Raw genomic sequence first — 56617 nt, 5'->3', positions numbered from 1 at the left:
GCACCCGGCCCGCTTCCCGGACGGCCGGCCCTCGGTGCAGGAACTCCCGCCCCGGCTGCCCACCTTCACCGGCCGGATGCGGCTGCTGGAGGCCGTCCGCGACGGCTTCACCGCCGGCGCCGACGCCGCGCCCGTCCAGGTGCTCTACGGCATCGGCGGCGTCGGCAAGTCGCAGGCCGCGATCGAGTACGCGCACCGCTTCGCGGCCGGCTACGACGTGCTCTGGTGGGTCCCGGCCCAGCAGCCCGCGGTGATCCCGCAGAAGCTCGCCGAACTCGCCCCCGGCCTCGGCCTGGAGACCGACGGCGACGTCACCCGGACGGCGCGCGCCGTTCTCGACGCGCTCGCCAGCGGCCGGCCGTACCACCGCTGGCTGCTGCTCTTCGACAACGCCGAGGACCCGGAGCTGCTGGACCCCTGGCTGCCCGCCGCCGCGCCCGGCGGCCACGTCCTGGTCACCTCGCGCGACCGGCGCTGGGCCCGCCGCCCGGGCCGCACCGAGGTCGAGGTGTTCGACCGGGCGGAGAGCGTCGAACTCGTCCGGCACTTCAACACTGGGGTCGAGCGGGCGGACGCGGAGCGGATCGCCGAACTGCTCGGCGACCTCCCGCTCGCCGTCGGCCAGGCCGCCGCGTGGCTCCAGGAGACGCCGATGCCGGCGGCCACGTACGCGGACCTGCTGGACGAGACGCTCACCGACATCCTCGACCGCTCGGTGCGGGGGGGCAGCGGCAGGGGTGGCGAGGGCGACATCATCGGCCAGGGCGCGGCCGGCGAGGGGCTCAACGACACGGCCACCGCGGCCACCTGGCGGATCGCCGGCTCCGACCTGCGCCGGCTCAACGCCCCCGCCGCCCGACTGCTGGAGGTCTGCGGCTTCCTGGGGCCGGACGCCATCCCGATCGCGCTGCTGTACAGCCCGCCGGTGATCGAGGCGATCGGGCTCGCCCCGGACGCCTCCGACCACCGGCTGGCGGTCGGCGAGATCCTGCGGACCGTCAACCAGTTCAACCTGGCCCGCTACGACCACGCGGCCGGGACGCTGGTGGTGCACCGGATCGTCCAGGCCCTGCTGCGCGAGCAGGTCGGCGAGGCCGACCGCGCGCGGGTCCGCGCTGCGGCCCACCGCGCCTTCGCACTCGCCGACCCGGGCGACCCGGACGCCCCGCACAACTGGCCCCGGTACGCCGAACTGCTGCCGCACCTGTGGCCGTCCGGGGCTGCCGACTCCGACGACCCGGCCGTGCGGCGGTGGATCGTCAACTCGGTCCGCTACCTCTGGCGGCGCAGCCTGCACGACGCCGGCCGCGAACTGGCCGAACGGGTCCTCGCCCGGTGGCGCGAGGCCGGACCCCGCAGCATCGAGGCCGATGTCGAGGTCCAGCTGCTGCGCGTCCAGCTCGGCAACATCCAGCGCTCCCAGGGGCTGGTCCGCGAGGCGTACGAGACCGACCGCGACGCCTTCGAACGGCTGACGGCGCTGGTGGGCCGGCAGCACCGCGACACCTTCCCGGCGGCCACCGGCCTGGGCGGCGACCTCCGGCACCTCGGCCGCTACCAGGAGGCCCAGGAACTGGACGAGGAGACCCTGGCCGCCGCGCGCCGGGTGCTCGGAGCGAACCACCCGCGCACCCTGATGGTCGAGAACAACCTGGTCGTCTCCATCATGCTGGCGGGCGACCTCAGCGGGGCGCTGGCCATCCACGAGGCGCTCTACCACCGGAAGCTGGAGGTGTTCGGCAAGCGCAGTCCGTTCACCATCCTGGGGGGCCTCCTCCAGGGACACCTGCTGCGCGAGGTGGGGCGGCCGGCCGAGGCGCTGACACAGTTGGAGAAGACCGTCCGCCGGAGCCGGGACGTGCTCGGCGAGGACCACGACGACACCCTGCGGGCTCGGCGGTACCGCAGCGCCACCCTGCGCCGGCTGGGCCGGCTCCCGGAGGCGCTGGTCGAGGCCGAGGACGTCCACCGGCGGCTGGAGGGGCGCTACGGGCCGGACCATCCCGGCGCCGCCGGGGTCGCCGGGACGCTCGCGGCGGTGCTCGGGGCACTCGGGGACGGCGAACAGGCCGTCGTGTTCGCCGACGAGTCGTACCGGTACCACCGCGACCACCTCGGTGACGGCCACCCCATGGAGCGACTGGCGGCGGGCAACCTCGCGGTGGCGCTGCGCCGGGCCGGCCGGAGCGAGGAGGCCCGGTCGCTCGCCGGCGGGGTGCTGGACGACCTGCTGAGAGTGCTCGGCGACCGGCACCCCTGGGTCGCGGTCTCCCGGCTCAACCGCGCGAACGACATGGCCCGCGCGGGTGCGTACGCGGAAGCGGCGAGCCTCTCCGCGGCGGCCGCGCGGCTGCTGGCCGAGCGGCTGGGCCCGGACCATCCGGACACCCTGGCGGCCTCGGCGAACCTCGCCCTGGCGCTCGCCGCCGCCGGCGACCCCGAGGAGGCGGCGGAACTGGGCGCGCGGACCCTGGCCCGGGCCCGCGCGGTGCCGCACCTGGGCGAAGGGCACCCGCTCACCGAGTCGATCCGGGTGCGGGAGTGGCTGGACACGTCGATCGAGCTTCCGCCGGCCTGACGGCGGGCGGGCCACTGGTGAAAGGGAGTTGACGATGGACGCGACCGTGGAGCCGCACGTGGTGACCGAGCGGACCGACGGCCGCGTCCCCGCGCAGCGCCCCGGCCTCGCCGAACTGGCGGGGCTGGACGCGGGTGAGCTGGCAAGCCGCCTTGAACTGGCCCTGTCGGGCCTCGGAGCCCGCCCGGTCTCACCGTTCGACTCTGCGATCTGATAATCAGGATTATTCGGCGCTACCCGTTGGAAACGTGCCGTCATGACGTTTCCTCCGCCGCCGATCACGCAGTTCGTGCTGAAGGTCCACAGTCGGTGCGACCTTGCCTGCGACCACTGCTACGTGTACGAGCACGCCGACACCGGCTGGCGGTCCAGACCGCGGGCCGTCGGGGACGCCGTGCTGGCGCGGGTGGCGGAGCGGATCGGGGAGCACGCGGCCGTGCACGGGCTGACCGGCGTCCGGGTCGTCCTGCACGGGGGTGAACCGCTGCTGGCCGGGCCGGAGGTGTTCCGGCGGGCGGTGGAGCGGTTGCGGGCGGCGCTGCCCGAGGTGTGCGAGCTCGACCTGCGGGTGCACACCAACGGGGTGCGGCTGAGCGCGGCGTACTGCGAGCTGTTCGACGAGCTGGGCATCCGGGTCGGCGTCTCGCTGGACGGCGACCGGGCCGCCAACGACCGGCACCGCCGCTTCGCGAACGGGCGGTCCAGCCATCCGCAGGTGCTGCGGGCGGTCGGGCTGCTGCGCGAACCGCGGTTCCGGCACCTGTACGCGGGGCTGCTCTGCACCGTCGACGTGGCGAACGACCCGGTGGCCGTGTACCGGGCGCTCGCCGAACTGGAGCCCCCGGCCGTCGACTTCCTGCTCCCGCACGCCACCTGGGAGCAGCCGCCGGAACGCCCTCCCGGTGCGGGCCCGACGCCGTACGCCGACTGGCTGCTGACCGTCCACGCGCACTGGGAGGCGGACGGGCGCCCGTTCGCCGTCCGCACCTTCGACTCGGTGCACCGGACGTTGTCCGGGCTGCCCGGTCTGAGCGAGGCGCTGGGGCTGGAGCCGGTCGACCTGGTGGTGCTGGAGACGGACGGCACGTACGAGCAGGCCGACAGCCTGAAGACCGCGTACGACGGCGCGCCCGCCACCGGGATGGACGTCTTCCGGCACAGCCTCGACGAGGTCGCGCGGCACCCCGGGATGGCCGCCCGGCAGTCGGGCCTGGAGGGGTTGAGTGCCGCCTGCCGGGCCTGCCCGGTGGTGCGGTCGTGCGGGGGCGGGCTGTACGCGCACCGGTATCGGGACGGCTCCTTCGACCACCCCTCGGTGTACTGCGCCGACCTGCGGGCGCTGATCGACGGCCTGGCCGCGCGGGCCGGCTCCGTCCGGCGGCCCGTCGCGCCGCCGGTCGATCTCGTCGGGCCCGAGCTCACGGACGGGCAACTGGACGAACTGGCCGTGGGGTTGGGCGGCCGGGAGACCGTCCGCGCGCTGGCCCGATCGCAACTGGCGCTCACCCGGACGATGCTGGCCGCCGTCCACGGTTCCTCGGGGGTGGCGCGTTCGGCGGCCTGGGACCTGCTGGCCGAGCTGGACGAGGCCGAACCGGCCGCCGTGGACGCGGTGTTCGCGCACCCGTACGTCCGCGCCTGGGCCGCGCGGCGGTTGGGCGGCGACCCGGGCGCCGGCCTCGGCACGCTGGCCGAACTGGCCGCCGCCGCGGCGGTCCGCGCGGGGCGGGGGGACAGCGTGGTGGTGCCGGTCCGGGAGGGCGTGCTGCACCTGCCGACACTGGGACGGCTGGTGCTCGGCGGGGGAGCGCGGGAGGCGCGGATCACCGGCGGACGGACGGGCTGGACGGCGCGCACCGACGACGATGCGGTCGCCGGTTCGAGTGACCCGTGCTGGCAGCCGCTCCGTCGGACGGTGAGGGGGATCGCGCTGGAGGACGTCGACCCGCAACGGGCGGCCCACCGCTGGCCGGTCGCCGACCGTCTGACCGACGCCGAGTACGCCGGCTGGGCGCGCGATCTGGGAGAGGCCGCCGACCTGCTCGACCGCGATCTGCCCGAGTACGCGCCCGGCCTGTGGGCCGGCCTGACCACCGTCACCCCGCTACGCCCGACCCCGGACGGCCACGACGTCAGCTCGGCGGCCCGCCAGGCCTTCGGCGCCGTCGGCATCGCCCGACCGCGCACGTCTTCGACCCTGGCGCTGCTGCTGGTCCACGAGTTCCAGCACGTGAAGCTGGGCGCGGTACTGGACAGGGAGGAGCTGTACGACCGGAGCGACACCCGGCTGTTCGAAGCCTTCGGGCTGTCCCCGCGCCCGATCGGCTCCCTCTTCCAGGCCGTCTACGCCCACCTGGCGGTGACGGCATTCTGGGGCACCCGCCCCACCGAAGGCACAGAAGGAGAAGCAGCCCGCGCGCGCTTCGCCCACTGGCGCAGGCTGACGGACGAGGCCGTCGATCTGCTGGCAGGCAGCGGAGCACTGACCCCCCTGGGAAAGCGCTTCGCCGATGGTGCAAGGGAGTCCGTCGACCCCTGGCTGCGGGCCACTGTGTTCCCCGGCAGGGGGGTCTGAGGTCAGCCTCCGAGCGGTACCGGGCCCCCAGGCTGTCCAGCCGTACCGCGTGACCGCCGACGGGGTGCCGCCGGTGTCAGAGCCAGCCCTGTTGGGCGGCCTTGAGGCCGGCCTCGAAGCGGCTGGTGGCGTTGAGGCGTTCCATGATGGCGGTCATGTGGCGGCTGACGGTGCGGGTGGAGAGGCCGAGGCGCTGTCCGGCGGCGGCGTCGGTGAGTCCGGTGCCGAGCAGGCGCAGGAGTTCGCGTTCGGTGGGGGTGAGGCCGGTGGAGGGGTCGTTGGGGCTCCGGCTGCCGAGGGGGACGGCGGTGGCCCAGGCGTGCTCGAAGAGGCTGGTGAGCGCGTCGACGATGCCGGGCTGGGTGACGTGGAGCGCGCCCTGGCGGGTGTCGGCGGGGTCGATGGGGACGAGCGCCTGGGTGCGGTCGACGATGACCAGGCGCTGGGGGAGGGTCGGCGCGGTGCGCACCTCGCTGCCCAGGCTGACGAGCCAGTGGGCGTACGCGGTGGTGTGCGGGTCGTTGCGGGTGGCGTCCTGGTAGAGGGACTTGATGCGCACACCGCGGGCGATCGCGTCCGCGTTGGCCCGGAGGCCGGCGGCGACGTCCTCGGGGCGCTGCTGCGGGCCGGGGTGGACGCCGAGGACCTCGGTGCCGGCCTGCGCGCCCATGAGGTCGAGGCGGGCCTGGATGGCGTCCATGCCCATGAGGCGTTCGCCCTGGCCGGCCCGGGTCTCGGCGTGTTCGGCGACCATGCGGGTGACGGCCGCGCGGGCGGTGGCGAGCCGGGCCTGCCGGGCGGCGAGGTCGGCCTCCTGGCGGGCGAGGGCGTTGGTCAGACCGATGTCGGGGCTGACGGCGCGCAGTTGCCCGGGGTGTTCGGCGCTGGCGCGGACGAGCATGAGGTGGCCGAGTTCGTCCAGGCATGCGTGGACTTGGGTGACCGTCAGGCCGCACTGGGCGGCGAGGTCGGCGACGTCGTGGTCGGGACGGTCGAGCATCGCCCGGTAGACGGTGGTGGTCTCGGTGGTCAGTCCCAGTGTCTCAAGCATGGCGAAGGCCCCCCTGCCTCGGACCGGCGCATCGGTTCGGCGCCGGGCAGTCGAGATCCTGACACTTCCCGGATCTCCCATCAAGCTTCTCCGTGGCGGCTTCGCCCCAGGTCAGGGCATATGGGGGGAAACTTCGGCCCCGTCGGCCGGCCCGAAGGGCGGGGGACGCGGCGGGATCGGGAGTGATCTGATCCGTGCATGACACTATGGCGTGATCGCGCCTGGCGAGTCCACGCCGCCGGGAAGCCCTTCCGCCACCCCTGTCGCTGCGGCCAAGCTGGTGACCGCCGCCAGGGAGCACCGCCCGAACGGCACACCGGGCGAGGCGTCAACCGCGGGACGCCGACCGGAAGCCACCGCCGGACCGTTCACCGAACAGGAGCAACCACCATGATCCGCACCCGTCTCGTCCAGGCCGCCGCGGTCGCCGTCCTCACCCTGGCCGCCACCGCCGGTGCCGCCGCCGGCGCCGCGAGTGCCGCGACCGTCACCACCTCGACCACCGCCGCGACCACCGCCGCGACCGCCGCCGCCACCGGCACCGCCGGCACCGGCGCACCGGTCACGCAGTCCAACCTCACCTGGGGCTGAGCTCCGGTGGACATCATCTACGCCAGCCTCCACCGCCGGCAGCAGGCGGCGCCCGAACCGGCCGCCGAAGTGGCGGAGGTCCTGGGCGCCCTGTGGGCCCACGCGACGCCGGGTGACGGCCTCGAACACGTCACCGGCCGTCCCGAAGCGGACCGGATCGACCTCCTGATGTACCTCGCCACCGCCACCGCCACCAGGCCCGTCGCCGACGCACCCTGCCGGGCCGAAGCGCTGCTCACCCGCTGCCACGACGCCTCGCCCCTGTTGCGCCGCCGCTACCTGCCCCCGCGGACCGCCACCGCCTGACCTGCACGGCTTCGCCTGCACGGTCTCACCTGCGCGGCAACACCTGCACCGCCACACCTGCACCGGCCGACGCGCGCCGACCCGGCCACGCGCCTTCCTCGCCGCAGTGCCAGGACGACCGGTCGCCCCATGAACTTCCGCCGCCCACGCGGCACCTGTCACCACTTCACCGGGGTGCGCCCCACCGCCCACCCCCCATCTCTCCCGGAGCCCATCATGCGTACGAACACCACCGCCACCGCCACCCCCGCGCGCTTCGTCGCCGCCTCGCTGCTCACCGTCGGCGCCCTCGGTGCCTTCACCGCCCCTGCCAACGCCGCCACCCTCGGCGAGCAGATCGCCGCCACCGCCCTCGGCGAGCTCGGCAACGGCGCCTGCGCCCACGGAGGTTACGACGGCGGCCCGGGCCAGACCAGCAGCTGCAGCGGAGGCGAGCGAACCCACGCCTGGTGCGCCGACTTCGCCGGCTGGGTGTGGGCGCAGAACGGCGTGACCGGACTCGGGACGCTGGACGACCTGGCGGCCAGCTTCTACGAGTACGGCCTCAAGTACGGCACCCGGTCCTCGACCCCGCACGTCGGTGACGCCGTCGTCTACAACTACGGCGGCACCACCACTGACGACCACGTGGCCCTCGTCACGGCGATCTCCGGCAACACCGTCACCATCACCGGCGGCAACCAGGGGAGTTACCCGGGGCACGTCACCTCGCGCAGCACCACCAACTGGAGCGTCGGCTCGGCCCCCTTCGGCAAGACCATCAGCGGCTACATCTCCCCGGTCACCGGCACCGGCGTCGGCACGCCCACCCCGCCCGCCACGCCCACCGCCTCCCCGGTCGTCCACCTCTACGCGCTCGGCTCGGACAAGCGGATCTACGGCGACAACGGCGACTACTCCAAGAACACGTGGAGCGGCTTCAACCAGGTCTCCAACACCCAGGGCTTCCGGCAGCCGACCGCCATCACCGTCGGCGACTCCGTCCACCTCTTCGCCCTCGGCACCGACGACCGCGTCTACGAGAACGTCGGCACCTACTCCACCAACACCTGGAGCGGCTTCAAGCTGGTCGACGACACCCAGGGCTTCACCCAGATCGCGGTCACCGCGACCGGCAACACGGTGCGCCTGTACGCACTCGGCTCGGACAAGCGTGTCTACAGCAACGACGGCGACTACGCGGGCGGCGACTGGAGCGGCTTCAAGATGGTCGACAACACCCCTGGCTTCAAGGAGATCGCGGTCACCGCGACCGGCAGCACGGTGCGCCTGTACGCGATCGGCTCGGACGACCGTGTGTACGGCAACAACGGCAACTACTCCACGGGCGGCTGGAGCGGCTTCAACCAGGTCACCAACACCCAGGGCTTCGAGCAGCTGACCGCCGTCGCAACCGGCAACACCGTCCACCTGTACGCGATCGGCACCGACAAGCGCGTGTACGGCAACAACGGCAACTACTCCACGGGTGGCTGGAGCGGCTTCAACCAGGTCGCCGACGCCCAGGGCTTCAAGCGCCTCGCCGCCTCCCCGGAGAACAACACCGTCCACCTGTACGCGATCGGCTCGGACGACCGTGTGTACGGCAACAACGGCAACTACTCCACGGGTGGTTGGAGCGGCTTCAACCAGGTCTCCAACACCCAGGGCTTCAGCGAGATCACCGCGGCCTCGGGCTCCTGACCCCTTCCCGCCCGTGGCGCCGACCCCCGGGTCCGCGTCACGGGCCACCCCTCGGGCCCCGAAGGCCGCCACCTCCTCGGTGGCGGCCTTCCGCCGTTCGCCGAAGGGTTCCTCGGCAGGGGTCTGAGGTCAGGCTCGGAGCGGTACCGGGGTCCCCGGGGAATCGAGCCACACGGTGTGGCCTTCGGGCCCAACCGTGAGGCCGAACCGGTCGAAGCCCGGGCGGCCGTGCTCGTCCCACCAGCGCCACGCGGCTTCGACCTCGTCCCAGAGGGCCCTCGGGCCGGACTGGTGGACCTCGTACTCCGTGCGGCCTCGCACGTAGTCGACGGACGCCCAGGACTCGGTGTCCCGGCTGTAGAGCCAGAGCGTGTACGCGCCGTCCTCGTAGCGTTCCGCCCGCCAGAACGCGCCGGGTACGGCGGCGCCGATGACGAACTGTTCGAGCCACCCGCCGGTGTCGGGCGGGGCCAGGGCGCTGGTGCTGCGCACTCCGTCGGCCGGCCAGTCCTTCCCGCGCAGGTAGTCCTCGAAGGGCGGCCGGTCCGTGCGCTGTTGGCGCAGCCGCATGAACGCCGAGCTCCGGGTGAACCTGCCGCTCGCGCTCGTCCCGTCCTCGTTCACGGTCAGCCGGACGATCTGCTCGCCGCCGTACTCGGTGCCGAAGGGGGCGAGGATGGTCCCGCCGGGCGCCGTCTGCGTGAGCCAGGCGGGAGGGATCTCCAGCAGGGAGCAGGTGGCGATGATCCGGTTGAACGGGGCGCCCTGCGGCCAGCCCTGCCGTCCGTCGCCCTCGACGACGGTCGGCGCGAGTCCGGCTCGGTCAAGGTTCTCCCGGGCGCCGCGGGCGACGTCCGGGTCGTACTCGACGCTCACCACGTTGAGGTCGCCCAGGCGGTGGGCCAGCAGGCCCGCGTTCCAGCCCGTGCCGGCTCCGACCTCCAGCACCTTGTCACCTGGGCGGACGTCCAAGTCCTGGAGCATCGAGAAGACCATGGTCGGCATGGAGTTGGACGAACTCGGGGTCGTCCCGAGCCCGTCTCCTTGGTGGTCGCCGTCGTCCCACTGCGTGGTCAACGGGATGTCCGAGTAGACCGCCCTGCGCCACGCCTCGGGGTCCTGCGACCGGTAGACGACGGGGTTCTGCCGGGTGCCGTCCGCGATGCCCGGCCAGATGCGATCCGGAACGAACAGCTCGCGGGGTACCGCGTTGAAGGAGGGGAGCCAGTCCGAGGAGAGCGCGCCGCCGGCCACCAGCGCGGAGGCGAGCCCCTGGGGGCCCGCCTCCTCGTGCGTCTCGCCACTCACTTGCCGCCGCCGCCCGCCGGAGCCGAGCCGTCCGAGGTGTTGCCACCCTCGTCGGACCCGCCACCGCCGTGCCCGGCACCCTTGTTGCTGTCGTCCTGCTGCCCGCCGCCCTTGCCGTCGCCGGACCCGCCGCTGCGCTTACCCATGGATTCCTCTCTCTGTACGGTCGTGAGGTGGGATTTCGCCGGAGCGGAAGCACGTTCCTCTCCGTAACCGCACGAGAAGGTTCCCGTGATCGGTGGTCCGGCAACAGGGATGAAACGTCCTAGTTTTGAGCATTAGTCAGATACGCCGAGGGCTCGCGCCAGCCGCCGTAGGCCGGGTGGGCGGGACGGACCGGCCCAGAGGTCGGCGACGATGGAGACGGCCAGCGTGTGATGCCGTATCCACCCCGGAGCGACGCGTTGAAGTCTCTCCAGAGTGGCGACAGCCGATGACGCGTCCCCGATGTCGGTGTGGGCACGGGCGACGTCGAGAAGGAGCCACGTACGCCACGACGGAGGGGTGTCCGCGCTCAGCCTCATGCCCCGGGCCAGGGCCAGTGCCTCTTCCGGCCGAGCGTGTTGCACGGCCAGGCGGACGCGCTCGATCCGCACCGATGAACGGCTGAAGACGCTCACCATGCGGCCGTCCGCGGGGGCGGGGAGGCGGGCGAGTTCGGCCGTGGCTCGCTCGGCGGTGAGCATCATGTCGGAGGCCCCTTCGTAGTCTCCGTTCCGAGCCGTGCTCGTGGCAGCTGACATGAGGAGGCCACCCCAGACGCGAAGCCCCTCCGCGCTGGTGGTGTGGTCCCGCTCGACGCCGTCGGCGGCATGAACGGCCAACGTCTGGGCGTCCGCCAGGCGGTTCTGCCGTTGGTACGCCCATGCGACGGAGTTGCAGATCATCGCCGTCAGCAGCGGGTCCTCGGAGGCGTCCGCCGCCGCTATCGCCCGTTCCAGGCTGGACAGCCCGAGGTCGGTCTTCCCGAGTCGAATGGCGAGGTGACCGCCGAGTTGCAGCGCCTTCCCCAGCGCGTGTTGCCCCGCCAGTCGATCCTGCCCCCTGCCCACGGCGGCGGCGAGGCGGGCGTCGTCAAGGATCTCCGGAAGCACGCGCATCAGCTGTCCGAAGTCGGCCTGGTGGTAGAGCGTCCACGCGTCGGCGATCTCGGACCTCAGCATCCGCAGCGAGAGTTCGTCCGCCGGGTCCGGGGCAGGCGGTGGGGCGAAGAGCGGCGGCATGATCGCCCGGCGGACAGCCACCAGTTCCGGTGGATCGGCGTCGCCGGTCGAGGGGACGGCGGGCGGGTCGCCGAGCAAGGCCGTCAGTTCGACGTCCAGGCCCCTGGCGAGTGCGTGCAGAGTCGGCAGCCGGGCCGACCGCTTACGCCGTTGCTCCAGTTTCCGCACCACATCGACGGAAACGCCGGCCTTCTGGGCCAGACCCTCCTGCGTGAGACCGGCGATCCTCCGGAGCTTGGCCAGCCGGTCTCCGAGCTGCTCGTTGGGCATGCGTCGACACTACGCCGTGAGTGCAGGCAGGCGAGGAACTGCCTTGTGGAGAAGGAGACGTGCGGTCCGCAGTGGTCCTGGCCACCAGCACGCAGGGCAGGGGAAACGCGTTCCGGGTTGCTCCCGCGCTGGCGCGGGAGCAACCCTGGGTGGCAACGCTCAGTGGGTGAGGTGGTCGAAGTCGCCGGACTTGGCGCGTTGGAGCCAGGCGGTGAGCTTGGCCTTGGTGGTGGTGATGACGGCGGGGGCATCGGACTCGCGAACGCCCGAAGTGGTGCTCCTACAGAGGATGTGCAGCGCCGGATGAGAACGGTGAGGTCATACCGTCATCACACAGACGAAGCCGAGGTCGGTCAGTCCCTCGGCCTGGCACAGGCGGTCGGATGCGCCGCCGGCGGTGGTCTGCAGTAGTTGGTAGTCCGCGCCGTTGGTGCTGCCCCAGTGCATGGCGGCGCGCCACAGCAGGCGGCCGAGGCCGAGCCCTCGATACTCGGGCAAAACGCCGAAGTACTGAGGCAGGAGTCGGGCCCTGCCGATCGGATCGGGCATGGTCTCCATCGGGCCGATGGCGCCGACAACACGGTTGTCGCGGACGGTGGTCAGGACGGGGCCGACGCTGTCGATGCGGGAGTGGAGGAAGGCGAAGCCTTCGTCGGCCAGCTTGTCGGCGAAGGCACCGAAGGTGGCGCGCACGGGTTCGGGAAGGGCGTCCAGGTGCTCGATCCCTTCGACGGCCGGGGCCGGGCCGTCGAAGGTGCGGAGCTGGATGCGGGTGGAGGCGGCCACGGGGTCGGGGTCGGCCTCGAACCAGACCACGCGGGCCGTGGTGGCGCGGTGGGCGGTGGCAAGCCCGGCGGCCGTCTCCAGGGCCTCGGGTCGGTGCTCGGGGGTGCCGTAGAGGTGGACCCGCAGGCCGCCCCGGCCCGTGAGAGTGGGGATCAGGGTGCGAACCCGATCCTGGTGCACGTCGTCGACCAGGAGGTGTTCGTCCTTCCGCTCGGACCAGCGGCGGTCCTTGTCGTGGGGCAGGAACTCGCCGCTCCCGGCGACCGAGACGATGGCATCGAGCAGCCCGGCGCTGATGGCGTCGGGGTGCAGGGGGCCGAGCGTCGGCAGGTACGGCACGGACATCACGGGGTGCAGCAGGCCCCAGGACAGCTCCATGCCCGCACCCTACTCGCCCGGCCGACAGGGCTCAGGCCCCGACGCGAAGAGCGCCGCGTGCCTGGCAGGGGCGAGCCCTGGTTGATGCGTTGGCGGTGTTGGACTGAAGGTCAGCGGCTGATCTCGCTGGGGAGACGAGCGGTTCAGGGCTGCTCCCGCGCCAGCGCGGGAGCAGCCCTGGGGAGCAACGCTCAGTTGGTGAGGTGGTCGAATTCGCCGGCCTTGGTGCGTTGGAGCCAGGCGGTGAGTTTGGCCTTGGTGGTGGTGATGATGGCGGCGGGGTCGTCGGATTCGCGGATGTGGACGAGTTCGCCGTTGGATGCGATCTCGACGCAGTCGGTGTTCTCCCCGCTGAAGGTCGATTTCTGCCAGTTGAGTTGTTGGGACATGGCACGCCTCCTTAAGCCGACCTTCTTGTAGGTGTGACGGGTTGCTCCCGCGCGCCGCGGGAGCAACCCGAGGTGGTGCTCAGCCGGTGAGGTGGTCGAATTCGCCAGCCTTGGCACCTTGGAGCCAGGCAGCGAGCTTGGCCTTGGTGGTGGTGATGGCTATGGCGGGATCATCGGACTCGCGGATGTGGATGAGGCTGCCGTCAGCCGCGATCTCGACGCAGTCGGCGGCGTCTCCGCTGTAGCTCGACTTCTGCCAGTTGAGCTTCTCCATGGCTACCTCCCCAGGAGTCTGTATCGGACGTGCTGGATCATGCCCCACGAGTCGCGAAAGGCGGGAGACGGCCCAGGCGCAGCGGCGTCCAGTGGCGGGAGCGCCATGCCCTTGAGCCGGTCGAACTTCCTTCGGAACGTGGCCACACCCTCAGGATCGCCCAGAAATGTCGGGCCGTGGGGGTTCTCCAGGAGAACGGTGTCCAACCGAGAATGCGGCCCGTGCATCAGGACGAATGCTGTGTCGGTCGATGCGTAGACAGTGCAGTCGAACGGGAGAATCTGGATCGTCACGTGGGGGAGGAGTGCCATCTCGATCAGATGGCTCAGCTGTCCACGCATGACGGCCGGACCGCCGTACATCATGTGCAGGGCTGCTTCATGGATCACGGCGTGGAAGGGCGGTGCGTTCTCCGCTGTGATCAACTGCTGGCGTCGGCGCCTGAACTCCGCCTTCTTCTCGGCATATTCGAGGATCACCTCGCTGTACGCCTTGGTCTGCAGCAGGCCAGGGATCAGATGGGTCTGGTAACTCCCGATCGAGGCCGAGGAAGCCTCGAACTCGGCCAGATCGAGAGCTTCCGACACCACATGGGCTCGATACTCGCTCCACCATCCCTTGCCGTTGCTCCGGCACATGGCGACGAGTCCGGCCCGGTACTCGGCGTCGTTGACGGCGCACGTGTCGAGCCAGAGGGTGAGCCGCTCAAGGTTGAGGCCGAGCCTGCCTGCCTCGGTGTGGCTGACGGCGGGGCCCTTCATGCCGAGCACATCACCGATCTCGGCGGCGGACAGGCCAGCGGTGTTGCGGAGACGTCTCAGCTCATCGCCAAATCGGCGCTGCCGTTCGCTGATGTCGGTCCTGAACCCCACGTACGTGCCTTTCTGCGCGGACGAGTGACCTCGAACCCGAAGCCTACGGAAAGTGTAGGCATGCCCACAGAGTGTGTTGCACAGTTGAGGGACTTGCGCCTACAGTTGTTTCGACCACTCGCCGGACGGTTTGTCAGTAATGCTCATATTTACGGCAGTTGGTACCGAGCTGCCTGGGCACCGAAGAGCACTCGCATGCGGCGCCTCCAGTCCCGCTACGGGCTTGTTCACGGCGACAGACCCCGAGGTGTGCCCCTACCTACACCGCAGGGAGATTCCCCGTGTGTAACCCCAACCTCAACTCCCCCTCCCTCACCTTCGCCCGGCAGTCGTTGCGCGAGGCCATGGCGCGCGCCGGGTGGGATGCCGAGCGGATCCTCGACGCCGAGCTCGCGCTCGCCGAGCTGATCGTCAATGCCTGGCGGCATGGCCGTACCCCGCCCCCGTCGTCCTGGTAGCCATCCTCGGCCGGACGCTCCGCGTCTCGGTCGGCGACGAGAGTCACGCCCTCCCCGAGCAGCGCCGATCCACCCCACTCGGCGAACTCGCCGAGTGCGGGCGGGGGCTTCAGCTCGTCGAGGGGCTCACCCATCGCTGGGGTGCGGAGCCCCAGAAGAGAGGCAAGCTCGTCTGGTTCGAGCTGGACTCGGCCGCGTGACCGTCGTCGCGGCTCTCCTTGTCCTCGCCTCGGCGCTGGTCGGGGCGGTAAGCGAGGTGCTGACGCGATCACTCCGGGACCGCGTCGACCGGGCGGGCGGCACGGTCGACCCCTAGGTGCCATCTATGGCACCCGAGCACCCAAGCCCTCGCCCCGGTCGGGGCGAGGGCCCACCGCGTAGACTCCGGGCCTGTGAACGAGCAGCCTCCGGTCCTGGTCACCCGTCGTCTCGCGCCCGGTGTTGTCGAGCGGCTCTCCGCGCAGCTCCCGGCCACCTTGCACGACTCCGAACTGCCGATGAGCCGCCGCGAGTTGCTCACCGCCGTGCGCGGCCGTCGAGCCCTGATCACCACCCTGGACGAGCGGGTGGACGCCGAACTCCTCGATGCGGCCGGTCCCGGCCTCGAAATCGTCGCCAACCACGCCGTCGGCTACCACAACGTCGACGTGGCGGCCTGCGCCGAGCGCGGCATCGCCGTCACCAACACCCCCGGTGTGCTGACCGCCGCCACCGCCGACATGGCGTGGGCGCTGCTGCTCGCCGCCACCCGCCGGCTCGGCGAGGGCGAGCGCCTCATCCGTTCCGGTGAGCCGTGGGCCTGGGCGCCGACCTTCATGCTCGGCCTGGAGCTGAGCGGCACCCAGTTGGGCGTGCTCGGCATGGGCCGGATCGGGCAGGCGGTGGCCCGCCGGGCCAAGGGCTTCGACATGCCCGTCCGCTACCACAACCGCAACCCGCTGCCGCCCGAGCAGGCCGAGGGCGCCGAGTGGCTGCCGCTGGAGCAGCTGCTCTCCACCTCCACCGTCCTGGTGGTCACCTGCCCGCTCAGCGAGGCGACCCGGCACCTGTTGGACGCCCGCCGGCTGGCGCTCCTGCCGCCCGGTGCGGTGGTGGTCGCGATGACCGCCGGGATCGTCGACGAGGAGGCGCTCGCCGCCGCCCTGGAGTCGGGTGCGCTGTTCGCCGCCGCCGTGGACAACTTCGAGCGCGAGCCGGCCGTCCCGGCCGCGCTGCTCGCCCAGGACCGTGCCGTGCTCGCCCCGCATCTGGGCAGCGCCACCGTCCGGACCCGTCAGGCGATGGGCAACCTCGCCGTCGACAACGTCCTCGCCGTCCTCGCCGGGAAGGACCCGGTCACCCCGGTCGGCCGCTGAGCCGCACCGCCGATCCGACGCGCGGGCTCATAAGGCGGCCCGCCTCATGAGTCCGCGCGTCGGGTGATCAGCGCCTCCAGGCCGTCCAGGATGCGCTCGATCCCGAACGCCAGGGCCTGGTCCCGCCCTTCGGCCGACGCGGTCATCGCGGTCAGGGTGGCCGGGTAGTCGTCGCCGTGCTCCCGCAGTACGTCGGCGAGGGCCGCGACGAGCCGGGTCTCGACCTCCGCCCCGCTCGCCCGCGCCTGCTGGGCGATGCCGCGGACGTGGCTGCTCAGCAGGACGACGGCGTCGAGCCGCTCGCCGCCGGTGAGGCCCTTGCCGTCCAGCACCGCGAGGGCCCGTTCCACCCAGGAGAGCTCCCCCGGGCCCATCAGGCGCGCGCCGACGGTCGCCTCCAGGAGCCAGGGGTGCCGTTCGAAGGCCAGGTACAGGGCCGCGGACCAGTCGGTCAGGTCCGCGCGCCAGTCGTCGCCCGCCAGCGCCGGCGGCGCGGCGACCGCGCGATCCGTCATCAGGCCGATCAGCTCCGCCTTGCCCGGCACGTACCGGTAGAGCGACATCTTCGTCTTGCCGAGCAACTCCGCGACACGCTGCATCGACAGGGCGGCCAGGCCCTCCGCGTCCGCGACCTCGATGCCGGCCCGGGCGATGCCGTCCAGGCTCAGCGCGGGTTTGGGGCCCCGCCTGGGCTGGGCGTGCGGGCCCCAGAGCAGCCGTGCCAGTTCGTCCGCCATCGCTTCTCCCGCCCGCCCTCAGGCTTGCCACATCCAAAAACTGCGTCTACCGTACACAACAACAAATAGCGTCCGACGGACACAGTTTTGGGCGAAGGGTGGAGCACGATGGGCACGAAGGTCCTGATCTCCGGAGCGGGCATCGCCGGACCGGCGCTGGCGCTCTGGCTCGGCCGGTACGGCTTCGAGGTGACGGTGGCCGAGGCGGCGCCGCAGCTGCGCGGCGGCGGCCAGGCCGTCGACTTCCGCGGCGCCACCCACCTGACCGTGCTGGAACGCATGGGCGTGCTCGACGACCTCCGCCGGATCCGCACCGGCGGCAGCCCCATGCGCTTCGTCGACGAGAGCGGGCGGACCAGGCTGCACCTGCCCGCCGAGTTCGCCGGCGGCGACGTCGAGGTCCTGCGCGGCGACCTCGTCCGCGTCCTGTACGAACACAGCCGCCCGTTCACCGACTACCGCTTCGGCGAGTCCGTCACCGCGCTCCGCCAGGACGCCGACGGTGTCCACGTCCGCTTCCGCGGCGGCGAGGCCCGCACCTTCGACCTCGTCGTCGGGGCCGACGGGCTGCACTCCAACGTCCGCCGCCTCGCCCACGGACCGGAGGAGCGGTACGTCACCCACCTCGGCCACTACGCCGCCGGGTGGTCGCTGCCCAACTACCTCGGCATCGGCCCGGGCGAGGGGTCCGTCGGCCTCAACGTGCCCGGGCGGTTCGCCTCCGTCGGCACCAGCCACCGGGACCCGGAGACGGCCGGGGCCTTCTTCGTCTTCGCCTCGCCCGCGCTGACGTACGACCGCCACGACCAGGAGCGGCAGAAGGCGATCATCGCCGGGGCCTTCGCCGGGACGGGCTGGGAGGTGCCGCGGCTGCTGGCCTCCCTGGCCGAGGCCGAGGACCTGTACTTCGACTCCATCAGCCGGGCCGACGTCCCGAACTGGTCCACCGGACGCGTCGCCCTCGTCGGCGACGCCGCCTGCGGGGCCACCATCGGCGGGATGGGCACCGGCACCGCGATCGTCGCCGCGTACGTCCTCGCCGGTGAACTGGCCGCGGCCGCCGGGGAGCACACCGCCGGGGACCACACCGCCGCCTTCGCCCGCTACGAGGGCCTGCTGCGCGGGTACGCCCGGGGCTGCCAGAAGGGCGGCGACCGCGCGGGCAGGTTCCTGGCGCCCGGGGCCGTCGGGCTGCGGCTGCGCGACTGGTCGCTGAACCGCCCCCGCATCCTCGACTGGATGAGCGAGGAGGGCCGGAAGGCGACCCACCTCGACCTGCCCGACTACCGCCGGTTCGAGACGGCGTCGGGAGCGCGTCGGGACGGCGTCGGGACCCCGCTCAGTACTCCCGGTCGGCCGCGCCGTTGACCTCGCGGCGGGCCTGCCAGGTGGTGTGCTCGCGGGAGACGGCGTCCTCGGCGTCCCGGGAGAAGCGGGCCCAGAGCTCCTCGGCGTCCGGCGAGCCGACGTCGAGGCTCGCCAACTGGGCGCGGATCAGCGCCAGTTCGTCGGCGGCCAGGCCGTACGCGGCGGCCAGCGGCCGGTACTGGCGCAGCTGGGCCCAGGCGGTGACGGAGGCGGCCACGGCGGAGACGGCGCCGAGGGCGTCGAAGGAGAAGAGCCCGAGCGCCCGCAGCACCGCGAGCACCAGGCCGAGCAGCGGCAGCACCACGCCCGCGACCCCGGTCCAGAAGCCGGCCCGGGCGCAATAGCGGGACTTGGACCGGTACCAGTCCTGCTGCACCTGGATGCGTTCGCGCAGGTAGACGTCCCGGCGGACGGCCAGCGGCTGCTCGCGCAGGGCGCGCATCGCCGCGGTGACCTGGCTCTCGGCGGGCCGGCCGGCCAGGCCGGGGCCGATCGCGCGGCTGCCGCGGAAGGCGTGCAGCACCCGGCCGAGCTGGAGGCCGTAGAGGCCCTCGGCGTCCGGCAGCGGGCGGGGCGGCGGCTGGACGGCGTCGGCCCGGACGGCGAACTTCCAGGCGAGGGTCTTCACCGACTCGGCGGCGGCCCGGCCCTCGTACCAGAGGCCCTGCGGGTTCTGCCGGCTGATCACCGCGGAGAGGCCGATCGCGCCGAGGTAGGCGACGGCGGCCAGCCAGGCCCACGGCCGGCCGTCGGCGGAGCCGGCCGTGGCGGCGGCGACCAGCAGCAGCAGTTCGGCGGCGGAGAGCCGGACGGCCCTGTGCTGCCCCTGCTGGGAGGCCGAGTCGGCCGCCCAGAACAGCTCCGGCAGCAGCTCGCGCTCCCGCACCACCCGGTCCGCCCCACCCGTGCCCGACGCCATCCCCGTCCCCCCGCTCGCAGCTCCACCGCCCCGGCGGTTCTGCCCCGGCGGACGGGCCGGTACGCCTCGGGCGGCGGCCCGACGGGCACGGACGTCCACGTTCCCGGACCGGGTGGCGTACTCCTCCCGGTACCGACGGCTGCCCGTCCGGTCCGGACCAGCACATCGGTGCGGGTCAGAGGAACGGTCCGGACGGGCGCCGATCAGAAGGTGCAGCCGATCAGAAGGTGTAGAAGACCCGGTCCGCGTTGTCGGCCATCTGCTTGGCGTTCCACTCGGTGCCCCCGGGCACGTTGCCCGAGCGGAAGAGCGGCGGGGCGGCGCCCTCGCCGGCGAGCGCCGCGGCGGCCAGCCGGTCCACCGCGGAGGCGACCACGGCCTGCATCAGGGCGCTGGTGACGATGGTGGAGACCGGGCCGAAGGTGGTCTCGGCGCCGGGGTGGGTCAGCTCGCCGTCGCCGACCGCGATCTTGTTGTCCAGGACGACGTCGCAGTGGTCCTTGAGGTAGGTGCCGCTGGGGTGCGCCGAGGGGACCTCGCCGGGGTAGGCGAGCGAGGTCAGCCCGATCACCTTCAGCCCGCGCCCGCGGGCGTGCTGGGCCAGCTCGACGGGCATCATCTGGCGGCCGGAGAGCGAGATCAGGAACAGCACGTCCCCGCTGGTGGCGGGGGTGAGGTCCAGGGTGGTGGTGGCCAGTCCGGAGACCCGCTCCAGGGCGCTCGCCAGCGGCGCCGGCCGCACCGTGACCCCGGACATCCCGGGGACCTCCAGCAGGTTGATCGGGACCAGCCCGCCGGCCCGGTAGACCACGTCCTGGGCCGCCAGCGAGGAGTGGCCGGCGCCGAAGGTGAAGATTCTGCGCCCTTCGGCGATCGCGTCGGCCAGCAGGTCGGCGGCCGCCTCGATGTTCTCCGCCTCCTCGGTCCGGACCCGCTGGAGGTGGGCGATCGCGGCATCGAAATACCGGCCGACCAGCTCGCTCATCTGCTGCCTTCGCTCTCTGCCGGTGCGCGCTCCGGCCGGGTGGGGGCGGCCGTGACGGACCGGACCGCGGGTGGAGAAAGCTACGGCCAGCACCGTGCTGCTTGGCCGGTGCCGCTGTCAACAGGGACGAAAACCCACCCGCCGGGCCCTCGGGCGGGCCCGGTTGTCGGTGCGGTAGGTCAGAATTGGCGGTGAGGACACCGAGGAACGGAGCCAGCGGCGATGTCTGGGCTGATCGACACCACTGAGATGTACCTTCGCACCATCCTGGAGCTGGAGGAGGAGGGCATCACCCCGATGCGCGCCCGGATCGCCGAGCGCCTGGAGCAGAGCGGTCCCACGGTCAGCCAGACGGTCGGCCGGATGGAGCGCGACGGGCTGCTCCGGGTCGCGGGCGACCGCCACCTGGAGCTGACCGAGGAGGGGCGCCGGCTCGCGGTGCGGGTGATGCGCAAGCACCGCATCGCCGAGTGCCTGCTGGTCGACGTGATCGGCCTGGAGTGGGAGCAGGTGCACGAGGAGGCCTGCCGCTGGGAGCACGTGATGAGCGAGACGGTCGAGCGCAAGGTGCTCGCCATGCTCGGCCACCCGACCCAGTCCCCGTACGGCAACCCGATCCCGGGCCTGGACGAGCTGGGCGACGCCCGGGCCGAGGGCGAGGGCTTCGACGCCGGGCTCGTCCCGCTGGACACCGTGCGGCCGGGCGACGAGGGCGCCGACGTGGTGGTCCGCCGGATCGGTGAGCCGATCCAGACCGACGGCGACCTGATGCGCACGCTGCGCCGGGCCGGGGTCCGGCCGGGCTCCACGGTGCGGGTGAACGTCGGGGTCGTCGGGGTCCTGGTGGGCACCGGCGAGAACACGGCCGAGCTGGGCAAGGAGATCGCCGCGCACGTCTTCGTCGCGCAGGCCTGAGACACGGCTCGCGCCGCGCGCGCGAGAACGGCCGGAAGGGCCCGGTGCTCCCCGTGCACCGGGCCCTTCCGGCCTCCCCGTTCCCTCCCGTTCCGCGCCACCGGCCACCCCGAACCCGGCCGGTACCGCGACCCCGCCCATCCCTCCCGTCCCCTCCGGTTCCCCTCCGTCCCTCCCGCGTCCGCCTCGCCCGGCTTCCCCGTCCGAGCGCCCCTTCCGGCGACCCCCTCACATGGGGATTTCTGCCACTCGGCCGATCATGGCAATCCTTGAGCGTCGTCACTCGTACGAGGGGCTTTCGCCGTTGACCAGCGGGTACACCGAACCCTTATCCGCACATGCGTATGACGGGCCCGGCCTCCGGTGGGAGACAAGGCCCGTCACTCGCGCGCGGGGTCTCGCGCGGCGCACACCCCTCACCCGATCGGCGCAGGGCGGCAGTCCTCGGCAGGCTCGGCCGTTCGGCGGCGGGGGGTGCGGTCAGCGCAGCGCCGCGTGCTGGGTCTGCTGCGCCGAGGCCGACGGCGCCTCGCGTCCGCAGGCGTAGGCCAGCGGGTTGATCAGCTCGGCGGCGTCCGGCAGCCAGCGGTTGAGCGCGGAGGGTGAGCGGGCCCACTGGGCGAAGCCGGTCGGGCCGACCCGGGACGGCGGGGCCACCGTCCAGTCGCCCTCGCCCCGGGCCACCAGGTCCAGCCGGCCGGGCGGCCAGCCCAGCTTGCGGAGCATCTCCGGGAGCTTGGTCGCCACCCCGGGCAGCACCAGGAAGTGCAGCCGCCGCCCGGACCGGCCCTGCGCGGTCGGGACCACCGCCACCGGTCCGAGTTGCAGACCCATCCGCTCCATCCGGGCCAGCGCCAGGCAGCCGGCCACCTCCGGAACGTCCAGGACGTCGAAGGACCGGCCGGTCGGCAGCAGGATCGACGCCTCCGGGCGCTCCGTCCACCAGCGCCGCACCGCGCCCGGGCCGGCGCTCGCCTTGCGCGCCCAGTCCGAGTCGATCGGGTGGGCACCGGGCAGCGCGCAGCGCGGCTCGCCGCAGGAGCAGCGGGCGGGGCCGTCGCCGTCGATCAGCCAGGCGCCCGGGGCGACCTCCCAGTGACGGGTCTCGGCGTAGCTGACGGCTTCGATGAGCAGCGGGGGCAGTCCGGTGTCGGAGCCCTGGTCGGGGGAGTCGGGGATGTCTTCCACGGGCTGCTCAACTACCGTGCGTGAGGCGGGTTACGGTCGGCTGCGGGCCGGTCCGCCACGCGGTGCCAATTCACCCGTACCGGTGAGGCGGACCGTGCTTGAGCGCGCCGGGGGGAGGCGGGGTGGGCGCAGTGGGGGCGCACGGGAGCATTCTGCCGGGCGCGTGGGGGGTGGGGATCGTCACCGTGGGTATCCCGCTGGCGTTGCTGATCGCTAACCTGGTGTCAGTTTCCTTGAACGGTCGGACAGTCGGCAACTCGGCAACAGAGATCAGCAGAAAGCGTCGCCCGCCGGCCGCGTCCGGAGGGTGTGGGGAGGCGAAGCCCAATGGCCGCGAGACCACTTGTCGCACGACAGCCCAACGAGCGCCTGCAGCAGCTGATCCAGGAGGCCAGCTGCTCGAACGCCGGACTGGCACGCAGGGTCAACCTCTGCGGTGCCGAGCACGGTCTGGATCTGCGGTACGACAAGACCTCCGTCGCGCGCTGGCTCCGCGGCCAGCAACCGCGCGGACAGGCCCCGGCGGTGATCGCCGAGGCGCTCGGCCGCAAGCTGGGGCGCAGTGTGTCGGTCGAGGAGATCGGCATGGCGGACGGCAAGAACCTCAGCTCCGGCATCGGGCTGCAGTTCGCGCCGACGCTGGGCGCCGCGTTGGAACAGGTCTGTGAACTGTGGCGCAGTGACGTCGGCCGGCGGGACTTCCTGACCGGGGCGACGGTGGCGGCCTCCGCGCTGGTCGAGCCCAGCCGGGACTGGCTGATCACCCCGCCGGATCCGGTGGTGGCCCGGACCGGCGGCACCCGGGTCGGCCCGACCGACGTCGCGGCGGTGAAGGCGACCACCGCGATGCTGGTCGACCTGGACCACCGGTTCGGCAGCGGGCACGTCCGCCCGGTGGTGGTGCACTACCTCAACAGCGTGGTCTCCGGTCTGCTCGGCGGCTCCTACCGCGAGGAGACCGGGCGGCAGCTCTTCGCCGCCGTCGCGCGGCTGACCGAGCTGGCGGGCTACATGGCGGTGGACACCGGCCAGCCCGGCCTCGCCCAGCGGTACTACATCCAGGCGCTGCGCCTCGCCCAGGCCGCCGACGACCGCGGCTACGGCGGGTACGTGCTGGCGGCCTCGATGAGCCACCTGGCGGCGACCCTGGGCAACCCGCGGGAGATCGCCCAGCTCGCCCGGGCCGCCCAGGAGGGCGCCCGGACGGTGGCCACCCCCACCGCGATGGCGATGTTCTACGCGGCGGAGGCGCGCGGTCACGCGCTGCTCGGCGACGCCAGGGCCTGCGAGGCGGTGGCCGCCAGGGCGCTGGAGATGATGGAGAAGCGCCGCCCGGAGGACGATCCGGACTGGATCGTCCACTTCGACGACGCCTACCTCGCCGACGAGCTGGCCCACTGCCACCGGGACCTCGAACAGGCCGGCCCGGCCGAGCACTACGCCCGCCGGGCGCTCGACCTGCACCCGCCGACCCGGGTGCGGCGCCGCGCGGTGGACCTCGTCCTGCTGGCGACCGCGCAGCTCCAGCAGCGGGACGTCGAGCGGGCCTGCGAGACGGGGGCCCAGGCGGTCCGGCTGCTGAGTGGCCTGCGCTCCAACCGGGGCGTGGAGTACCTGGACGAGTTCCGCCGCCGGCTGGAGCCGTACCGGGAGCAGCGGGTGGTCCGCGAGTTCCAGGCCAGGGCGGAGGCGGAGGCCGCCTGACCGGGGGCCCGGCGGGGAGCGTGCGGGGACGGTGAGGGATGGACCGCCCACGTGGTCGGCCGGTTCGGTGAACCGGTAGCGTGGGCGCGACGTCCAAGGAACTGTGATGCTCCCAAGAACCGACGAGATGTGGTCCGCCGTCAGCGCGCGGTCGTGCACAGGTGAGGAATCGCGTTGAGCCAGCGCCGCTCGTACCCCAACTCCGGTGACTTCAACCTGGACGACCTGTTCCGCCCGGAGCCCGGTCAGCCACAGGGCCAGCAGCCGGCGCCGCAGCAGGGCCAGCAGCCGGTCCAGCAGCCGGTCCAGCAGCCGGGGGCGCACCCCGGCCAGCCGCAGGGGCAGCCGTACGGCGGGCAGCAGGCCGCGCCCTACCCGGGCGGGCCGGCCGGCCCGCACCCGGGGCAGGCGCCCGGGCAGCAGGCCGGGCAGCCGTCCGGGCACCCGGACTACCTCGGTGACAGCGCGCTGCCGACCCAGGCCATCCCGGCCCAGCCGGGCGGCGCAGCGTCGGCGTGGGGCGGCGCGCCGCAGCCCGGGCACCCGGCCGACCCGGCCCAGGCGACCCAGTACCTGCCGCCGTACCCGGGCGCGGACCCGCAGGCCGCGGGCGGCTGGCAGCCCGCGCAGCAGGGCTACGGCGACCGGCCCGCACCGGGCTTCCAGGGCTACCCGCCGGCCGGCGGGGACCACCCGGGCGAGGTCCAGACCTGGCGGGACGGCGGCCGGGGCGGCCGGGGCTCCGACAACAAGCTGATCATCGGTGGCGTGGTGGCGGGCTGCGTGGCGGCGGCCGTGCTGGTCGCGGTGGTGGTGAACGGCGGCGACGAGAAGTCCGGCGCGGAGAAGAAGGCCGCCCCCGCGGTCACCGGCAGCGGTACGACCGCCGCCACCGCCCAGGGCGCCGCCCCGACCACCGCCACCGTCAACCCGGAGGTCAAGGCGCAGGCCCAGGCGCTCTCCGACCTGCTCGGCACCGCCAACGACAGCCGGCAGGCGGTGATCGGCGCGGTCGCCTCGGTCCAGAAGTGCGAGAAGCTGCCCGAGTCGCAGCAGGCGCTGACCGCCGCGGCGGGCCAGCGGCGGGACCTGCAGAGCAAGCTGTCCGGGCTGAAGACGGACAAGCTGCCCGGCGGTCCGCAGCTGGTCGAGCAGCTGAACGCGGCGTGGGCGGCCTCGGCGACCGCGGACGACGAGTACGCGGCCTGGGCCGGGGACGCGCAGGGCGGCTGCGACCCGAAGAAGAACGACAACCAGCACTACAAGAACGCGGTCGCGGCGAGCGGCACCGCCACCACGGCCAAGAAGCAGGCGGCCGGGCTCTGGAACACCGTCGCCGGCCAGACCGCCCTGCCCACCCGCACCGACGGCGACCTCTGAGCCTCCGGGCGTTCCCCTGAACGACGAAGGGCCCGGCCGCTGTGCGGTCGGGCCCTCGCGGTACACCTCCGGCGGACGCGGCGGCTCAGGCCGGCGGCTTGCCCCCGGTGAGCACCCAGCGCACGTCGACGAAGCCGGGCCGCTGCAGCGTGAGCTGCCCGGCCTTGACCACCTGGAAGGTGACCCAGGTGTTCACCAGCCGCGGCGACTCGGTGCTCGGCAGCATGTTGGTGGTGGCCCAGTTCAACGGCGGGGTGAGCCCCACGTCGATCTGCTCCCCACCGTCCAGCAGGGTGGTCACGGTCTTGCTGGTGACCGCCCGCCCGGCGGCGGTCAGCCGCTCGGAGATCTGCCGGAACACCTCGTAGGCGACCCAGGTGGTCTGCACCCCGGGGTCGGCGGCGTCGATGGGCCGGCCCGTGCTGTCGGCGCGGATCACGGCCCGCAGCGAGTCCCAGATCCTGGCGGACTCCGGCGGGTACCAGCCGGTCACGAAGGCGCCGGCGAGCGGGCCGCTGTCGCCGCCGGTGGAGTCGACCACCGACTGCTGCACGCTGCCGATCACCGAGGCGATCCGGGTATTTTTCGCACCGGTCCGGCGGAAGGCGTCGAGCAGGTTGCCGGTCGGCTCGGCGCCCAGCGCGCTGGTGACGCAGTTGCCCGCCTGGTCGGCGCCGATCGCCTTGCGGACCACCGGGCTGTAGTCGCTGGACTTCTCCGGCGCCTTGACGTCCAGCAGCTTGATCCCGGCCGGCTTGAGCGCGTTGCCCAGGTAGCCGAGCAGGTTGTCGCCGGCCGGGGTGTCCGGGCGGATCACCGAGACGGCCTTGCAGCCGGCCTCCACCAGCTGACGGCCGCTGCCGCCGATCAGGGCGGGCATGCCGCCGCCCACCGGGTAGGACAGCGGGCTGCTGAACTCCGGCTGGGACAGACCGTAGCCGCCGATCAGCGGGATGCCGGCGCGCTCCAGGGCGGGCATGAAGTCGTCGCCGTACTGGCTGTAGGAGCCGAGCACCGCGACCGCCTTGGCGTCCACCGCCTGCTGCGCGCAGGCCCTGGCACCGTCGGAGGTGTTGTGCTCGTTGCAGGTGATCACCCGCAGCGGGCGGCCGTTGAGGCCGCCCTTGGCGTTGATGTCCCGGCCGATGGCCTCGGCCAGGGCCGTCATGCCGGGGCGGTCGGTCGAGCCGGTGCCGGACGGTGCCCAGGTCATGACGGTGAGCTCGCCGCTGCCGGTGGCGGCACCGGCCGGTCCGCCGCACGCGGAGGCCGAGAAGAGGGTGGGGAGCAGGGCCGCCGCGGTCGCGGCGGCGGCGATCGGGCGCCGGCGGCGCCGTCCCGCGATCGGGTGCACGGCCTGGGACGAGCCTCTTCGGCTGGTCATGGATCCTTCCCTCCCTGGGCGCTCGGCTGCGCCACCGGATCCAGCCAATCCCCGGCGCCGCAAGCCGAGAGGGCCGTAAAACCAACAACCGACAAACGGGTGCGGAACTCCAGGGGGGAACGCGTGTAGATCCGGAGTGGAGCACGAACGGTGGGGGAACGTACGATCCATCTCCATGTCCGCGAGCACAGAATCTTCGTATCGGTCTGCCCGAAACCCTTCTCGTCCGGGGCACCGCTCCAGCACGATGGGCGGCATGCCGCTCAACGACCTGCCCTGGTGGCGCTGGCGGGCCCGCCTCCGCTCGGCGCTGCACATGCTCTCCGACCCCGGATTCCAGCGGGAGGCCTGGCTGGCCGGCCGCGCCGGGTACGGCGACGTGACCGACGCCGTCTACCGCCTGGTCGAGGACACCTGGCTGGACCGCTGGTCCGCCGAGAAGTACGTCGGCACGATCTTCCGGGACTCCGCCGAGGCCACGCTGGTGGACGTCGCGGTGCTGCGGGTCGTGCAGATCCTGCACGAGGTCGGTGCGGACGCTCCGGCCGCCGTCTACCTGGAGCACCCCGGCTGGCCGGAGGCGGTCCGGGCGGCCCGCGAGGCGCACGTCCTGCTCGCGGCCAACGACGGCGATGACCCGGACGCCCCGCCGCGCTCGCTGGACATCCTGCGGATCCTGACCCAGGTCTGACCGGCCCGGTGACCGGGTGTCCGGACGTCCGGCGCCCGGTGCGGACCGGCCCGTCCCGCACTTCGGGCAGCCCGGCGGGGGGCGTCCCGGAGTGTGACACGCTGGAGCATTCACACCAGCACGAGCTCAGGACGGGATACCCCCACCGTGGAACAGCAGCCGGCCAGCGCCCAGTACGTCCTCACGCTGTCCTGCCCCGACAAGCAGGGCATCGTCCACGCGGTCTCCAGCTACCTCTTCATGACCGGGTGCAACATCATCGACAGCCAGCAGTTCGGTGACGGGGACAGCGGGCTGTTCTTCATGCGGGTGCACTTCTCCGCGGTCGAGCCGGTGACCGTCGACAAGCTGCGGGCCAGCTTCGCCGCGATCGGGGCCTCGTTCGGGATGGACTGGCAGATCCACCCGAGCGAGGAGAAGCTGCGGATCGTCCTCATGGTCAGCAAGTTCGGCCACTGCCTGAACGACCTGCTGTTCCGCACCCGGATCGGCGCGCTGCCGGTGGAGATCGCCGCGGTGGTCTCCAACCACACCGACTTCCGCGACCTCACCGAGGGCTACGGCATCCCGTTCCACCACATCCCGGTCACCCGGGAGACCAAGGCCGAGGCCGAGCAGCAGCTGCTGGACCTGGTCGCCAAGGAGAACGTCGAGCTGGTCGTGCTGGCCCGCTACATGCAGGTGCTGTCGGACCACCTCTGCACGGCGCTCTCCGGCAAGGTGATCAACATCCACCACTCCTTCCTGCCGAGCTTCAAGGGCGCCAAGCCGTACCACCAGGCGCACGTCCGGGGCGTGAAACTGATCGGCGCCACCGCGCACTACGTCACCGCCGACCTCGACGAGGGCCCGATCATCGAGCAGGAGGTGGCCCGGGTGACCCACGACACCACCCCGGACCAGCTGGTCGCGCTCGGCCGGGACGTCGAGTGCCAGGCGCTGGCCCGCGCGGTGAAGTGGCACAGCGAGCACCGGGTGCTGCTGAACGGCACCCGGACCGTGGTCTTCGCCTGAGCGGCTGAGGTCGGGGCGCCCTAAGGGCGGGACAGCAGCGGCGTCGCGCGCAGCACCTCGCGGATCGCGGCCCGGTCGCCGTGCTCGCCGACCGGCAGCCGGTCCGGGTCGCGGTGCGCGGCGGCCAGCTGGCAGAACTCCAGCCCGTCCAGCACCATCGTGGCCACCGGCTCGCCGCCGGGCGGACCGGCGTCCGGGCCGTCCAGCGGTATCAGCCACTCGCCGGCCGCCGGACCGTCGATCACCAGCCGGATCCGCCGGCCGCTCCGCCGCCCGTCGCCCGGCCCGGAGCGGTCCGCCCGCCCGTCGGCGGGGCCGAACGCCGCGCCGGCCGGCGCGGGGTGCTCGGCGAGCAGCCGGGCCAGGGCGAGCGGCAGCATCCGCACCGCCAGGTCGATCATCTGCCGCAGGTGCTGAGGGGTCGGCGGGTCGTACGGGTAGGCGACCGCGCGGGCGACGTCCTCGCCGTGCACGTAGCACTCGAAGGCCCGGTCGACGAAGGCGTCCCGGAGCGGGACGGTCGCGAAGCCGAAGTCCACCGGGGTGTTGCCCTGCGGGACGAGCGCGGCCGAGCGGACCAGTTCGTGGCAGTGCCGGCGCCACCGGGCGCGGACCCGCTGCGGCGGCTGGCCGGCCTGCTCGGCGGTGAGCCGGGCGGTGCGTTCGGCGATCCGGGCCCAGCGCGGGCCGGTCCCGGGCGGGCCGGTCTGCGGCGGCACCCGGGGAACCTTCGGGCCGAGGGCCTCCTGCGGCGGGACCCGGCGCGCGGCCCGCGGTCCGCCGTCGGGGACCGGGCCGCCCGGGACCGGGTCGGGCAGACCGAGGGCGACGGCCAGGTAGCCGTCCACGGCGGCGAGGTGGCAGAGCACCTCGGCCGGGCGGAGGTACTCGGTGCCGCCGTGCCAGGGGAGTTCGGCCACCTCCTGCCACTCCTCGGGGCCGAGGTCGCGCAGCAGGGCGTCGAGTTTGGCGGTCTCGGCGGTGTACGGCATGCCCCAGGCGGGCACCGGCAGGTCCGCCGGGCGGCGGGTCAGGCACCAGTCGAGCACCTGTTGGCGCAGTGCGCCGGGCTGGTCCAGCGGTTCCTCGACGGAGAGCCAGCCGGCCGCCTCGCGGAGTCGGCCGGCCTCCTCGGCGCACTGCGGGCAGCCGGCCAGGTGGAGTTCGAGGTCGGCGGCCTCGGTGGACGGGACGGCGCCGAGGGCCCAGGCGCCGAGCAGCGAGCGCAGCGCCTCGTGCCGCTCGTCGGTGATCGTCACGTCCCTCCGCCCTCCGTCCGTTGCCCGTCCTCCTCCACCCGCGGCCCGTCCGTGCTCCCGGCGCCAGCCGTACGATGCCAGCCCCACGGCTCGTCGGCCGTCGGGACGGGGCCTCGCTGCCGCTCGCGTTCCTGCTCCAACTCGGTGGACAGCAGGGCCAGGCCCAGCCGCATCCGCTGTTTGGCGGCCTGCTCGCTGATCCCGAGCCGACGGGCCGTCTCCCGGTAGGTGCGGCCGTCGTAGTAGGACTCCGCGATGGTCTCACGGAGGGGTTGCGGCAGCGCGGCGACCACGTACTGGACCCGGGCGGCGGTGGCCACCGTGCGGATCTCGTCCTCCTCGTCGGGGCCGGCGAAGCCCGTCTCCTCGGCCCGGCGGGCCCGCAGGCGGTCCACCGCGTGGCGGTGGGTCAGCGCGCCGAGCCAGGAGCGGAGCGAGCCGCAGGACGGGTCGAAGGATTCGGGGTGCTCCCAGACGTGGGCGAAGATCTCCCGGGTCAGCTGCGTCGCGGCGGTCTGGTCGGCCAGTATTCGGCCCGCCAACCCGTGCACCATCGGGGCGAGTTGGTCGTACAGCTCGCCGAGGGCGGTCTCCTCGCCGCGGGCCAGGCGCCGTTGCAGCTGCTCGTCCCGGCGCGGGGCGCCGTCGGTGCTGGCCACCGGTCACCACCCCTTCTGCCGGACCGACCGCTGACGCGTCCCACGCTATCCCGGGCGTTCGGGCGGCGGAGCGATTCGCGGAAGAACGGAGGCCGGTGCTTCGGATCGTCCGATCGTGGGATCTGCCGCCGATCCCGCGGTTGCGCTGTTCGAAGGTGGTTGGACATATGTCGCACGGGTGGTTCGCGAGTGGCGGGCGCGGCGCGAGGGGCGGACGGCGGTAGGTTCGCCTCGGCGTCCGGGGCCGGTCGGGCCGGGCCGGACGATCGCCGGTCCGAGGCTCGCCAGAGTGAGCGGGACAGTATGCCCTGCCCCGTCCCCCGATCGCTGGAATATGCCCGAAGCGCTTGCTGCGGTCGGCCCGCCGACCCATCCTGAGGCGTATTCGTGTCGCGGCCGGTGCGCGACGGACGAGGTGGCACGGGCGCGCCGTACCTGGCGTGACGTGCGGAGATCCGGCGAACGACGGCCCGGCGGACGGCGGCCCGGTGGGTGCCGGGGCCGACCGGGCGACCAGGGCGCGGTCGAGACGGTGCCGAACTGCGAGTGCGGGTGGTGGAGCGGTGCAGGTTCTTCAGGTGCAGCTGGCGGTGCAGGCGGACCCCGCCGAGGTCGGCCGGGCCCGCCGGTGGGTCCGCTCCCGGCTGCTCAACCACGGGGTGGACCCGGACGCGCCGATCGCCGAGACGGTGGTGCTGGTGGTCTCCGAACTGGTCACCAACGCCGTGGTGCACACCGGGTGTCCGGCCGTGCTGCGGCTCTGCTTCCCGCTCGGCGACTTCCCGGGCGCGGCTCAGGGCGGTTCACCAACCGGGTCCGGGTCCTCGGCCGGTGCCGCGTCCGGGTCCTCGGACGGTTCCGGCGGGGTGTGCGCGGCGGTGACGGCCGGTCCGCTGCGGGTCGAGGTCGCCGACGCCAGCCGGATCGCCCCCGCCCCCCGGCGCGCGGGCGCGGACGTCGACGCCACCAACGGACGCGGACTGGAGCTGGTCGAGCTGCTCTGCGACCGCTGGGGCTGGTACCCGGACGGCTCGGGCAAGCGGGTCTGGTGCGAGATCAGCCCGGACGCCCGGCCGGTGGACCCGCTGGCCGCCGTCGACTGGGCGGCCCTCGCGCAGTAGGCGTCCAGTGGTGACCCGTTGGCCGCCGTCGTGGGGCGCTGTCATGGGGCGTTGTCAGGCCCGGTGATCACCGGGCCGAAAGTTGACGCAACCATTCCGAATTTCTGACAACCCATTGACGTGACGTATCCGACTGATCACGCTTGGGTCCAGCTCTCCGTCGCGAGGGGACGCCGAGGGACACCCGAACGCCGCCGCGGTGCTGCTGTCCAGGGGGATCACGCCAGCAGGGGGGCCGCAGGCTGGGCCGGTCGAGCACCGGTTCCTCGGCGAGTGCGGAGGGCTTCGCACGGGTTCAGGGCCCGTGCGCCGAGGTTGGATGGCGGCCGGCCGTGACGTGCTCGGGGCGCACGTGGCCCGCCGCCATCCGATCCGCCCGACGCGGGCGATCCTTTCCGGCCACCCGGCCTGTTCGCCGAACCGCGGCTTCCGGTCGGCCGGTTCCCGCCCCTCGTTGGCCCGATTCCGACGAAAGCTGGCAGCCCCGCCCCTCGTCGCGTTCCGGCCCCTTCGGGAGACTCGGCCGCGTGAACGAACCGAACGACCCCACCGGACCGGCGCGTCCTGCCGGATCCGCGAGCCCCACCGGAGCCTCGGCCGCCACCGGAACCGCCGACGCGCTCCCCGCGCCCGCCCGCGCGCCCCGGGTGCACTACGCCTGGGTGGTGGCCGGCGTCTCCCTGCTGGTGCTGCTCGGCTCAGCCGGATTCCGCTCCGCGCCCAGCCTGATGATGGACGCGCTGCACACCGAGTTCGGCTGGTCGATGGGCACGATATCCAGCGCCACCTCGGTCAACCTCACCCTCTACGGCCTCACCGCGCCGTTCGCCGCGGCGCTGATGGACCGGTTCGGCGTCCGCCTGGTGGTGGTCTGCGCGCTGCTGACCATCTCGGTCGGCGCCGGCCTCACCATGCTGATGCGTCAGCCCTGGCAACTGGTGCTGTGCTGGGGCGTGTTGGTGGGCCTCGGCAGCGGCTCGATGGCCGGGGCGTTCGCCACCACGATCACCGGACGCTGGTTCCGGGCCCGGCAGGGCCTGGTCACCGGCGTGCTGACGGCCGCCGGGGCGGCGGGCAACCTGGTCTTCCTGCCGCTCGGCGCCTGGCTGGTCGAGCAGCACGGCTGGCGCTCCGCGGTCGTGGTGGTCTCGCTGGCGGCCAGCGCGGTGGCCGTCCCGGTGCTGCTGCTGATGCGCGAACGGCCCGCCGACCTCGGCCTGTTCCCCTACGGCGCGACCGAGGCCCCGCCCGCCCCGGCGGCCGACGGGCGGGCGCTGGCCCGTTCGCTGCGGGTGCTCCGGGACGCCTCCCGCAGCCGGGCGTTCTGGCTGCTGGCCGGGTCCTTCGCGATCTGCGGGGCGACCACCGCCGGGCTGGTCGGCACCCACTTCATCCCGGCCGCCCACGACCACGGCCTGCCGGTCACCACGGCGGCGAGCCTGCTCGCGCTGATCGGCGTGTTCGACGTGATCGGCACCGTCGCGAGCGGCTGGTTCACCGACCGCTTCGACGCCGGGCGGCTGCTGGTCGTCTACTACGGGTTGCGCGGGATCTCGCTGCTGGTGCTGCCGGAACTGTTCGCGGGCTCGCTGGAGCCGCCGATCCTGGCGTTCGTGATCTTCTACGGGCTCGACTGGGTGGCCACCGTGCCGCCGACCGTCGCGCTCTGCCGCCGGCACTTCGGGGAGGACGCGCCGATCGTCTTCGGCTGGGTGCTGGCCTGCCACCAGATCGGGGCCGCCGCGGTGGCCGGTCTGGCCGGCTTCGCCCGGGACGCGCTCGGCGACTACGACCTCGCCTGGTACGTGGCGGGCGCGCTCTGCGCCGTCGCGGTGCTGCTCTGCCTCGCGCTGCGGGCGACGGTGCGGCCGGAGCGCGCGGTTCCGGCGGTGGCGTGAGGCGGTCCACGCCCTGTGGTGAGGGGAAAAGGGCGAGGGGAGAAGGGGGCGGAGGATTGTCGTAAGGGGTGACTAGGCTCCGGGCCCATGGCACTGATCTTCACCCTCGACCCCGCACTCGACCCCGGCCTGCGCGCCGAGATCACCAGCCTGTGGACGGCCGCCAGCAACGCCGGCGGCGCCATCGGCTTCGTCCGGCAGGTGACCGAGGAGGAGGTCCGGGCGGCCGGGGAGAAGCAGCTCGCCGGACTCGCCCCGGCCGGACCGGACCGGCTGCTGATCGCCCGGGAGGCCGGGACCGGCCGACTGGCCGCGCTGCTGCTCTTCGAATCGATGCGGTTCGGGCCGATGGACCACTGGCGGCTGCTCTCCAAGGTCATGGTCCACCCCGACCTCCAGGGGCGCGGCCACGGCGCGGCGCTGCTGGCCGAGGCCGAGCGGATCGCCCGGGAGTGGGGCCTGGACGGGCTGAAGCTCCAGGTGCGGGGCGGGCTCGGCCTGGAGTCCTTCTATCTCCGCAGCGGCTACGTCGAGGTCGGCCGGGTGCCCGGCACCATCCGGGTCACGCCGGGCGACGACCGCGACGACGTGATCATGTGGCGCGACCTGCGCTGATCACGCCGGTGCGGGGGCGGTACCCGGCGGGACCCGTTCCCCGCCGGGGCCGTCAGGCATGCTTCACTGGAGGCCCGGCCCGGTCCCAGCGCAGTGAAGGATGTGTCCCCCCGGTGAGCAGCAAGGTGAGCAAGAAGTCGCACGCCACACTCCGCTACACCTCGATGCGGGTCTCCGTGTTCCTCGGCTGCCTGCTGGTCGCGCTGATCCTCGGACACTTCCAGGTGATTCCGGTCTCCGGGGAGGCCGGGGTGATCTTCCTCTTCCTGCTGGCCGCCGTCGCCTCGGCGCCGCTCAGCTATGTGCTGCTCAGCCGGCAGCGTGACGAGATGTCGGCCGAGATCTCCGGCCGGGTGGACGGCATCCGGACCCGGACGGCCTCCCGCTTCGCCGAGCAGGCCGCCGAGGAGGACGCCGTGGACGACGCCGTCCGAGCCGCGGCCGCCAAGCCCGCCGCCGGCCCCACCGCCGCGGCCCCGCAGAACTGACCCGCGCCACCGTGCCGGAGGACGCCGCCGTGCCGGAGGATGCCGCGTCGGAGCGTGCTGTGCCGCAGGGCCGCCGTGAGCCGGTCGCCGGGACCTGGCCGGCCCCGGTCCGCCGCCCCACCGGCCGGGACGTCGCCCGTCTCGCCGGGGTCTCCCAGGCCACCGTCTCGCTGGTGTTCTCCGGCTCCGAGGCCGGCCGCCGGGTCTCCGACGCCACCCGCGAACGGGTCCGCGAGGCCGCCCGGAGCCTCGGCTACCGGCCGCAGGCCGCCGGCCGTCAACTGCGGCTGGGCCGCAGCGGGATGATCCTGCTCGCGGTGCCGAACATCCTCGGCCCGTTCTTCGGCCGGGTCCTGGAGGGCGTCCACGAGGAGGCCGGCAAGCACGGTCTGGCCGTCGTGGTCAGCTCCGGCTGGGGGAGTGCGACGCTCGCCGAGGCCGCCACCACCAGCCGCTTCGACGGCCTGCTGATCTGCTCCCCGGACGACAGCCAGCTCGGCGAGCTGCCCGCCGACACCCCGGTCGTCTTCCTGGACGCCGACCCGGGCACCGACCGGGCCCGTCCGACCGTCGAGTTGGACGTGGCCGGCGGCATGCGCGCCGCCGTCGAGCACCTCGCGTCCCTCGGCCACCGCCGGATCGCCCGGCTCCGCTCCACCCACGCCGCGTACACCTTCCGGGTCCGGCAGGCCGCCTTCGAGGAGACGGTCCGGGCGCTCGGCCTGGACGTGGTCGAACTCGGGGTCAGCCTGAACGAGGGCCAGTCGGCCGCGCGTGAGGTCGCCCACCGGCTGCTGGAGCACCCGGACCCGCCGTACGCGGTGGTCTGCGACGACGACGTGGTCGCCTCCGGTGTCTACCAGGCCGCCGCCGAACGCGGGTTGCGGGTGCCCGCCGACCTCTCGGTGGTCGGCATCGACAACGTCCCGGTGGCCGCGCTGCTCACCCCGCCGCTCACCACGGTCGACCTGCCCGGCGAGGAGCTGGGCCGGGCCGGGGTGGCGGCGCTCGCCGGACTGCTCCGGGGCGAGGCGGTCGCACCGGTGCCGCCGCTCGCCACCGCGTTGGTGCTGCGCTCCTCCACCGCCCCCGTCCCCCGGGGGCGCTGACCCGCCGGCGAACGGCTGCGCGTACGACGAAGTGGCTGCGCCCGTCAGCCAGACCACCCGGTCCGACAGGCGCAGCCACGTAGAGGGGACGCGGCGGGTGTCAGCCCACCGGCATCGGCACCGCCTCGGCGGGCAGCGGGTCCGCGTCGGCCGGTGCGTCGTCGGCCGGTGCGTCGACAGCCGGCGCGTCGGGGGCCGGGCGGAACCAGCGGCGGGCGCCGAACAGCAGCAGCGCGCCCAGGCCGATCCCGCCCGCCGCGCAGAGCGCCACCGAGCGCAGCGACCCCTCGGCGAGGTGGCCGGAGACCGCGTAGCCCAGCGAGTTGCCGGTCGCGAAGAGCGTGACCAGCCAGGCGAAGGCCTCGGTGACGGTGCCCGCCGGAGCCAGCTCGGCGACCAGTACGAAGGCCGCCGCCAGCAGCGGCGCCAGGGCGATCCCGGAGAGGAAGGCGAAGGCGGCCGTCGCGGCCGGTCCGGGGATCAGCAGCAGCGGCAGATAGCTGACGGCCATGCCGAGCGCCATCAGCCAGGTGCGGGTGGCCGTCGAGCTCCGCCACTGCACCGCGCCGTAGGCGAGCGCGCCGAGCAGGCCGCCGAGCGCGGCCAGGGCGAGCAGGGTGCCGGCGCCGCCGGGCAGACCGCCGCCCCGGTGGGCCTCGGCGTACGCGATGAACAGCACGTTCTGCGAGCCGACCGCCCAGCCGGCACCGGCCAGGCCGATCAGCAGCAGGACCAGGCCGGGGGAGCGGAGCGGTCCGAGCAGGCCGGCCGAGTGCGCGCGCGGCGGCGCCTGCCAGGACCGGGCCGGTGCGGTGGTGGCGACCACGAGCGCCCCGGCCAGGCCCAGGCCGGCCGCCACCCAGAGCGCGGTGACCGGTCCGGCCGTGCCCGCGATGGCGGCCACCGCGAGCGGGCCGGCGACGTAGAGGATCTGCTGGGAGGCGGAGTCGAAGGCGTAGGCGGTGTCGAGCTGCTCCTCCTCGACGACGTCCGGCCAGAGCGAGCGCAGGCAGGGTTCGAGCGGGGGCATCGCCAGTCCGGCGATCGCGGCGCCGATCGGGGCGGCGACCGCGGAGCCGGGTGCCAGCGCGAGCAGGGCGTATCCGCCGCCGGCGATCACCGCGGAGACGAGCAGCACGCGCGGCTGCCCGGTGCGGTCCACGATCCGGCCGAGCACCGGTCCGCCGACGGCCGCCGCGATCGCGTACGCGGCGGTGGCCAGCCCGATCCGGCTGTACGGCGTGCCGGCGTCGCGCAGCGCGAGGGCGATCACCAGGGCGGTCATACCGGCCGGGAGGCGGCCGAGCAGGGTGCCGAAGAGCAGACGGCCGACGTGCGGGGCGCGGAGCAGGGCGAGGTAGCCCATGGGCGGGATTCTCCGGTCAGGGCAGGGGGCGGGCGGGGGATGGACCCAAGTTATACGTATAACTGCTGACCGGTCAATCGGACCGTCGATCCGGCCCCCGGGTCCTCGATGGCCGGAACTCAAACAACTACTTTGAACATCTCAAACCTTTACTGCTAACGTGTCGGCCATGACCACCTCAGACGCACGTTCGGCGCACGGCCTGGGCTCGCAGCCCGGTGCCGCCCGCGGGCGTCTGTCCGGTGCTGTGGACGGTCCGCGCGGTTGTCGCGCCATGAGCTGTATTCAGGCGGCACGCCCCTGATCGGGGCCGGTTTCCTTCCCGTCCGGCCCGTGCGCCGTGCCGCCGTCCTCGCCCCCGCCTCACCGTCAGCAACGCCTCCCCCGGAGCCGCACCGTCATGTCCACAGCGCCCGAGGCGACTTCGTCGCCGTCCGTGCTCGCCCGAATCCGTAGGACCCCGTTCTGGGCCCAGATCGTCGCCGGCCTCGTGCTCGGCGTCGCCCTCGGGTACCTGGCCCGCGCGGCCGACATCTCCTGGCTGGCCACCACCCTGGAGACCATCGGCCGGATCTTCGTCCAGCTGCTGAAGCTCGCCGTCCCGCCGCTCGTCTTCACCGCGATCCTGGTCAGCGTCGCCAACCTGCGGAACGTCGCCAACGCCGCCCGGCTGGCCGTCCGCACCCTGCTCTGGTTCGCGATCACCTCGCTGATCGCCGTGGCCATCGGCCTCGGCCTCGGCCTGCTGACCAACCCGGGCGAGGGCACCAACCTCAAGACCGAGGGCCTCAAGGCGCCGAAGTCCACCGGCAGCTGGATCGACTTCCTGACCGGGATCTTCCCGACCAACATCGTCACCGCGTTCACCGAGGTCGAGGTCCTGCAGATCGTCTTCCTGGCGATCGTGGCCGGCGCCGCCGTCATCAAGCTCGGCGCGAAGGCCGAACCGGTCCTCAAGCTCAGCGAGTCGGTGCTGGAGCTGATCCAGACCGCCCTGTGGTGGGTCATCCGGCTCTCGCCGCTCGGCACCCTCGGCCTGATCGGCAAGTCCGTGGCCAAGTACGGCTGGGACCTGCTGGAGCCCTTCGCGACCCTGACCGTCGACGTCTACCTCGGCTGCGCGCTGGTGCTGTTCGGCGTCTACTCGCTGCTGCTGAAGTTCGCCGCCGGCCTCAACCCGGTCAACTTCTTCAAGGGCGCCTGGCCCGCCATCCAGCTGGCCTTCGTCTCCCGCTCCTCGGTCGGCACCCTGCCGGTCACCCGCCGGGTCACCGAGCGCCTCGGCGTCCCGGGCGAGTACGCCTCCTTCGCCGTCCCGTTCGGCGCCACCACCAAGATGGACGGTTGCGCCGCGATCTACCCGTCACTGGCCGCGATCTTCGTCGCCCAGGTGTACGGCATCGACCTCGGGATCAAGGACTACCTGCTGATCGCCTTCGTCTCGGTGATCGGCTCGGCCGCCACCGCCGGTCTGACCGGTGCGATCGTCATGCTGACGCTGACCCTCTCCACCCTGGGTCTGCCGCTGGAGGGCGTCGGCCTGCTGCTGGCCATCGACCCGATCCTCGACATGGTCCGCACCGCGACCAACGTCGCCGGCCAGGCCCTGGTGCCGATCGTGGTCGCGGCCCGGGAGAAGACCCTCGACCTGGTCGCGTACAACAACCCCGCCGGTGACCTCTACGACGCGGCCCCGGCCGCGGTCGCCGTCCCGGCCCAGTCCGGCGCCAAGGCCTCCGCGACGGCCTGACGCCCCGCAGGGCCCCGGACACGCGAACGGCCCCCTCCCCGTTGCGGGGATCGTTAGAACCCGCCGCAACGGGGAGGGGGCCGTTCGCGTGTTCGCCTGTTCGCGTGCCGTGTCGCGGCGGCGGTGGCCGGACAAGGCAGGGGGCCCACCGGACAGGCGGGCCCCCTTGGGTACTGCTGCTCCTGTGCTCACCGTGACGGCCGAAGGCCGTCGGCGGACCCGATGGGGTCCCGAGCGATCAGATCCTCATCGAGGATGGTTCAGACAAGGGTGACGTTCTCCGCCTGCGGGCCCTTCGGGCCCTGGGTGACGTCGAAGCTGACCGCCTGGTTCTCCTCCAGCGAGCGGAAACCGCTCGCGTTGATGGCGGAGTAGTGGACGAAGACGTCGGGGCCGCCGCCATCCTGGGCGATGAAGCCGAAGCCCTTCTCAGCGTTGAACCACTTGACGGTTCCCTGAGCCATGCCGTTCTCCTTGCGAGGGACGTGTCGGGGACCACACCGTGTGGCTCCCGGTCCGCTGCGCTGATCGCCCTGCCTCCGGACGGGTCCGGAGTTTTTCGATATTGCTGAAAAACTACAAAAAGCCTGCGGTTACATGCTCCGCAGGCTTCAAGTACTGCAAGGGGAATCAAACTGCAACTGAGGGCAACGCTAGCATGCGGCTGCGGTGACGACCAGGGGTGACTTGCGGGCCGGACGGCGCGTGTCGTAAGGCGGTTGTGGCGGTCCGCACGGTGCGTCGGGGAAGGGTGGTGCGGGGCTCCCGGACCAGCGGGCATACCCTGCGGGGAGGCACGAACAGCAAGGGAGCGGCGCAGTGGCACGACCGGACGCGGAGACGCGGGAGTCCCGGGAGAACACCCCGGTCCGGCCCCGCGTGGGGCATATTCAGTTCCTGAACTGCGTACCCCTCTACTGGGGCCTGGCGAGGACAGGCAATCTGCTCGATCTGGATCTCACCAAGGACACTCCGGAGAAGCTCAGCGATCAGCTGGTCGGCGGTTCGCTGGACATCGGTCCGATCACCTGCGTGGAGTACCTGCGGCACGCGGACGAACTGCTCGTGCTCCCGGACATCGCCGTGGGCAGCGACGGCCCGGTGATGTCCTGCGTGATCGTCAGCAAGGTGCCGCTCGCCGAGCTGGACGGCCGGCGGGTCGCGCTCGGCTCCACCAGCCGTACCTCCGTACGGCTCGCCCGGCTGCTGCTGGAGGAGCGCGAGGGGGTGCGGCCGGAGTACTTCAGCTGCCCGCCCGACCTGGAGGCGATGCTCGCCGACGCCGAAGCGGCCGTGCTGATCGGGGACCCGGCGCTGCGCGCCTACCTGGGTCAGGCCGCCGAGCACGGCCTGACCGTGCACGACCTGGGCGAGATGTGGAAGGAGTGGACCGGGCTGCCGTTCGTCTTCGCGGTCTGGGCCGCCCGCCGCGACTTCGTCGAGCGCAGCCCCGAGCTGACCGCGGCCGTCCACCGCGCCTTCCTGGAGTCCCGGGACCTCTCGCTGGTCGAGGCCCGCGAGGTGGCGGCGCACACGGCCCGCTGGGAGCCCTTCGACGCGACGGTGCTGGAACGGTACTTCAGCGAGGCACTGGACTTCTCGCTCGGCGAGCGGCAGCTGGCCGGGGTGGCCGAGTTCGCCCGGCGGGTCGCGCACGACAGCGGGTTCGCAGCCGATGTGACCGTCCGGCTGCTGGAGCCGGCGCCGGTGGTGGTCTGAGCAGCCCTGGGGGTGTCGCGGGGGTGGCCCGAGCGGCTCCCCGGGAGGCCGGGTGCTCGGGAGGAGGCGTGGTCGTGGCGCGTCACCACCCCGTCGCCCGATAGCGTCTGCACGCGAGAAGGCCCCGCCGGCGGGCCGGGCGGGTGACGGGAGCGTGCGGGGGATGCAGGCACTGGGATCGGACGACCCGCGCCAGGTGGGCGCGTACCGGCTGCTGCGGCGGCTCGGCGCGGGCGGGATGGGCCGGGTCTACCTCGGCCGGACGGCGGGCGGCCGCACCGTGGCGGTCAAGGTGGTCCGCGGCGAACTCGCCGAGGACACCGAGTTCCGGGCCCGGTTCCGGCAGGAGGTGGCCGCCGCCCGCCGGGTCGGCGGGGCCTGGACGGCCCCCGTCCTGGACGCCGACACCGAGGGCGCCCACCCCTGGGTGGCCACCGGCTACGTCGCCGGCCCCGCGCTGGCCGGCGCCGTCCGCGAGTACGGACCGCTGAGCGAACCCGCCGTGCGCACGCTGGGCGCGGGCCTGGCCGAGGCGTTGGAGCACGTGCACGGGCTCGGCCTGGTGCACCGCGACGTCAAACCCTCCAACGTACTGCTCACCCTGGACGGCCCGCGGCTGATCGACTTCGGCATCGCCCGCGCCCTCGACGCGGCCACCGGGCTCACCCAGTCCGGGTTCGTGGTCGGCTCGCCCGGCTTCATGTCGCCCGAGCAGGCCAATGGTCGGCCGGCCGGCCCGCCCGGTGACGTCTTCTCGCTCGGTGCGGTGCTCGCGTACGCGGCCACCGGCGTTCACCCGTTCGGGGAGGGGGTGAGCGCGGCTGTCCTGCTCTACCGGGTGGTGCACGAGGAGCCTGACCTCACCGGGCTGGCCCCGGGGCCGTTGCGCTCGATCGTGCTCGACTGCCTGGCCAAGGACCCGGCGGCCCGGCCGACGCCGCGCGGGCTGCGGGAACGACTGGACCCGGACGGCTCGGCCGTCCGGCGGCTGGGGCAGGGCGGCTGGCTGCCGCCGGCGCTGGCGGCGGCGGTGGGACGCAGTGCGGTGCAACTGCTGGACCTGGAGGGGGAGGACGCCTCCGGAGACGGGCCGGTAGGTGCCGGGGGTGCGGGGGAGGCGGAGCGGACGCCCACCTTCGTGCCGGGGTTCGGTCCGCCGCCGGTCGACGCGAACGGGGGCACGGGCGGCGTTCCGGGCGGGCCCGGGACGGCGTCCGGGGCGGCGCCGGTGGCTGCGGACGGTTCGCGGCGGCGGGGCGTGGCCGCGCTGGCGGTGGGCGCGGTGGTGCTGGCACTCGCCGGTGGCGGGTACGGCGCGTACCGGGTCTGGGGGACGGACGAGCCGGGGCCCGGGCCCACGACGACGGCGAGCGGTGGGGTCATCCAGCCGCCGCCGTCCCCGTCGGAGTCACCGTCGGCGTCGGCGTCGACGGCCCCGACGGCGACGGGCACGGCCACGGGGACGGCCACGCCGACGGGGAAGGGGACGGCCGCGGGGCCGAACGCCGTGCCCGAGGCCTTCCTCGGTACCTGGCGCGGGGACATGACCACCCAGAAGGGCGTGCCGGCCGGCACCACCACCCTGGTCGTCGGCCGCGCCGCGATCGGGCAGGACGCCATCACCAGCCGCAACGAGCTGACCGGACTGCTCTCGATCACCTGCGAGGGCGCCTGGACGCTCACCTCGGCCGAGCCGGAGAAGCTGGTCTTCACCTCCCGGCTGGTCCGCTCCTCGCTGCCCGGCGCGTGCACCGGCGGCTCCTACGCCGAGACGCTCACCCTGCAGAAGGACGGCACCGTCCGCTTCACCTCCGCCGACCCCAGCGCCGGGAACCCGTCCGGGACCATGCGGCGGACGGGCTGACGCGGGGGCCCGAGGGCGCTGGCGTAGGCTGATCCGGATGCGACCCGGTGCCGCGGCACGCCGCAGCACACGAGGTGCCCGCAGCACCCGAAGCACCCGAGAGAGAGAAGGCCGTCAGGTGTCCGAGCTCGCAGCGACCACCCTCGATGCGCCCAGCACCGACCTGCAGGCCGTCCTCGACCGGGCCGCCGGCGGCGGCCGGATCAGCCCGGAGGAGGCGCTGGAGCTCTACCGCTCGGCGCCGCTCCACGCGCTCGGCTCGGCGGCCGACGCCGTGCGCCGCCGCCGCTACGCCGGCACCGAGCACATCGCGACGTACATCATCGAGCGCAACATCAACTACACCAACGTCTGCGTGACGGCGTGCAAGTTCTGCGCCTTCTACGTGCCGCCGAAGAGCGACAAGGGCTGGTCCCGCGACCTTGAGGAGATCCTGCGCCGCTGCGCGGAGACCGTCGAGCTGGGCGGCACCCAGATCATGTTCCAGGGCGGTCACCACCCGGACTACGGCGTCGAGTACTACGAGCGCGCCTTCTCGGCGATCAAGGCGGAGTTCCCGCAGCTGGTGATCCACTCGCTGGGCGCCTCCGAGGTCGACCACATGGCGCGGATCTCGGGCGTCTCGATCGAAGAGGCGATCAGCCGGATCCACAAGGCGGGCCTGGACTCCTTCGCCGGCGCCGGCGCCGAGCTGCTGCCGGAGCGCCCGCGCAAGGCGATCGCGCCGCTCAAGGAGTCCGGCGAGCGCTGGCTGGAGATCATGGAGGCCGCCCACAACCTGGGCGTGGAGTCCACCTCCACCATGCTGATGGGGACCGGCGAGACCAACGCCGAGCGGATCGAGCACCTGCGGATGATCCGCGACGTGCAGGACCGCACCGGCGGCTTCCGCGCCTTCATCCCCTACACCTACCAGCCGCAGAACAACCACCTGAAGGGGTCCACCCAGGCGACCGTCTTCGAGTACCTGCGGATGATCTCCATCGCCCGCCTGTTCCTCGACAACGTCGCCCACATCCAGGGCTCCTGGCTGACCACCGGCAAGGAGGCCGGCCAGCTGTCGCTGCACTACGGCGCGGACGACCTCGGCTCCGTCATGCTGGAGGAGAACGTGGTCTCGGCGGCCGGTGCCAAGCACCGCTCCAACCTCACCGAGCTGATCCACCTGATCCGGGCCGCCGACCGCGTCCCCGCGCAGCGCTCGACCACGTACCAGCACCTGCGGGTGCTGGACGACCCGGCCAACGACCCGGTCGACCCGCGGGTCGCCTCGCACATCGCCTCCACCGCGATCGAGGGCGGCACCGCGCACCCCGAGCTGAAGATCCTCGACAACCGCTGATCACCGCTGACCACCGCTGAGGCTCCCGCACCGCCGTGCTGACCCTGCACCGGGCCGCCCTCGTGCTGCCCGACCCGGCCGACCCCACCGCCCCGTCCCACGCCGACGGGGCGGTGCTGGTGCGCGGTGAGCTGATCGAGGCGGTCGGCCCGTACGCGGAGCTGGCGGCGGCTCACCCGGCGGCCCGGGTCCGGGACTGGGGCGACGCGCTGCTCACCCCGGGCCTGCGCAATCCGGACGGGCACCGGCTGCTGGAGCGGGCGTACCACCCGGACCCGCGCGAGGGGGTCGGGGAGGAGCCGGTGCCGGACGGCCTGGTGGGGGAGGCGGACGGGACGCGGTGCGGGGCGAGCGCGCGGCGCGGGCTGCAGCGCATGCTCGGGTTCGGGGTGACGGCGGTGGCGGGGCCGTTCGAGCGCGTCTCGGTGCGGACGGCGGTGGCCCGTTCGGGACTGACCGCGCTGCCGGGGCCGGCGTCGGGGCCGGTGGACGCGGGGGCCGTGGGGGTGCTGGATCCGCTGGCGGTGCTGCCGCTCGCGGCCGCCGTGCACGGCCGGCTGGCCGTCGGGGGCCGGGCGGACTTCGCGGTGTTCGCCCCCGGGGCGGACGGGCCGCTGGCCGGTGGCTGCCGGGCCACGGTGCTGGGCGGCCGGCTGGTGTTCCGGCGGCGCTGAGCGCCGTCCGCGGATGCGGCCCCGCCCGATCCGCTCCGGGTCGTCCGGATTGCCCCCGTAGGCCCTTCCGCCGCCTACTCGTCGGTAGTCGCACGACTTTTCCCACAGTGCCCCGTACTCCCGTGCGACGTACGGGACTTGCTTCGTGTGCAGTCGAACTGTCCGGCCACCTCGGCGGCCTGATTCTCCCTTCGCCGTGACCTGAGGGCCCGCCAGCGGATAGCATCCGGCTCAGCTCACGCCGTACCCTCACCACACCCCGCCCGTGCCCACGGGTGGCGGGGCCCCGTCCCGGGCCCCGAACGCACGCCAGGACAGGAACCATGCGATCCGCGATCGTCCCCCCGCCGAGCTCCCCGCGGTTGGGCCGTGGCTGGTACGTCACCGCCGTGCTCAGCGCCGTGCTGGCCGTCGGGATGTGCCTGCTGGGGTGGCGTCAGGCCGAGCAGGCCGACCGGATCGGAGCGCACCCGGTGCGGGTCGAGGGCGTCGTGACCCAGCTCCCGACCGGCGGCGGCTCCTACAGCACCGTCAGCTACCAGGCCCTCAGCCAGCACCACACCGCCACCGCGCTGCCGCTGGCCGAGGGCGCCAAGGTCGGGGACGCCGTCTGCCTGGAGCACGCGGCCGACGACCCGGGCGCGGTGCGGATCTGCGGCGACACCTACCCGCAGCCGGTGGGCGTCGGACTGGCCCGGTTCAGCGTGCCGGTGGCGGTGCTGCTGTTCGCCGTCTGCATGCTGCGGATCCGTCGGCACCGGCGGGCGGTGGCCGTGCGGAGCGGTGAGAACCGGTTCGCCACCACGGTCGCCATGGCGACCGGCGCGCTGGCCGACGGGATGCCGGCCATAACGCAGGGCAAGCGCTCGCGCCGTCGCCGCCGCGCGGGCGGACGACGCGCCCTGCACTGAGCCTCCGGCCTCGACGGCAGCCCCCGCCGGGGGCGCGCGACTCTTCCTGCGCGCCTCCAGCCGATCGACGCGCCCCGCGTACGCGCCCTGCGCGCACTCCGAGAACGGGGCGGCGGCGGGCCCGGCGCGTTCCCGAGGCGTCCGGAAGGCGCCCCCTTGGCCGGATCGTCGGAGCCAGGGTGAACAATGGGGGCGTGACCCGAGCCTCTCTGGACAAGCAGCCGCACGAAGTCGCCGCCATGTTCGACGACGTCGCGGCGAACTACGACCGCACCAACGACGTGCTCTCGCTCGGCCAGGCCCGCGCCTGGCGCCGCGCGGTGGCCGAGGCGGTGGACGCCGGGCCCGGGGACCTCGTGCTCGACCTCGGGGCCGGCACCGGCACCTCCTCGCTCCCCTTCGCGGAGGCGGGCGCCAAGGTCGTCCCGTGCGACTTCTCGGTGGGCATGCTCGCCGAGGGCAAGCGCCGCAACCCCGAGCTGGCCCTGACCGCCGGGGACGCCACCCGCCTGCCGTTCGCCGACGACACCTTCGACTCGGTGACCATCTCCTTCGCGCTGCGCAACGTGCAGGACACCGGGGCGGCGCTGAGCGAGCTGTTCCGGGTCACCAAGCCCGGCGGCAAGCTGGTCATCTGCGAGTTCTCCACGCCGACCTGGACGCCCTTCCGGACGGTCTACACCGAGTACCTGATGCGCGCGCTGCCCCCGGTCGCCACCGCCGTCAGCAGCAACCCGGACGCCTACGTCTACCTCGCCGAGTCCATCCGCGAGTGGCCCGACCAGCCCGCGCTGGCCGCCCGGCTCCAGGAGGCCGGCTGGTCCAAGGTGGCCTGGCGGAACCTGACCGGCGGGATCGTCGCCCTGCACCGGGCCTACAAGGTCTGACCGGCCGCCCGTCCGCAGCTCATAGACTCGTCCAAGCCCAGCCGGGCCGCCCCCGCCGCCCGGCCGACCCCCCAGCAGGAGTGTGCCCACCGTGTCCGAGACCGTCGTTGACCTGAGCGCAGGCGTGGTGGAGAGCACCGCGGACGTCATCGTGGTCGGCGCGGGCCCGGCCGGGTCCACCACCGCCTACTACCTCGCGCAGGCCGGTCTGGACGTGCTGCTGCTGGAGAAGACCAGCTTCCCCCGGGAGAAGGTCTGCGGCGACGGCCTGACCCCGCGGGCCACCAAGCAGCTGGTGGACATGGGCATCGACGTGTCGACCGAGAACGGCTGGCTGCACAACAAGGGGCTGCGGATCATCGGCGGCGGGGTCCGGCTGGAGCTGGACTGGCCCGAGCTGTCCGCCTTCCCCGACTACGGCCTGGTCCGCAAGCGCGCCGACTTCGACGAGCTGCTCGCCCGTCAGGCGGAGAAGGCCGGCGCCCGGCTCTACGAGCGCTGCAACGTCAGCGGCCCGGTGCTGGACGAGCGGACCGGCCGGATCGTCGGCGTCACCGCCAAGCTCGGTGACGAGAAGCGGCCCGTGACCTTCCGTGCCCCGCTGGTCGTGGCCGCCGACGGCAACTCCACCCGGCTCTCGCTCGCCATGGGCCTGCACCGCCGGGAGGACCGCCCGATGGGCGTCGCCTACCGCACCTACTTCACCTCGCCGCGGCACGACGACGACTACCTGGAGTCCTGGCTGGAGCTGTGGGACACCCGGGGCGCGGAGCGCAAGCTGCTGCCCGGCTACGGCTGGGTCTTCGGCATGGGCGACGGCACCTCCAACGTCGGTCTCGGCATCCTCAACTCCTCGCCCGCCTTCGGCGAGCTGGACTGGCGCGAGGTGCTCAAGGCCTGGTGCGCCAGCATGCCCGAGGAGTGGGGCTACACGCCCGAGAACATGACCGACCCGATCCGGGGCGCCGCTCTGCCGATGGCCTTCAACCGGCAGCCGCACTACACCCGCGGCCTGCTGCTGGTCGGCGACGCGGGCGGCATGGTCAACCCGTTCAACGGCGAGGGCATCGCCTACGCGATGGAATCCGGTCAGATCGCCGCCGGGGTGATCGTCCAGGCCAACGCGCGGGTGACCGAGGCCGGCCGGGAGCGTGCGCTCCAGGCCTACCCGCGCATCCTCAAGGACGTCTACGGCGGCTACTACACGCTCGGCCGCGCCTTCGTGAAGCTCATCGGCAACCCGAAGGTCATGCAGCTCGCCACCCAGCGCGGACTGACCCACCCGCTCCTGATGAAGTTCGTCCTCAAGCTCCTCGCCAACCTCACCGACCCGCAGGGCGGCGACGCCATGGACCGCATCATCAACGGCCTGGCCAAGGCCGCGCCCAACGCCTGACGCCCACCGCCACCCGGCTCCCGGCTCCCGGCTCCCGGCTCCCGTGCGGACCTCCGCACGGGAGCCGCCGCGCGTCCTAGCGGGTGGAGATCTTCACGTTGCGGATGTTCACGGGCAGGGTCGGGAAACCGTCGCCGGGGTTGTTCTGGTCGTCCTCGCCACCGGCGGCGATCTTCTGCAGGACGTCCAGGCCGGCGGTGACCCGGCCGAACGGGGTGTAGGCGGGGGAGAGCTTGGTGTCCTTCCAGACGAAGAAGAACTGGCTGCCATTGGTGTCGGGACCGGCATTGGCCATCGCGACGGTGCCGGCGGGGTAGATGGCGCCCTCCAGGTTCTCGTCCGGGAACGAGTAGCCGGGGCCGCCGCTGCCGGTGCCGGTGGGGTCGCCGCACTGCAGCACGAAGATCCGCTGGGTGGTGAGCCGGTGGCAGTGGCTGCGGTCGAAGTAGTCGCGCTCGGCGAGGAACCGGAACGAGAAGGTCGTGCAGGGCGCCTTGTCGGTGAGGGCCTGGAAGGTGATCGACCCCTGGGAGGTCTTCAGGGTCGCGCTGTAGGGTCTGGCGGCCTTCCGCGCGTCGAAGACCGGGATGCCCTTGAAGTTGTCGGCGGGAACGGCCGGGCTGTAGGTGCAGGTGGTACCGGTCGCGCCCGCCCCGGCCCCGGTCGAAGGGGTGTCCGCGACGGCGGTGCCGGTGCTCACCACGAGCGGCAGAACGGTGGCGGCGGCGAACAACGCCCAGTGCTTCCGCGTCACTTGACTGGCCTTCCGGTCGATGGGGGACGGCTGCATTGTCATGGCGACATCATCCACGGCGGGGTGGAGATCCGGTAGGGGTCGAGAAACCCGTTGATCGGGAACGGCGGGGTGCGCGAGGATGGCGGGCCCTGCCCGACTCCGGGATCCGTCCGACGACGTGCGCGACTCTCGTGTGCCGCCTCCGCTCGCTTCGAGAGGTCCTGCCCATGCGCGCTCCGTCCTCAGCCCTGCTGCGTGATCTGCCGGTCCTGCTGGTGGCCGTGGTGTGGGGATCGAGCTTCCTGGCGGTGCAGCGGGTGGCCGAGCCGGGCACGGTGGTGGCGATGCTGGTGCTGCGGTTCGGCCTGGTGCTGCCCGTGCTCGGCCTGTTCGCCTGGCGGGCGCTGCGGCGGCTGCGCCGCGCGGAGTGGCTGGGCGGGGCCGCGCTGGGGCTGGTGCTCGGTGCGATCTTCCTGCTGGAGACGTTCGGCGCGGTGCACACCTCGGCGACCAACGCGGGCCTGATCATCAGCCTCACGATCGTGTTCACCCCGCTCGCGGAGAGCGCGCTCGCCCGCACGGCGCTGCCGCGCCCCTTCCTGGCGGCGGCCGCTCTGGCGGTGCTGGGGATCGCGCTGCTGACCGGTGACGGCGGGCTGCGGGCCCCCGCGGTGGGCGACCTGCTGATCCTCGGCGCCGCCGGCGTGCGGACGGTCAACGTGCTGGCCACCGCCCGCGTCCGGGCGATCCGGGAGAGCGACACGCTGGCCGTCACCTGGGTCCAACTCGCGACCGCGGCCCTGGTGTTCGCCGTCGTCGCGCCGTTCGTGGGCCCGATGCCGTGGACGGTCGCGGCCGCCTACGGGCCGGCCCAGTGGGGCTGGCTGCTCCACCTGGCGCTGCTCTGCACGCTGTTCGCCTTCTTCGTGCAGATGTGGGCCGTCCGCACCACCTCGCCCTCCCGCGTCAGCCTGCTCCTGGGCACCGAACCGCTCTGGGCGGCGGTGTTCGGCGTCACCCTGGCCGGCGACCACCTCGGGCCGCTCGCCCTGCTGGGCGGCGCCCTCGTCCTGGTCGGCACCGAGTGGGGCCGCCGGAGCGCCTCGGCACCGCACCGGGAGACGGCGCCGGCGGAGCGGGAGTCGGCGGGGCGGGCATCGACGGAGCAGGAGTCGGTCCCGGTCCGACCGTCGGTCCCGGTCTGACCGGGCAGCCGCCGGAGGTGCCGCGGCCTGCGGTTCGTGCGCTTGTGAACGAAGGGTCAAGCGGGCGTTCGCGGAGCCGCCACCCCTGAGAGTGAGCCGCTATAACACGTCAACATGACGCCCGGAAATTTGCGTTCCGGAAGGCATAGTTGATATAGGAGTGCGGCTCTGACCAGCCGCTTCGCAGATAAATGCGACTGCTTATGACCATTTGACTTCTTTGTGTTGACAACTCTCGCCATGTTCACCTTCGTCACCATTCGCGAGGTGGCGTAGATCACAAAGATCGTCCTGAACTGCGTGTCGCAGATCACAAGCCGACAGGCATAGGATGCGCTCGTTCCAGGCTTTGTGAACTGCCTCACATGAGGTGGATCCCGGGAACTGGAGCGCCGGGTTCACCGCAGTGTGACCCGACGGTTCCGATCTGCAGTCAAGGACGACTGGACGGAGGGAGCGGGGGCTATGAATGCCTACGCGCCGATCCTCGTACTCGGTGCCATCGCGGCGGCGTTCGCGGTCGGCTCCGTCGTGATGGCCTCACTGACCGGGCCCAAGCGCTACAACCGGGCCAAGTTGGAGGCGTACGAGTGCGGCATCGAGCCGACCCCGCAGCCCGTGGGCGGCGGTCGGTTCCCGATCAAGTACTACCTGACGGCGATGCTCTTCATCGTCTTCGACATCGAGATCGTCTTTCTCTATCCGTGGGCGGTGAGTTTCGACGCCCTGGGGATCTTCGGGCTGGTCGAGATGCTCCTGTTCATCGCCACCGTCTTCGTCGCGTACGCCTACGTCTGGCGTCGCGGCGGCCTGGAGTGGGACTGAGCCGGGGGAGGGGCCGGCGGAGAGGCCGGGAATCGGGCGGCCGCCGGACCTTGTGAACGAGCGGACAAGCCCGAACGGGCGGACGAACCACAGGACTTGAGGGCATTGAGAGGGATCTGATGGGAATCGAGGAGAAGCTGCCGAGCGGCTTTCTGCTCACGACCGTGGAGACGGCCGCCGGTTGGGTGCGCAAGGCGTCGCTCTTCCCGGCCACCTTCGGGCTGGCCTGCTGCGCGATCGAGATGATGACCACCGGCGCGGGCCGCTACGACCTGGCCCGGTTCGGCATGGAGGTGTTCCGGGGCTCGCCCCGGCAGGCCGATCTGATGATCGTGGCGGGCCGGGTGAGCCAGAAGATGGCCCCGGTGCTGCGCCAGGTCTACGACCAGATGGCCAACCCCAAGTGGGTCATCTCGATGGGCGTCTGCGCCTCCTCGGGCGGGATGTTCAACAACTACGCGATCGTGCAGGGCGTCGACCACATCGTCCCGGTGGACATCTACCTGCCCGGTTGTCCGCCCCGTCCGGAGATGCTGATGGACGCGATCCTGAAGCTGCACGACAAGATCCAGCACGAGCCGCTCGGCGTGAACAAGCGCCGCGCCGAGGAGTTGGGCGAGGCGCTCGCGCTGCAGGCCACCCCGGTGAGCGAGATGCGGGGGCTGCTGCGATGAACGACCAGGTACCCGAGACCAGCCGCGAGCAGCCGTTCCGCGAGATCCCGGTCGAGGTGGTCGGCCGCCGGCAGGGCATGTTCGGCGCCCAGGGCAGCGGAGACACCTCCGGCTTCGGCGGGCTGGTCGCCCCGATCGTCCTGCCGGGAGCCACCGAGCGCCCGTACGGCGGCTGGTTCGACGAGGTCGCCGACGAGTTGGAGGGCGCCCTGGAGGAACAGGGCCTCGACCCGGCCGAGGTGATCGAGAAGACCGTCGTCGACCGCGCCGAGCTCACCTTCCAGATCGCCCGCGAGCACCTGCTCCGCACCGTCCGCACCCTGCGCGACGACCCGGCGCTCCGGTTCGAGCTCTGCCTCGGGGTGACCGGGGTGCACTACCCGGGCGACGCCGGCCGCGAACTGCACGCGGTCTACCAGCTGCGCTCGATCACCCACGGCCGGCTGATCCGGCTGGAGGTCACCGCGCCGGACGCCGACCCGCGCGTCCCGTCCGTGGTGAGCGTCTACCCCACCAACGACTGGCACGAGCGCGAGGCCTACGACTTCTTCGGCCTGGTCTTCGAGGGGCACCCGGCCCTCACCCGGATCATGATGCCGGACGACTGGCTCGGGCACCCGCAGCGCAAGGACTACCCGCTCGGCGGCATCCCCGTCGAGTACAAGGGCGCCCAGATCCCGGCACCCGACCAGCGGAGGTCGTACAGCTGATGAGCACCCAGCACTTCGAAGAGGCCCGGCAGGCCGAGCCCCGGGACACCACCGAGGGCCGGGTCTTCACGGTCACCGGCGGCGACTGGGGCGAGGTGGTCGAGGCCGTCGGCCGGGCCGACGACGAGCGCATCATCGTCAACATGGGCCCCCAGCACCCGTCCACCCACGGTGTGTTGCGGTTGATCCTGGAGATCGACGGAGAGACGGTGACGCAGGCCCGCTGCGGCATCGGCTACCTCCACACCGGCATCGAGAAGAACATGGAGTTCCGCAACTGGGTCCAGGGCACCACCTTCGTGACCCGGATGGACTACCTGACCCCGATGTTCAACGAGACCGCCTACTGCCTGGCGGTCGAGAAGCTGCTCGGCGTCACCGGTGACATCCCCGAGCGGGCGAGCGTCATCCGGGTGCTGATGATGGAGCTCAACCGGATCTCCTCCCACCTGGTCTGCATGGCCACCGGCGGCATGGAGCTCGGCGCCACCACGCTGATGGTCTACGGCTTCCGCGACCGCGAGCTGATCCTGGACGTCTTCGAGCTGGTCACCGGCCTGCGGATGAACCACGCGTACATCCGCCCCGGCGGGGTCGCCCAGGACCTCCCGCCCGGCGCGGTCGACCAGATCCGCGAGACCGTGAAGACCCTCCGCTCCCGGGTGCACGAGTACGAGAAACTCGCCGCCGGCAACCCGGTGTTCAAGGCCCGGCTCTGCGACGTCGGCTTCCTCGACCTGCCCGGCTGCCTCGCCCTCGGCGCCACCGGCCCGATCCTGCGCGCCACCGGCCTGCCGCACGACCTGCGCAAGACCGATCCGTACTGCGGCTACGAGAACTACGACTTCGAGGTCGCGATCGCCGACAGCGCCGACTCCTACGGCCGCTTCGTGATCCGCCTGGAGGAGATCCGGCAGTCGCTGCGGATCGTCGAGCAGTGCCTGGACCGGCTGCGCCCCGGCCCGGTCATGGTGGGCGACAAGAAGATCGCCTGGCCGGCCCAACTCGCCGTCGGCCCGGACGGGATGGGCAACTCGCTCGACCACATCCGGAAGATCATGGGCACCTCGATGGAGGCCCTGATCCACCACTTCAAGCTGGTCACCGAGGGCTTCCGGGTCCCGGCCGGCCAGGCCTACGCGGCGGTCGAGTCGTCCAAGGGCGAGCTGGGCGTGCACGTGGTCAGCGACGGCGGCACCCGCCCGTACCGGGTCCACTTCCGGGACCCGTCGTTCACCAATCTGCAGTCGATGGCGGCGATGTGCGAGGGCGGCCAGGTGGCCGACGTCATCGTCGCGGTGGCCGGGATCGACCCGGTGATGGGAGGCGTGGACCGGTGACAGACGTCCAACTGGGGATGCCGGCGCTGCCGGCCAAGCCGTACCCCGAGGAGGTGCGCGCCCGGCTGGCCGCCGACGCCGCCGAGCTGATCGGCCGCTACCCGGTGGCCCGGTCCGCGCTGCTGCCGCTGCTGCACCTGGTGCAGGCCGAGGAGGGCTTCGTCAGCACGACCGGCATCCGGTTCTGCGCCGAGCAGCTGGACCTCACCACCGCCGAGGTCACCGCCGTCGCCACCTTCTACACCATGTACCGGCGCCGGCCCGCCGGCGAGTACCACGTCGGGGTCTGCACCAACACCCTGTGCGCGGTGCTCGGCGGCGACCAGATCTTCGCCGAGCTCCAGGAGCACCTCGGGATCGCGAACAACGAGACCACCGAGGACGGCCGGATCTCCATCGAGCACATCGAGTGCAACGCCGCGTGCGACTACGCGCCCGTGGTGATGGTCAACTGGGAGTTCTTCGACAACCAGACGCCGGAGAGCGCCAAGCGGCTGGTCGACGACCTGCGCGCCGGCCGGGAGGCCACGCCCACCCGCGGCGCCCGGCTCTGCTCCTTCAAGGAGTCCGCCCGGATCCTGGCCGGCTTCCCCGACGAGCGCCCCGGCGCCGTCGACGAGTCCGGCGCGGGCGGCGCCGCCTCGCTGGCCGGCCTGCGGCTGGCCCGCGGCGAGGCGCTGCCCGGCACCGGCGGCACCCGGGTCGTCTCCCCCCGCCACGAGGACGCCCTCCGCGAGGGCGGTTCCGCCGAGGGCACCGGCCAGGAAGGGACCGAAGCGTGATGACCTCCGCCGAGCCGGCCGAGAAGCTGCTCACCCCCGTACTGTCGGCGTTCTGGGACGACAACCGCCCCTGGACGCTCGCCACCTACCGCCGCCACGCCGGCTACGAGGGGCTGAAGGCCGCCCTCGCGATGCCCCCGGACGACGTGATCGCCCTGGTCAAGGACTCCGGCCTGCGCGGCCGCGGCGGCGCCGGGTTCCCCACCGGCATGAAGTGGCAGTTCATCCCGCAGAACGACGGCAAGCCGCACTACCTGGTGGTCAACGCGGACGAGTCCGAGCCGGGCACCTGCAAGGACATCCCGCTGCTGTTCGCCAACCCGCACTCGCTGATCGAGGGCATGATCATCGCGTCCTACGCGATCCGCTGCGACCACGCCTTCATCTACCTGCGCGGCGAGGTCGTCCCGGTGCTGCGCCGGCTCCAGGCCGCCGTCGCCGAGGCCTACGCGGCCGGGCTGCTCGGCCGGAACATCCTCGGCTCCGGCCTCGACCTGGACATCACCGTCCACGCCGGCGCCGGCGCGTACATCTGCGGCGAGGAGACGGCGCTGCTGGACTCGCTGGAGGGGCGCCGCGGCCAGCCCAGGCTGCGCCCGCCGTTCCCGGCCATCGCCGGCCTCTACGCCTGCCCGACCGTGGTCAACAACGTCGAGTCGATCGCCTCGGTGCCGCCGATCCTGGCCCGCGGCAAGGACTGGTTCAAGGGCCTGGGCACCGAGAAGTCCCCCGGCTTCACGCTCTACTCGCTCTCCGGGCACGTCACCAACCCCGGCCAGTACGAGGCCCCGCTCGGCATCACGCTGCGGCAGCTGCTCGACGTCACCGGCGGCGTCCGGGCCGGCCACCGGCTCAAGTTCTGGACCCCGGGCGGCTCCTCCACCCCGATGTTCACCGACGAGCACCTCGACGTCCCGCTCGACTACGAGGGCGTCGGCGCGGCCGGCTCGATGCTCGGCACCAAGGCCCTGCAGATCTTCGACGAGACGACCTGCGTGGTCCGCGCGGTGACCCGCTGGACCGAGTTCTACGCCCACGAGTCCTGCGGCAAGTGCACGCCCTGCCGCGAGGGCACCTACTGGCTGGTCCAGCTGCTCAAGCGGATCGAGGCCGGCCAGGGCGTCGAGGGCGACCTGGAGAAGCTCCTCGACATCGCCGACAACATCAACGGCAAGTCCTTCTGCGCCCTGGGCGACGGCGCGGCCAGCCCGATCGTCTCCTCGCTCCAGCACTTCCGGGCCGAGTACGAGCAGCACCTCGTCGAGCGTCGCTGCCCCTTCGACCCGGCCGCCTCCACCGTCTGGGCCGACGGCCCCCGCCCCGGCCACCAGTCCGCCACCGAAAGGGAGGTGCACGCGTGACGATCACAGAGCCATCCACCTCCACGGGCGACAAGGCCGCGGTCGAGCTGGTCACGCTCACCATCGACGGCGTCGAAGTGCAGGTCCCCAAGGGGACGCTGGTGATCCGGGCCGCCGAGCAGATCGGCACCCAGATCCCGCGCTTCTGCGACCACCCGCTGCTCGATCCGGCCGGCGCCTGCCGGCAGTGCATCGTCGAGATCGAGGGCCAGCGCAAGCCGGTCGCCTCCTGCACGATCCCGGTCGCCGAGGGCATGGTGGTCCGCACCCAGCTCAGCTCGCCGGTCGCCGAGAAGGCCCAGCGCGGCGTGATGGAGCTGCTGCTGATCAACCACCCGCTGGACTGCCCGGTCTGCGACAAGGGCGGCGAGTGCCCGCTGCAGAACCAGGCGATGTCCACCGGCGACGCGGACTCCCGCTTCGAGGGGATGAAGCGCACCTACGAGAAGCCGGTGCCGATCAGCAGCCAGGTGCTGCTGGACCGCGAGCGCTGCGTGCTCTGCGCCCGCTGCACCCGGTTCTCCCAGCAGATCGCCGGGGACCCGTTCATCGACCTGGTCGAGCGCGGCGCCCTCCAGCAGGTCGGCACCGGCGAGGGCGACGACTTCGAGTCGTACTTCTCCGGCAACACCATCCAGATCTGCCCGGTCGGCGCCCTCACCTCGGCGGCTTATCGTTTCCGCTCCCGCCCGTTCGACCTGGTCTCCTCGCCCAGCGTCTGCGAGCACTGCTCCGCCGGCTGCGCCCAGCGCACCGACCACCGGCGCGGCAAGGTGCTGCGCCGACTGGCCGGCGAGGACCCGGCGGTCAACGAGGAGTGGAACTGCGACAAGGGCCGGTTCGCCTTCCGCTACGCCCAGCAGCGCGACCGGATCACCACCCCGCTGGTCCGGCGGGACGGCGAACTCGTCGCCGCCTCCTGGCCGGAGGCGCTGGCCCGGGCCGCCGAGGGGCTGCGCGGGACCCGCGCCGGAGTGCTCACCGGAGGCCGGGTCACCGTCGAGGACGCCTACGCCTACGCCAAGTTCGCCCGGGTGGTGCTCGGCACCAACGACGTGGACTTCCGGTCCCGCCCGCACAGCGGCGAGGAGGCGGACTTCCTGGCCGCCGCCGTCGCCGGCCGGGGCGTCGACATCGGCGGCGACGCGCTCGACTACGCGGGGCTGGAGGCCGCCCCGGCGGTCCTGCTGGTGGCCCTCGAACCCGAGGAGGAGTCGCCGATCGTCTTCCTGCGGCTGCGCAAGGCCAACCGGGGCCACGGCCTCACGGTCTTCTCGATCGCCCCGCACGCCTCCCGGGGCCTGGCCAAGCTGGGCGGCTCGCTGCTGCCGGCCGCCCCCGGCACCGAGGCCGAGTGGCTGGCCGCGCTCGCCGCCGACGAGCCGCTCAACGACGACGCCGGCCGCGACGCCGAACTGCTCCGCGCCCCGGGCGCGGTGATCCTGGTCGGCGAGCGGGCGGCCGCCGCCCCCGGCGCGCTCACCGCCGCGCTGCGGCTGGCGCACGCCACCGGCGCCCGGCTCGCCTGGATCCCCCGCCGGGCC

The 56617-nt window shown here is 73.0% G+C and carries 52 protein-coding genes and 1 pseudogene (1 of these 53 cut by a window edge); 35 read left to right on the top strand and 18 right to left on the bottom strand.

The window, feature by feature from the left end:
- The 3 genes in view from fxsT to ACFP3U_RS11600 are tightly spaced (at most 42 nt apart) and all read left to right on the top strand, a layout consistent with a single transcriptional unit that may run on beyond the window.
- Nucleotides 1-2578, top strand: partial view of an FxSxx-COOH system tetratricopeptide repeat protein gene (fxsT, locus tag ACFP3U_RS11610; protein ID WP_380225296.1) — the 3' portion only. Its footprint begins 1520 nt before the window's first position; only the last 2578 of its 4098 coding nucleotides appear in the window; the start codon falls outside the window, past its left edge; its stop codon occupies nt 2576-2578.
- A 34-nt stretch (nt 2579-2612) separates the two neighbouring features.
- Entirely contained in the window at nt 2613-2792 is a 180-nt protein-coding gene (locus ACFP3U_RS11605; protein ID WP_380225295.1) for a hypothetical protein, read from the top strand.
- A 42-nt stretch (nt 2793-2834) separates the two neighbouring features.
- Nucleotides 2835-5153: an FxsB family cyclophane-forming radical SAM/SPASM peptide maturase gene (locus ACFP3U_RS11600; protein ID WP_380225294.1), complete on the top strand. Its 2319-nt coding sequence runs from the start codon at nt 2835-2837 to the stop codon at nt 5151-5153.
- A gap of 76 nt (nt 5154-5229) precedes the next feature.
- Here the strand turns inward: ACFP3U_RS11600 and ACFP3U_RS11595 are convergent, their stop codons facing one another.
- The gene (locus tag ACFP3U_RS11595) at nt 5230-6204 is read right to left on the bottom strand and encodes a LuxR C-terminal-related transcriptional regulator (RefSeq protein ID WP_380225293.1); all 975 of its coding nucleotides are present in this window, start codon (nt 6202-6204) and stop codon (nt 5230-5232) included.
- A gap of 390 nt (nt 6205-6594) precedes the next feature.
- On the opposite strand from ACFP3U_RS11595, the gene ACFP3U_RS11590 reads away from it, so the two are divergent.
- The 3 genes from ACFP3U_RS11590 (at nt 6595) to ACFP3U_RS11580 (ending at nt 8784) form a co-directional block, all read left to right on the top strand.
- Nucleotides 6595-6795: a hypothetical protein gene (locus ACFP3U_RS11590; protein WP_380225292.1), complete on the top strand. Its 201-nt coding sequence runs from the start codon at nt 6595-6597 to the stop codon at nt 6793-6795.
- 6 nt (nt 6796-6801) lie between these two features.
- On the top strand, nt 6802-7101 hold the full coding sequence (locus tag ACFP3U_RS11585) for a hypothetical protein (RefSeq protein WP_380225291.1): 300 nt from the start codon (nt 6802-6804) through the stop codon (nt 7099-7101).
- A gap of 216 nt (nt 7102-7317) precedes the next feature.
- Complete coding sequence (locus ACFP3U_RS11580) at nt 7318-8784, top strand: CHAP domain-containing protein (protein ID WP_380225290.1); 1467 nt, start codon at nt 7318-7320, stop codon at nt 8782-8784.
- 129 nt (nt 8785-8913) lie between these two features.
- Here the strand turns inward: ACFP3U_RS11580 and ACFP3U_RS11575 are convergent, their stop codons facing one another.
- The 7 genes from ACFP3U_RS11575 to ACFP3U_RS11545 form a co-directional block, all read right to left on the bottom strand.
- A complete protein-coding gene (locus ACFP3U_RS11575) occupies nt 8914-10092 on the bottom strand; it encodes a methyltransferase domain-containing protein (RefSeq protein WP_380225289.1) in 1179 nt (392 codons plus the stop codon).
- Nucleotides 10089-10238: a hypothetical protein gene (locus ACFP3U_RS11570; protein WP_380225287.1), complete on the bottom strand. Its 150-nt coding sequence runs from the start codon at nt 10236-10238 to the stop codon at nt 10089-10091. The genes ACFP3U_RS11575 and ACFP3U_RS11570 overlap by 4 nt, the downstream gene beginning before the upstream one ends.
- 132 nt (nt 10239-10370) lie before the next feature.
- Nucleotides 10371-11585 carry a helix-turn-helix domain-containing protein gene (locus ACFP3U_RS11565; RefSeq protein WP_380225286.1) on the bottom strand — a complete coding sequence of 405 codons (1215 nt, stop codon included), beginning with the start codon at nt 11583-11585 and terminating at the stop codon, nt 10371-10373.
- Between the two features lie 318 nt (nt 11586-11903).
- Nucleotides 11904-12749, bottom strand: coding sequence for a GNAT family N-acetyltransferase (locus tag ACFP3U_RS11560; RefSeq protein ID WP_380225285.1), 846 nt, complete (start codon nt 12747-12749; stop codon nt 11904-11906).
- A gap of 191 nt (nt 12750-12940) precedes the next feature.
- Nucleotides 12941-13138, bottom strand: a complete 198-nt coding sequence (locus ACFP3U_RS11555; protein WP_380225284.1) for a DUF397 domain-containing protein — start codon at nt 13136-13138, stop codon at nt 12941-12943.
- A 79-nt stretch (nt 13139-13217) separates the two neighbouring features.
- On the bottom strand, nt 13218-13412 hold the full coding sequence (locus tag ACFP3U_RS11550) for a DUF397 domain-containing protein (protein WP_380225283.1): 195 nt from the start codon (nt 13410-13412) through the stop codon (nt 13218-13220).
- A 2-nt stretch (nt 13413-13414) separates the two neighbouring features.
- Complete coding sequence (locus ACFP3U_RS11545) at nt 13415-14284, bottom strand: helix-turn-helix domain-containing protein (protein WP_380225282.1); 870 nt, start codon at nt 14282-14284, stop codon at nt 13415-13417.
- Between the two features lie 281 nt (nt 14285-14565).
- Here ACFP3U_RS11545 and ACFP3U_RS11540 point away from each other — a divergent pair, with 281 nt between their 5' ends.
- Both ACFP3U_RS11540 and ACFP3U_RS11535 read left to right on the top strand, forming a co-directional pair.
- Nucleotides 14566-14742 carry an ATP-binding protein gene (locus ACFP3U_RS11540; protein WP_380225281.1) on the top strand — a complete coding sequence of 59 codons (177 nt, stop codon included), beginning with the start codon at nt 14566-14568 and terminating at the stop codon, nt 14740-14742.
- Between the two features lie 392 nt (nt 14743-15134).
- A complete protein-coding gene (locus tag ACFP3U_RS11535; protein ID WP_380225280.1) occupies nt 15135-16097 on the top strand; it encodes a 2-hydroxyacid dehydrogenase in 963 nt (320 codons plus the stop codon).
- Nucleotides 16098-16141: 44 nt separating this feature from the next.
- Here ACFP3U_RS11535 and ACFP3U_RS11530 read toward each other — a convergent pair whose 3' ends face one another.
- The gene (locus ACFP3U_RS11530) at nt 16142-16834 is read right to left on the bottom strand and encodes a TetR/AcrR family transcriptional regulator (protein ID WP_380225279.1); all 693 of its coding nucleotides are present in this window, start codon (nt 16832-16834) and stop codon (nt 16142-16144) included.
- A gap of 108 nt (nt 16835-16942) precedes the next feature.
- Between ACFP3U_RS11530 and ACFP3U_RS11525 the strand changes: the two genes are divergently transcribed.
- Nucleotides 16943-18202: an FAD-dependent monooxygenase gene (locus ACFP3U_RS11525; protein ID WP_380225278.1), complete on the top strand. Its 1260-nt coding sequence runs from the start codon at nt 16943-16945 to the stop codon at nt 18200-18202.
- On the opposite strand, the gene ACFP3U_RS11520 is transcribed toward ACFP3U_RS11525, so the two are convergent.
- Both ACFP3U_RS11520 and ACFP3U_RS11515 read right to left on the bottom strand, forming a co-directional pair.
- Entirely contained in the window at nt 18174-19121 is a 948-nt protein-coding gene (locus ACFP3U_RS11520) for a DUF4231 domain-containing protein (RefSeq protein WP_380225277.1), read from the bottom strand. The genes ACFP3U_RS11525 and ACFP3U_RS11520 overlap by 29 nt on opposite strands.
- 220 nt (nt 19122-19341) lie before the next feature.
- Nucleotides 19342-20106 (bottom strand): sugar isomerase domain-containing protein, encoded by a 765-nt coding sequence (locus ACFP3U_RS11515; protein ID WP_380225275.1) that lies wholly within the window; start codon nt 20104-20106, stop codon nt 19342-19344.
- A gap of 222 nt (nt 20107-20328) precedes the next feature.
- Here ACFP3U_RS11515 and ACFP3U_RS11510 point away from each other — a divergent pair, with 222 nt between their 5' ends.
- Nucleotides 20329-21021, top strand: coding sequence for a metal-dependent transcriptional regulator (locus ACFP3U_RS11510; protein ID WP_380225274.1), 693 nt, complete (start codon nt 20329-20331; stop codon nt 21019-21021).
- A 480-nt stretch (nt 21022-21501) separates the two neighbouring features.
- Here the strand turns inward: ACFP3U_RS11510 and ACFP3U_RS11505 are convergent, their stop codons facing one another.
- Nucleotides 21502-22200: a bifunctional DNA primase/polymerase gene (locus tag ACFP3U_RS11505; protein WP_380225383.1), complete on the bottom strand. Its 699-nt coding sequence runs from the start codon at nt 22198-22200 to the stop codon at nt 21502-21504.
- A gap of 336 nt (nt 22201-22536) precedes the next feature.
- On the opposite strand from ACFP3U_RS11505, the gene ACFP3U_RS11500 reads away from it, so the two are divergent.
- Both ACFP3U_RS11500 and ACFP3U_RS11495 read left to right on the top strand, forming a co-directional pair.
- Nucleotides 22537-23913 (top strand): tetratricopeptide repeat protein, encoded by a 1377-nt coding sequence (locus ACFP3U_RS11500; RefSeq protein WP_380225272.1) that lies wholly within the window; start codon nt 22537-22539, stop codon nt 23911-23913.
- A 174-nt stretch (nt 23914-24087) separates the two neighbouring features.
- On the top strand, nt 24088-25293 hold the full coding sequence (locus ACFP3U_RS11495) for a hypothetical protein (protein ID WP_380225271.1): 1206 nt from the start codon (nt 24088-24090) through the stop codon (nt 25291-25293).
- Nucleotides 25294-25378: 85 nt separating this feature from the next.
- Here ACFP3U_RS11495 and ACFP3U_RS11490 read toward each other — a convergent pair whose 3' ends face one another.
- A complete protein-coding gene (locus tag ACFP3U_RS11490; protein WP_380225269.1) occupies nt 25379-26677 on the bottom strand; it encodes an ABC transporter substrate-binding protein in 1299 nt (432 codons plus the stop codon).
- Between the two features lie 256 nt (nt 26678-26933).
- Between ACFP3U_RS11490 and ACFP3U_RS11485 the strand changes: the two genes are divergently transcribed.
- Nucleotides 26934-27368 (top strand): SCO4402 family protein, encoded by a 435-nt coding sequence (locus tag ACFP3U_RS11485; RefSeq protein WP_417466412.1) that lies wholly within the window; start codon nt 26934-26936, stop codon nt 27366-27368.
- Between the two features lie 147 nt (nt 27369-27515).
- Nucleotides 27516-28382, top strand: a complete 867-nt coding sequence (purU, locus tag ACFP3U_RS11480) for a formyltetrahydrofolate deformylase (protein ID WP_380225267.1) — start codon at nt 27516-27518, stop codon at nt 28380-28382.
- Nucleotides 28383-28402: 20 nt separating this feature from the next.
- Here purU and ACFP3U_RS11475 read toward each other — a convergent pair whose 3' ends face one another.
- Both ACFP3U_RS11475 and ACFP3U_RS11470 read right to left on the bottom strand, forming a co-directional pair.
- Complete coding sequence (locus ACFP3U_RS11475; protein WP_380225265.1) at nt 28403-29641, bottom strand: zf-HC2 domain-containing protein; 1239 nt, start codon at nt 29639-29641, stop codon at nt 28403-28405.
- Nucleotides 29638-30300 carry a sigma-70 family RNA polymerase sigma factor gene (locus tag ACFP3U_RS11470; RefSeq protein ID WP_380225264.1) on the bottom strand — a complete coding sequence of 221 codons (663 nt, stop codon included), beginning with the start codon at nt 30298-30300 and terminating at the stop codon, nt 29638-29640. Before ACFP3U_RS11470 ends, ACFP3U_RS11475 begins: the two co-directional genes overlap by 4 nt.
- Nucleotides 30301-30863: 563 nt before the next feature.
- Here ACFP3U_RS11470 and ACFP3U_RS11465 point away from each other — a divergent pair.
- The 5 genes from ACFP3U_RS11465 to ACFP3U_RS11445 all read left to right on the top strand — a co-directional run bounded on the left by ACFP3U_RS11465 (nt 30864) and on the right by ACFP3U_RS11445 (nt 35531).
- Entirely contained in the window at nt 30864-31421 is a 558-nt protein-coding gene (locus tag ACFP3U_RS11465) for an ATP-binding protein (protein ID WP_380225263.1), read from the top strand.
- Between the two features lie 527 nt (nt 31422-31948).
- Nucleotides 31949-33319, top strand: coding sequence for an MFS transporter (locus ACFP3U_RS11460; RefSeq protein ID WP_380225262.1), 1371 nt, complete (start codon nt 31949-31951; stop codon nt 33317-33319).
- Nucleotides 33320-33406: 87 nt separating this feature from the next.
- Nucleotides 33407-33934 carry a GNAT family N-acetyltransferase gene (locus ACFP3U_RS11455; protein ID WP_380225261.1) on the top strand — a complete coding sequence of 176 codons (528 nt, stop codon included), beginning with the start codon at nt 33407-33409 and terminating at the stop codon, nt 33932-33934.
- 113 nt (nt 33935-34047) lie between these two features.
- Nucleotides 34048-34422: a DUF4229 domain-containing protein gene (locus ACFP3U_RS11450; protein WP_380225260.1), complete on the top strand. Its 375-nt coding sequence runs from the start codon at nt 34048-34050 to the stop codon at nt 34420-34422.
- 29 nt (nt 34423-34451) lie between these two features.
- Nucleotides 34452-35531 (top strand): LacI family DNA-binding transcriptional regulator, encoded by a 1080-nt coding sequence (locus ACFP3U_RS11445; protein ID WP_380225259.1) that lies wholly within the window; start codon nt 34452-34454, stop codon nt 35529-35531.
- 100 nt (nt 35532-35631) lie between these two features.
- Here the strand turns inward: ACFP3U_RS11445 and ACFP3U_RS11440 are convergent, their stop codons facing one another.
- On the bottom strand, nt 35632-36897 hold the full coding sequence (locus ACFP3U_RS11440; RefSeq protein ID WP_380225258.1) for an MFS transporter: 1266 nt from the start codon (nt 36895-36897) through the stop codon (nt 35632-35634).
- Between the two features lie 400 nt (nt 36898-37297).
- Here ACFP3U_RS11440 and ACFP3U_RS11435 point away from each other — a divergent pair, with 400 nt between their 5' ends.
- The gene (locus ACFP3U_RS11435; protein ID WP_380225257.1) at nt 37298-38647 is read left to right on the top strand and encodes a dicarboxylate/amino acid:cation symporter; all 1350 of its coding nucleotides are present in this window, start codon (nt 37298-37300) and stop codon (nt 38645-38647) included.
- 260 nt (nt 38648-38907) lie between these two features.
- Here the strand turns inward: ACFP3U_RS11435 and ACFP3U_RS11430 are convergent, their stop codons facing one another.
- Nucleotides 38908-39111: a cold-shock protein gene (locus ACFP3U_RS11430; RefSeq protein WP_030393541.1), complete on the bottom strand. Its 204-nt coding sequence runs from the start codon at nt 39109-39111 to the stop codon at nt 38908-38910.
- A gap of 355 nt (nt 39112-39466) precedes the next feature.
- On the opposite strand from ACFP3U_RS11430, the gene ACFP3U_RS11425 reads away from it, so the two are divergent.
- From ACFP3U_RS11425 to ACFP3U_RS11395, 7 genes are all read left to right on the top strand, one after another.
- Nucleotides 39467-40366, top strand: a complete 900-nt coding sequence (locus ACFP3U_RS11425; RefSeq protein ID WP_380225256.1) for a menaquinone biosynthetic enzyme MqnA/MqnD family protein — start codon at nt 39467-39469, stop codon at nt 40364-40366.
- Nucleotides 40367-40529: 163 nt separating this feature from the next.
- Entirely contained in the window at nt 40530-42230 is a 1701-nt protein-coding gene (locus tag ACFP3U_RS11420) for a serine/threonine-protein kinase (RefSeq protein WP_380225255.1), read from the top strand.
- Nucleotides 42231-42348: 118 nt separating this feature from the next.
- Nucleotides 42349-43572: a cyclic dehypoxanthinyl futalosine synthase gene (mqnC, locus tag ACFP3U_RS11415; RefSeq protein ID WP_380225254.1), complete on the top strand. Its 1224-nt coding sequence runs from the start codon at nt 42349-42351 to the stop codon at nt 43570-43572.
- A 35-nt stretch (nt 43573-43607) separates the two neighbouring features.
- The gene (locus ACFP3U_RS11410; protein ID WP_380225253.1) at nt 43608-44246 is read left to right on the top strand and encodes an imidazolonepropionase-like domain-containing protein; all 639 of its coding nucleotides are present in this window, start codon (nt 43608-43610) and stop codon (nt 44244-44246) included.
- Nucleotides 44247-44569: 323 nt separating this feature from the next.
- Nucleotides 44570-45157, top strand: a complete 588-nt coding sequence (locus ACFP3U_RS11405) for a hypothetical protein (RefSeq protein WP_380225251.1) — start codon at nt 44570-44572, stop codon at nt 45155-45157.
- 194 nt (nt 45158-45351) lie between these two features.
- A complete protein-coding gene (locus ACFP3U_RS11400) occupies nt 45352-46044 on the top strand; it encodes a demethylmenaquinone methyltransferase (protein WP_380225249.1) in 693 nt (230 codons plus the stop codon).
- A 112-nt stretch (nt 46045-46156) separates the two neighbouring features.
- Nucleotides 46157-47440: a geranylgeranyl reductase family protein gene (locus ACFP3U_RS11395; protein ID WP_380225382.1), complete on the top strand. Its 1284-nt coding sequence runs from the start codon at nt 46157-46159 to the stop codon at nt 47438-47440.
- A 76-nt stretch (nt 47441-47516) separates the two neighbouring features.
- Here ACFP3U_RS11395 and ACFP3U_RS11390 read toward each other — a convergent pair whose 3' ends face one another.
- Nucleotides 47517-48236, bottom strand: a complete 720-nt coding sequence (locus ACFP3U_RS11390; protein WP_380225248.1) for a peptidylprolyl isomerase — start codon at nt 48234-48236, stop codon at nt 47517-47519.
- 167 nt (nt 48237-48403) lie between these two features.
- Between ACFP3U_RS11390 and ACFP3U_RS11385 the strand changes: the two genes are divergently transcribed.
- From ACFP3U_RS11385 to ACFP3U_RS11350, 8 genes and pseudogenes are all read left to right on the top strand, one after another.
- Nucleotides 48404-49381, top strand: coding sequence for a DMT family transporter (locus ACFP3U_RS11385; protein WP_380225247.1), 978 nt, complete (start codon nt 48404-48406; stop codon nt 49379-49381).
- Between the two features lie 465 nt (nt 49382-49846).
- Nucleotides 49847-50206 carry an NADH-quinone oxidoreductase subunit A gene (locus ACFP3U_RS11380; RefSeq protein WP_014137597.1) on the top strand — a complete coding sequence of 120 codons (360 nt, stop codon included), beginning with the start codon at nt 49847-49849 and terminating at the stop codon, nt 50204-50206.
- A gap of 119 nt (nt 50207-50325) precedes the next feature.
- Nucleotides 50326-50880, top strand: coding sequence for a NuoB/complex I 20 kDa subunit family protein (locus ACFP3U_RS11375; protein ID WP_030300882.1), 555 nt, complete (start codon nt 50326-50328; stop codon nt 50878-50880).
- Nucleotides 50820-51590, top strand: a pseudogene (locus ACFP3U_RS11370) (NADH-quinone oxidoreductase subunit C); the annotation flags it as partial. The gene ACFP3U_RS11375 and the pseudogene ACFP3U_RS11370, both read left to right, overlap by 61 nt.
- Nucleotides 51590-52930 carry an NADH-quinone oxidoreductase subunit D gene (locus ACFP3U_RS11365; protein ID WP_380225246.1) on the top strand — a complete coding sequence of 447 codons (1341 nt, stop codon included), beginning with the start codon at nt 51590-51592 and terminating at the stop codon, nt 52928-52930. The pseudogene ACFP3U_RS11370 and the gene ACFP3U_RS11365, both read left to right, overlap by 1 nt.
- Complete coding sequence (nuoE, locus tag ACFP3U_RS11360) at nt 52927-53712, top strand: NADH-quinone oxidoreductase subunit NuoE (RefSeq protein WP_380225245.1); 786 nt, start codon at nt 52927-52929, stop codon at nt 53710-53712. Before ACFP3U_RS11365 ends, nuoE begins: the two co-directional genes overlap by 4 nt.
- Nucleotides 53712-55073 carry an NADH-quinone oxidoreductase subunit NuoF gene (gene nuoF, locus ACFP3U_RS11355; protein WP_380225244.1) on the top strand — a complete coding sequence of 454 codons (1362 nt, stop codon included), beginning with the start codon at nt 53712-53714 and terminating at the stop codon, nt 55071-55073. The genes nuoE and nuoF overlap by 1 nt, the downstream gene beginning before the upstream one ends.
- The coding region (locus ACFP3U_RS11350) for an NADH-quinone oxidoreductase subunit G (protein ID WP_380225243.1) at nt 55070-56617 on the top strand (1548 nt) is incomplete at its 3' end. The genes nuoF and ACFP3U_RS11350, both read left to right, overlap by 4 nt.

This window comes from Kitasatospora misakiensis (assembly GCF_042656005.1).
In the GTDB taxonomy this organism is placed as follows: domain Bacteria; phylum Actinomycetota; class Actinomycetes; order Streptomycetales; family Streptomycetaceae; genus Kitasatospora; species Kitasatospora misakiensis.
Note: the sequence above shows the minus strand (reverse complement) of the source record. Positions and strands in the feature narration are given on the sequence as shown.

Coding starts and splice junctions, on each gene's coding strand:
- ACFP3U_RS11405 (WP_380225251.1), top strand. CDS start 44,570: ATGCGATCCGCGATCGTCCCCCCGCCGAGCTCCCCGCGGTTGGGCCGT.
- ACFP3U_RS11525 (WP_380225278.1), top strand. CDS start 16,943: ATGGGCACGAAGGTCCTGATCTCCGGAGCGGGCATCGCCGGACCGGCG.
- ACFP3U_RS11500 (WP_380225272.1), top strand. CDS start 22,537: ATGGCCGCGAGACCACTTGTCGCACGACAGCCCAACGAGCGCCTGCAG.
- ACFP3U_RS11560 (WP_380225285.1), bottom strand. CDS start 12,749: ATGGAGCTGTCCTGGGGCCTGCTGCACCCCGTGATGTCCGTGCCGTAC.
- ACFP3U_RS11420 (WP_380225255.1), top strand. CDS start 40,530: ATGCAGGCACTGGGATCGGACGACCCGCGCCAGGTGGGCGCGTACCGG.
- ACFP3U_RS11435 (WP_380225257.1), top strand. CDS start 37,298: ATGTCCACAGCGCCCGAGGCGACTTCGTCGCCGTCCGTGCTCGCCCGA.
- ACFP3U_RS11580 (WP_380225290.1), top strand. CDS start 7,318: ATGCGTACGAACACCACCGCCACCGCCACCCCCGCGCGCTTCGTCGCC.
- ACFP3U_RS11530 (WP_380225279.1), bottom strand. CDS start 16,834: ATGGCGGACGAACTGGCACGGCTGCTCTGGGGCCCGCACGCCCAGCCC.
- ACFP3U_RS11570 (WP_380225287.1), bottom strand. CDS start 10,238: ATGGGTAAGCGCAGCGGCGGGTCCGGCGACGGCAAGGGCGGCGGGCAG.
- ACFP3U_RS11490 (WP_380225269.1), bottom strand. CDS start 26,677: ATGACCAGCCGAAGAGGCTCGTCCCAGGCCGTGCACCCGATCGCGGGA.
- ACFP3U_RS11510 (WP_380225274.1), top strand. CDS start 20,329: ATGTCTGGGCTGATCGACACCACTGAGATGTACCTTCGCACCATCCTG.
- ACFP3U_RS11440 (WP_380225258.1), bottom strand. CDS start 36,897: ATGGGCTACCTCGCCCTGCTCCGCGCCCCGCACGTCGGCCGTCTGCTC.
- ACFP3U_RS11605 (WP_380225295.1), top strand. CDS start 2,613: ATGGACGCGACCGTGGAGCCGCACGTGGTGACCGAGCGGACCGACGGC.
- ACFP3U_RS11455 (WP_380225261.1), top strand. CDS start 33,407: ATGGCACTGATCTTCACCCTCGACCCCGCACTCGACCCCGGCCTGCGC.
- ACFP3U_RS11550 (WP_380225283.1), bottom strand. CDS start 13,412: ATGGAGAAGCTCAACTGGCAGAAGTCGAGCTACAGCGGAGACGCCGCC.
- ACFP3U_RS11385 (WP_380225247.1), top strand. CDS start 48,404: ATGCGCGCTCCGTCCTCAGCCCTGCTGCGTGATCTGCCGGTCCTGCTG.
- ACFP3U_RS11520 (WP_380225277.1), bottom strand. CDS start 19,121: ATGGCGTCGGGCACGGGTGGGGCGGACCGGGTGGTGCGGGAGCGCGAG.
- ACFP3U_RS11515 (WP_380225275.1), bottom strand. CDS start 20,106: ATGAGCGAGCTGGTCGGCCGGTATTTCGATGCCGCGATCGCCCACCTC.
- ACFP3U_RS11375 (WP_030300882.1), top strand. CDS start 50,326: ATGGGAATCGAGGAGAAGCTGCCGAGCGGCTTTCTGCTCACGACCGTG.
- ACFP3U_RS11380 (WP_014137597.1), top strand. CDS start 49,847: ATGAATGCCTACGCGCCGATCCTCGTACTCGGTGCCATCGCGGCGGCG.
- ACFP3U_RS11390 (WP_380225248.1), bottom strand. CDS start 48,236: ATGACAATGCAGCCGTCCCCCATCGACCGGAAGGCCAGTCAAGTGACG.
- nuoF (WP_380225244.1), top strand. CDS start 53,712: ATGACCTCCGCCGAGCCGGCCGAGAAGCTGCTCACCCCCGTACTGTCG.
- ACFP3U_RS11555 (WP_380225284.1), bottom strand. CDS start 13,138: ATGTCCCAACAACTCAACTGGCAGAAATCGACCTTCAGCGGGGAGAAC.
- ACFP3U_RS11365 (WP_380225246.1), top strand. CDS start 51,590: ATGAGCACCCAGCACTTCGAAGAGGCCCGGCAGGCCGAGCCCCGGGAC.
- ACFP3U_RS11485 (WP_417466412.1), top strand. CDS start 26,934: ATGCCGCTCAACGACCTGCCCTGGTGGCGCTGGCGGGCCCGCCTCCGC.
- ACFP3U_RS11595 (WP_380225293.1), bottom strand. CDS start 6,204: ATGCTTGAGACACTGGGACTGACCACCGAGACCACCACCGTCTACCGG.
- ACFP3U_RS11590 (WP_380225292.1), top strand. CDS start 6,595: ATGATCCGCACCCGTCTCGTCCAGGCCGCCGCGGTCGCCGTCCTCACC.
- ACFP3U_RS11600 (WP_380225294.1), top strand. CDS start 2,835: ATGACGTTTCCTCCGCCGCCGATCACGCAGTTCGTGCTGAAGGTCCAC.
- ACFP3U_RS11430 (WP_030393541.1), bottom strand. CDS start 39,111: ATGGCTCAGGGAACCGTCAAGTGGTTCAACGCTGAGAAGGGCTTCGGC.
- ACFP3U_RS11565 (WP_380225286.1), bottom strand. CDS start 11,585: ATGCCCAACGAGCAGCTCGGAGACCGGCTGGCCAAGCTCCGGAGGATC.